The 57,671-nt window shown below is 53.2% G+C and carries 61 protein-coding genes and 1 tRNA gene (2 of these 62 cut by a window edge); 7 read left to right on the forward strand and 55 right to left on the reverse strand.

All coding sequences use genetic code 11. The features are described from left to right. The 29 genes from rpsK to M6D89_RS16180 all read right to left on the reverse strand — a co-directional run. A protein-coding gene (gene rpsK, locus M6D89_RS16040) for a 30S ribosomal protein S11 (RefSeq protein WP_253969113.1) crosses the window boundary here: on the reverse strand, positions 1–204 show its 5' portion. The gene continues 192 nt to the left of window position 1, outside the view; only the first 204 of its 396 coding nucleotides appear in the window; its start codon is at positions 202–204; its stop codon lies beyond the left edge, outside the window. A 58-nt stretch (positions 205–262) separates the two neighbouring features. Then, the gene (rpsM, locus tag M6D89_RS16045; protein WP_253969114.1) at positions 263–619 is read right to left on the reverse strand and encodes a 30S ribosomal protein S13; all 357 of its coding nucleotides are present in this window, start codon (positions 617–619) and stop codon (positions 263–265) included. A 251-nt stretch (positions 620–870) separates the two neighbouring features. Then, the gene (rpmJ, locus tag M6D89_RS16050; RefSeq protein ID WP_020210089.1) at positions 871–987 is read right to left on the reverse strand and encodes a 50S ribosomal protein L36; all 117 of its coding nucleotides are present in this window, start codon (positions 985–987) and stop codon (positions 871–873) included. Between the two features lie 22 nt (positions 988–1,009). Further along, on the reverse strand, positions 1,010–2,347 hold the full coding sequence (gene secY / locus M6D89_RS16055; protein WP_253969115.1) for a preprotein translocase subunit SecY: 1,338 nt from the start codon (positions 2,345–2,347) through the stop codon (positions 1,010–1,012). A gap of 9 nt (positions 2,348–2,356) precedes the next feature. Next, positions 2,357–2,791, reverse strand: coding sequence for a 50S ribosomal protein L15 (gene rplO / locus M6D89_RS16060; RefSeq protein ID WP_253969116.1), 435 nt, complete (start codon positions 2,789–2,791; stop codon positions 2,357–2,359). A 1-nt stretch (position 2,792) separates the two neighbouring features. Then, positions 2,793–2,978: a 50S ribosomal protein L30 gene (gene rpmD / locus M6D89_RS16065; protein WP_253969117.1), complete on the reverse strand. Its 186-nt coding sequence runs from the start codon at positions 2,976–2,978 to the stop codon at positions 2,793–2,795. Positions 2,979–3,015: 37 nt separating this feature from the next. Then, positions 3,016–3,525 (reverse strand): 30S ribosomal protein S5, encoded by a 510-nt coding sequence (gene rpsE, locus M6D89_RS16070; RefSeq protein ID WP_253969118.1) that lies wholly within the window; start codon positions 3,523–3,525, stop codon positions 3,016–3,018. A gap of 10 nt (positions 3,526–3,535) precedes the next feature. Then, complete coding sequence (rplR, locus tag M6D89_RS16075) at positions 3,536–3,886, reverse strand: 50S ribosomal protein L18 (RefSeq protein ID WP_253969119.1); 351 nt, start codon at positions 3,884–3,886, stop codon at positions 3,536–3,538. A 10-nt stretch (positions 3,887–3,896) separates the two neighbouring features. Continuing rightward, positions 3,897–4,436 (reverse strand): 50S ribosomal protein L6, encoded by a 540-nt coding sequence (rplF, locus tag M6D89_RS16080; protein WP_253969120.1) that lies wholly within the window; start codon positions 4,434–4,436, stop codon positions 3,897–3,899. 11 nt (positions 4,437–4,447) lie between these two features. Continuing rightward, positions 4,448–4,840: a 30S ribosomal protein S8 gene (gene rpsH / locus M6D89_RS16085; protein ID WP_253969121.1), complete on the reverse strand. Its 393-nt coding sequence runs from the start codon at positions 4,838–4,840 to the stop codon at positions 4,448–4,450. Positions 4,841–4,870: 30 nt separating this feature from the next. After that, positions 4,871–5,176 carry a 30S ribosomal protein S14 gene (rpsN, locus tag M6D89_RS16090; RefSeq protein ID WP_253969122.1) on the reverse strand — a complete coding sequence of 102 codons (306 nt, stop codon included), beginning with the start codon at positions 5,174–5,176 and terminating at the stop codon, positions 4,871–4,873. Between the two features lie 10 nt (positions 5,177–5,186). Then, on the reverse strand, positions 5,187–5,726 hold the full coding sequence (gene rplE / locus M6D89_RS16095; RefSeq protein WP_253969123.1) for a 50S ribosomal protein L5: 540 nt from the start codon (positions 5,724–5,726) through the stop codon (positions 5,187–5,189). A gap of 5 nt (positions 5,727–5,731) precedes the next feature. Next, positions 5,732–6,046 (reverse strand): 50S ribosomal protein L24, encoded by a 315-nt coding sequence (gene rplX, locus M6D89_RS16100; RefSeq protein ID WP_253969124.1) that lies wholly within the window; start codon positions 6,044–6,046, stop codon positions 5,732–5,734. Positions 6,047–6,082: 36 nt separating this feature from the next. Continuing rightward, positions 6,083–6,451, reverse strand: coding sequence for a 50S ribosomal protein L14 (gene rplN, locus M6D89_RS16105; RefSeq protein ID WP_020210100.1), 369 nt, complete (start codon positions 6,449–6,451; stop codon positions 6,083–6,085). 38 nt (positions 6,452–6,489) lie between these two features. Then, the gene (rpsQ, locus tag M6D89_RS16110; RefSeq protein WP_253969125.1) at positions 6,490–6,756 is read right to left on the reverse strand and encodes a 30S ribosomal protein S17; all 267 of its coding nucleotides are present in this window, start codon (positions 6,754–6,756) and stop codon (positions 6,490–6,492) included. A gap of 2 nt (positions 6,757–6,758) precedes the next feature. Further along, positions 6,759–6,950: a 50S ribosomal protein L29 gene (gene rpmC, locus M6D89_RS16115; protein WP_020210102.1), complete on the reverse strand. Its 192-nt coding sequence runs from the start codon at positions 6,948–6,950 to the stop codon at positions 6,759–6,761. After that, positions 6,950–7,363: a 50S ribosomal protein L16 gene (gene rplP / locus M6D89_RS16120; RefSeq protein WP_020210103.1), complete on the reverse strand. Its 414-nt coding sequence runs from the start codon at positions 7,361–7,363 to the stop codon at positions 6,950–6,952. The genes rpmC and rplP overlap by 1 nt, the downstream gene beginning before the upstream one ends. Before the next feature lie 12 nt (positions 7,364–7,375). Further along, entirely contained in the window at positions 7,376–8,056 is a 681-nt protein-coding gene (gene rpsC, locus M6D89_RS16125; RefSeq protein ID WP_253969126.1) for a 30S ribosomal protein S3, read from the reverse strand. A gap of 13 nt (positions 8,057–8,069) precedes the next feature. Further along, positions 8,070–8,402: a 50S ribosomal protein L22 gene (rplV, locus tag M6D89_RS16130; protein ID WP_253969127.1), complete on the reverse strand. Its 333-nt coding sequence runs from the start codon at positions 8,400–8,402 to the stop codon at positions 8,070–8,072. 25 nt (positions 8,403–8,427) lie between these two features. Next, the gene (rpsS, locus tag M6D89_RS16135; protein WP_253969128.1) at positions 8,428–8,706 is read right to left on the reverse strand and encodes a 30S ribosomal protein S19; all 279 of its coding nucleotides are present in this window, start codon (positions 8,704–8,706) and stop codon (positions 8,428–8,430) included. 33 nt (positions 8,707–8,739) lie between these two features. Further along, a complete protein-coding gene (rplB, locus tag M6D89_RS16140) occupies positions 8,740–9,567 on the reverse strand; it encodes a 50S ribosomal protein L2 (RefSeq protein ID WP_253969129.1) in 828 nt (275 codons plus the stop codon). Between the two features lie 13 nt (positions 9,568–9,580). Next, positions 9,581–9,877 carry a 50S ribosomal protein L23 gene (gene rplW / locus M6D89_RS16145; RefSeq protein WP_253969130.1) on the reverse strand — a complete coding sequence of 99 codons (297 nt, stop codon included), beginning with the start codon at positions 9,875–9,877 and terminating at the stop codon, positions 9,581–9,583. Beyond that, entirely contained in the window at positions 9,874–10,488 is a 615-nt protein-coding gene (gene rplD, locus M6D89_RS16150) for a 50S ribosomal protein L4 (protein ID WP_253969131.1), read from the reverse strand. The genes rplW and rplD overlap by 4 nt, the downstream gene beginning before the upstream one ends. Positions 10,489–10,508: 20 nt before the next feature. Continuing rightward, a complete protein-coding gene (gene rplC / locus M6D89_RS16155) occupies positions 10,509–11,147 on the reverse strand; it encodes a 50S ribosomal protein L3 (protein ID WP_253969132.1) in 639 nt (212 codons plus the stop codon). A gap of 108 nt (positions 11,148–11,255) precedes the next feature. After that, complete coding sequence (rpsJ, locus tag M6D89_RS16160; protein ID WP_020210111.1) at positions 11,256–11,567, reverse strand: 30S ribosomal protein S10; 312 nt, start codon at positions 11,565–11,567, stop codon at positions 11,256–11,258. A gap of 321 nt (positions 11,568–11,888) precedes the next feature. Beyond that, a complete protein-coding gene (locus M6D89_RS16165) occupies positions 11,889–13,289 on the reverse strand; it encodes an NAD(P)(+) transhydrogenase (Re/Si-specific) subunit beta (protein ID WP_253969133.1) in 1,401 nt (466 codons plus the stop codon). Between the two features lie 12 nt (positions 13,290–13,301). Beyond that, positions 13,302–13,586, reverse strand: a complete 285-nt coding sequence (locus tag M6D89_RS16170; protein WP_253969134.1) for an NAD(P) transhydrogenase subunit alpha part 2 — start codon at positions 13,584–13,586, stop codon at positions 13,302–13,304. A 9-nt stretch (positions 13,587–13,595) separates the two neighbouring features. Next, positions 13,596–14,753 carry a Re/Si-specific NAD(P)(+) transhydrogenase subunit alpha gene (locus tag M6D89_RS16175; protein ID WP_253969135.1) on the reverse strand — a complete coding sequence of 386 codons (1,158 nt, stop codon included), beginning with the start codon at positions 14,751–14,753 and terminating at the stop codon, positions 13,596–13,598. A gap of 221 nt (positions 14,754–14,974) precedes the next feature. Continuing rightward, entirely contained in the window at positions 14,975–16,501 is a 1,527-nt protein-coding gene (locus tag M6D89_RS16180; RefSeq protein WP_253969136.1) for a UxaA family hydrolase, read from the reverse strand. A gap of 198 nt (positions 16,502–16,699) precedes the next feature. On the opposite strand from M6D89_RS16180, the gene M6D89_RS16185 reads away from it, so the two are divergent. The 6 genes from M6D89_RS16185 to M6D89_RS16210 all read left to right on the forward strand — a co-directional run bounded on the left by M6D89_RS16185 (position 16,700) and on the right by M6D89_RS16210 (position 26,506). Then, entirely contained in the window at positions 16,700–17,473 is a 774-nt protein-coding gene (locus tag M6D89_RS16185; protein WP_253969137.1) for a FadR/GntR family transcriptional regulator, read from the forward strand. Positions 17,474–17,583: 110 nt separating this feature from the next. Next, positions 17,584–18,999: a glycoside hydrolase family 28 protein gene (locus M6D89_RS16190; RefSeq protein ID WP_253969138.1), complete on the forward strand. Its 1,416-nt coding sequence runs from the start codon at positions 17,584–17,586 to the stop codon at positions 18,997–18,999. A 324-nt stretch (positions 19,000–19,323) separates the two neighbouring features. Next, positions 19,324–22,026, forward strand: coding sequence for a TonB-dependent receptor (locus tag M6D89_RS16195; RefSeq protein WP_253969139.1), 2,703 nt, complete (start codon positions 19,324–19,326; stop codon positions 22,024–22,026). A gap of 265 nt (positions 22,027–22,291) precedes the next feature. Beyond that, positions 22,292–24,799 (forward strand): DUF4861 family protein, encoded by a 2,508-nt coding sequence (locus M6D89_RS16200; RefSeq protein WP_253969140.1) that lies wholly within the window; start codon positions 22,292–22,294, stop codon positions 24,797–24,799. A gap of 51 nt (positions 24,800–24,850) precedes the next feature. Further along, entirely contained in the window at positions 24,851–25,690 is an 840-nt protein-coding gene (gene kduI, locus M6D89_RS16205; protein ID WP_253969141.1) for a 5-dehydro-4-deoxy-D-glucuronate isomerase, read from the forward strand. 21 nt (positions 25,691–25,711) lie between these two features. Next, positions 25,712–26,506, forward strand: coding sequence for a gluconate 5-dehydrogenase (locus M6D89_RS16210; protein ID WP_253969142.1), 795 nt, complete (start codon positions 25,712–25,714; stop codon positions 26,504–26,506). 190 nt (positions 26,507–26,696) lie between these two features. On the opposite strand, the gene M6D89_RS16215 is transcribed toward M6D89_RS16210, so the two are convergent. The 6 genes from M6D89_RS16215 to uxaC all read right to left on the reverse strand — a co-directional run bounded on the left by M6D89_RS16215 (position 26,697) and on the right by uxaC (position 33,034). After that, complete coding sequence (locus M6D89_RS16215; protein WP_253969143.1) at positions 26,697–27,521, reverse strand: transporter substrate-binding domain-containing protein; 825 nt, start codon at positions 27,519–27,521, stop codon at positions 26,697–26,699. Between the two features lie 108 nt (positions 27,522–27,629). Further along, positions 27,630–27,863 carry a DUF2789 domain-containing protein gene (locus M6D89_RS16220; RefSeq protein WP_253969144.1) on the reverse strand — a complete coding sequence of 78 codons (234 nt, stop codon included), beginning with the start codon at positions 27,861–27,863 and terminating at the stop codon, positions 27,630–27,632. A 92-nt stretch (positions 27,864–27,955) separates the two neighbouring features. Beyond that, positions 27,956–28,576: an energy transducer TonB gene (locus M6D89_RS16225; protein ID WP_253969145.1), complete on the reverse strand. Its 621-nt coding sequence runs from the start codon at positions 28,574–28,576 to the stop codon at positions 27,956–27,958. A 416-nt stretch (positions 28,577–28,992) separates the two neighbouring features. Further along, positions 28,993–30,132 (reverse strand): pectinesterase family protein, encoded by a 1,140-nt coding sequence (locus tag M6D89_RS16230; protein WP_253969146.1) that lies wholly within the window; start codon positions 30,130–30,132, stop codon positions 28,993–28,995. Next, on the reverse strand, positions 30,132–31,604 hold the full coding sequence (locus M6D89_RS16235; RefSeq protein WP_253969147.1) for a mannitol dehydrogenase family protein: 1,473 nt from the start codon (positions 31,602–31,604) through the stop codon (positions 30,132–30,134). The genes M6D89_RS16230 and M6D89_RS16235 overlap by 1 nt, the downstream gene beginning before the upstream one ends. 14 nt (positions 31,605–31,618) lie before the next feature. Further along, a complete protein-coding gene (gene uxaC / locus M6D89_RS16240) occupies positions 31,619–33,034 on the reverse strand; it encodes a glucuronate isomerase (RefSeq protein ID WP_253969148.1) in 1,416 nt (471 codons plus the stop codon). Positions 33,035–33,346: 312 nt separating this feature from the next. On the opposite strand from uxaC, the gene M6D89_RS16245 reads away from it, so the two are divergent. After that, positions 33,347–34,294, forward strand: coding sequence for a sugar kinase (locus M6D89_RS16245; RefSeq protein ID WP_253969149.1), 948 nt, complete (start codon positions 33,347–33,349; stop codon positions 34,292–34,294). A 33-nt stretch (positions 34,295–34,327) separates the two neighbouring features. Here M6D89_RS16245 and M6D89_RS16250 read toward each other — a convergent pair whose 3' ends face one another. The 20 genes from M6D89_RS16250 to tuf (M6D89_RS16345) all read right to left on the reverse strand — a co-directional run. Beyond that, entirely contained in the window at positions 34,328–35,611 is a 1,284-nt protein-coding gene (locus M6D89_RS16250) for a right-handed parallel beta-helix repeat-containing protein (protein ID WP_253969150.1), read from the reverse strand. Between the two features lie 52 nt (positions 35,612–35,663). Then, positions 35,664–36,059 carry a VOC family protein gene (locus tag M6D89_RS16255; protein WP_253969151.1) on the reverse strand — a complete coding sequence of 132 codons (396 nt, stop codon included), beginning with the start codon at positions 36,057–36,059 and terminating at the stop codon, positions 35,664–35,666. Further along, the gene (locus M6D89_RS16260) at positions 36,056–37,363 is read right to left on the reverse strand and encodes a TRAP transporter large permease (protein ID WP_253969152.1); all 1,308 of its coding nucleotides are present in this window, start codon (positions 37,361–37,363) and stop codon (positions 36,056–36,058) included. Before M6D89_RS16260 ends, M6D89_RS16255 begins: the two co-directional genes overlap by 4 nt. 63 nt (positions 37,364–37,426) lie before the next feature. Then, complete coding sequence (locus M6D89_RS16265; RefSeq protein ID WP_253969153.1) at positions 37,427–37,921, reverse strand: TRAP transporter small permease; 495 nt, start codon at positions 37,919–37,921, stop codon at positions 37,427–37,429. A 10-nt stretch (positions 37,922–37,931) separates the two neighbouring features. Next, the gene (locus tag M6D89_RS16270) at positions 37,932–38,909 is read right to left on the reverse strand and encodes a TRAP transporter substrate-binding protein (protein WP_253969154.1); all 978 of its coding nucleotides are present in this window, start codon (positions 38,907–38,909) and stop codon (positions 37,932–37,934) included. A gap of 468 nt (positions 38,910–39,377) precedes the next feature. After that, positions 39,378–40,424, reverse strand: a complete 1,047-nt coding sequence (locus M6D89_RS16275; RefSeq protein ID WP_253969155.1) for a LacI family DNA-binding transcriptional regulator — start codon at positions 40,422–40,424, stop codon at positions 39,378–39,380. 184 nt (positions 40,425–40,608) lie between these two features. Continuing rightward, the gene (tuf, locus tag M6D89_RS16280; RefSeq protein WP_253969156.1) at positions 40,609–41,835 is read right to left on the reverse strand and encodes an elongation factor Tu; all 1,227 of its coding nucleotides are present in this window, start codon (positions 41,833–41,835) and stop codon (positions 40,609–40,611) included. A 34-nt stretch (positions 41,836–41,869) separates the two neighbouring features. Further along, on the reverse strand, positions 41,870–43,984 hold the full coding sequence (gene fusA, locus M6D89_RS16285) for an elongation factor G (RefSeq protein ID WP_253969157.1): 2,115 nt from the start codon (positions 43,982–43,984) through the stop codon (positions 41,870–41,872). A gap of 84 nt (positions 43,985–44,068) precedes the next feature. Further along, a complete protein-coding gene (gene rpsG, locus M6D89_RS16290) occupies positions 44,069–44,539 on the reverse strand; it encodes a 30S ribosomal protein S7 (protein WP_253969158.1) in 471 nt (156 codons plus the stop codon). A 96-nt stretch (positions 44,540–44,635) separates the two neighbouring features. Beyond that, positions 44,636–45,007, reverse strand: coding sequence for a 30S ribosomal protein S12 (rpsL, locus tag M6D89_RS16295; RefSeq protein WP_020211072.1), 372 nt, complete (start codon positions 45,005–45,007; stop codon positions 44,636–44,638). 231 nt (positions 45,008–45,238) lie between these two features. Next, positions 45,239–49,465: a DNA-directed RNA polymerase subunit beta' gene (rpoC, locus tag M6D89_RS16300; RefSeq protein WP_253969159.1), complete on the reverse strand. Its 4,227-nt coding sequence runs from the start codon at positions 49,463–49,465 to the stop codon at positions 45,239–45,241. Between the two features lie 91 nt (positions 49,466–49,556). Next, complete coding sequence (gene rpoB / locus M6D89_RS16305) at positions 49,557–53,642, reverse strand: DNA-directed RNA polymerase subunit beta (RefSeq protein WP_253969160.1); 4,086 nt, start codon at positions 53,640–53,642, stop codon at positions 49,557–49,559. A gap of 210 nt (positions 53,643–53,852) precedes the next feature. Next, positions 53,853–54,224 carry a 50S ribosomal protein L7/L12 gene (gene rplL / locus M6D89_RS16310; protein ID WP_253969161.1) on the reverse strand — a complete coding sequence of 124 codons (372 nt, stop codon included), beginning with the start codon at positions 54,222–54,224 and terminating at the stop codon, positions 53,853–53,855. 66 nt (positions 54,225–54,290) lie between these two features. Beyond that, complete coding sequence (gene rplJ, locus M6D89_RS16315) at positions 54,291–54,785, reverse strand: 50S ribosomal protein L10 (RefSeq protein WP_253969162.1); 495 nt, start codon at positions 54,783–54,785, stop codon at positions 54,291–54,293. A gap of 214 nt (positions 54,786–54,999) precedes the next feature. Beyond that, positions 55,000–55,695 (reverse strand): 50S ribosomal protein L1, encoded by a 696-nt coding sequence (gene rplA / locus M6D89_RS16320; protein WP_253969163.1) that lies wholly within the window; start codon positions 55,693–55,695, stop codon positions 55,000–55,002. Position 55,696: 1 nt separating this feature from the next. Beyond that, complete coding sequence (rplK, locus tag M6D89_RS16325) at positions 55,697–56,128, reverse strand: 50S ribosomal protein L11 (RefSeq protein WP_253969164.1); 432 nt, start codon at positions 56,126–56,128, stop codon at positions 55,697–55,699. 159 nt (positions 56,129–56,287) lie between these two features. After that, entirely contained in the window at positions 56,288–56,821 is a 534-nt protein-coding gene (gene nusG / locus M6D89_RS16330; protein WP_253969165.1) for a transcription termination/antitermination protein NusG, read from the reverse strand. 6 nt (positions 56,822–56,827) lie between these two features. Then, entirely contained in the window at positions 56,828–57,196 is a 369-nt protein-coding gene (secE, locus tag M6D89_RS16335; RefSeq protein WP_253969166.1) for a preprotein translocase subunit SecE, read from the reverse strand. Positions 57,197–57,228: 32 nt separating this feature from the next. Next, positions 57,229–57,304 (reverse strand) — tRNA-Trp (locus M6D89_RS16340). Between the two features lie 49 nt (positions 57,305–57,353). Continuing rightward, on the reverse strand, positions 57,354–57,671 hold the 3' end of the coding sequence (tuf, locus tag M6D89_RS16345; RefSeq protein WP_253969156.1) for an elongation factor Tu. Its footprint extends 909 nt past the window's final position; the window shows 318 of its 1,227 coding nt (coding positions 910–1,227); the start codon falls outside the window, past its right edge; the stop codon is at positions 57,354–57,356.

A 57,671-nucleotide genomic window follows, 5' to 3' on the forward strand; every position in this document is an offset into this window, starting at 1 on the left:
AGCTACCTGAGCCGCAAACGGGGTGCTTTTACGCGAACCGCGGAAACCAGAACCACCGGCGGTGGCCCAGCTCAGGGTATTACCCTGGCGGTCAGTGATCGTTACGATCGTGTTGTTAAAAGAGGCGTGGATGTGTGCAACACCGTCCGCTACCTGCTTTCTAACCTTTTTCTTGGTCGTGGCTTTATTACCTGGCTTGGCCATAGCAATCTCTTCCTAACTGTTGTTACCGTACTTTGAATGTGGGCGTAAGCGTCAAAAATTACTTCTTGATGGGCTTACGCGGACCTTTGCGGGTACGAGCGTTAGTCTTAGTACGCTGACCATTCACCGGCAAACTGCGACGGTGGCGTAAACCACGGTAGCATCCCAGATCCATCAAGCGTTTAATGTTCATAGACACAACACGACGCAGGTCACCCTCAACGGTAAACTTGCCCACTTCGGTGCGAAGCTGGTCTACCTGCTCTTCAGACAAAGAGCCGATTTTGGCATCCTCAGCAACGCCGGTAGCAGCACAGATCTGCTTGGCGGTGGTCCGGCCTACCCCATAGATGTAAGTCAGGGATATAACCGCGTGTTTATGGTCTGGTATGTTTACACCAGCAATACGGGCCATTCAAATTACTCCAGTAACTCTAAAATTGCAGCGTTGACGTGGAAATACCCCACCCCTGACGCTCTCGATAAAAAGGCGCGCAAGGATAGCGATAAAACCACAAAAAAGCAATAGCCTGATGATTTCTCATCAGACGACAGTCAACGCCCCCTAGTGTGCAAGCCAGCCGTTATCATCGTTCAGCTGGCAGAAAAGGTGGCAATATTGCCACCTTTTCTGGCCGACGGGCGGCAAGCCGCCCACCGTCTTGCTTAGCCTTGACGCTGCTTGTGGCGTGGCTCGGCGTTGCAGATTACCCGCAGAACACCGTTGCGACGTACCATTTTGCAGTTTCGGCAAATCTTTTTAACAGAAGCACGAACTTTCATGATCCTACCCTTTAACTTCGGGTTAGCGAGCGTTGCCGCTGCCGTACCCCTTCAAGTTTGATTTCTTCATCAGTGATTCATACTGATGCGACATCAAGTGAGCCTGCACCTGGGACATAAAGTCCATTACCACCACCACCACAATAAGTAGCGAGGTACCGCCCAGGTAGAATGGCACGTTAGCCGCCACTACCAGGAACTGAGGCATCAGACAAACTACCGACATATAAACAGCGCCGATAACCGTCAAACGGGTCAGAACACTGTCAATATATTTGGCCGATTGCTCGCCGGGACGAATCCCCGGAATATAAGCACCTGATTTTTTCAGGTTGTCTGCAACTTCTTTAGGGTTAAACATCAACGCCGTATAAAAGAAGCAGAAAAAGGCAATCAAGCCGGTAAACAAAAGCACATTCAGCGGCTGGCCGGGGCCAATAGCCAGAGCAAAATCCTGCAGGAAGTTACTCACCGGGCCGTCACCACCCTCACCGAACCACTGCGCAATAGACGCCGGGAACAGCAAGATAGAGCTGGCAAAAATCGCCGGAATCACGCCCGCCATGTTGATCTTAAGCGGCAAGTGACTGGTCTGCGCAGCGTAAGCCTGACGGCCCTGCTGGCGCTTGGCGTAGTTCACCGTAATACGGCGCTGGCCGCGTTCGATGCGCACAATACACCAAATCACGAAAATAGCCAGTACCGCGATGCCCAAGAGCATCAAAATATTCAGGTCGCCCTGACGAGCGCTCTCAAAAGCCGCCCCAATGGCACTTGGGAAGCCAGCAACAATACCCGCGAAGATCAGCATGGATATACCATTGCCGATACCGCGCTCGGTAACCTGCTCACCCAACCACATCATAAACACGGCGCCGGTGACCAGAGACACAACAGCAATAAAGTAAAACGCTATTGTGGGCTCGCCACCATAGGCAAAACCGGAGAAGCTAACCGCCATAGCCATCGCCTGAACGGTTGCCAGTACCACAGTGCCGTAACGGGTATACTGGTTAATCTTACGACGCCCAGCGTCCCCTTCCTTTTTTAACTGCTCCAACGACGGTGTCACCGCAGTCATTAACTGCATAATGATCGACGCTGAAATGTAGGGGAAGATACCCAGCGCAAGAATACTCATGCGCTCCAGAGCACCACCCGAGAACATATTAAACAGGCCTAGCACCGTTCCCTGATTCTGATTAAACAGATCGGCAACCCGGTCGGGGTCAAGCCCCGGAACGGGAATGTGGGTACCGATCCGGTAAACCACTATTGCCAAAAACAGAAAACGAAGGCGAGCCCAAAGCTCGCCCAATCCTTTTTGATTTGCTAACGGCAGATTACCGGGAGTTGCCATTGGCACCTCTTACTCTTCGATTTTTCCGCCCGCCGCTTCAATGGCAGCTTTGGCGCCTTTAGTTACAGCCAAACCTTTCACTGTAACGGCTTTGGTTACTTCGCCAGAGGCAAAGATTTTGGCTCGCTTGATGTGCGCACCGATCACGTCGGCTTGCTTCAAGGTTTCCAAATCTACCACTTCGCCTTCTACCTTGTTCAGCTCGTTCAAGCGAACTTCGGCAGTCACACGGCCCACTCGTGAAGAGAAGCCGTATTTGGGCAGGCGTTTCTGCAGCGGCATCTGACCGCCTTCGAAACCTGGCTTAACCGTACCGCCTGAGCGAGACTTTAAACCCTTGTGGCCGCGACCTGCGGTTTTACCCAGGCCACTACCAATACCACGGCCAACACGCTTTTTGCTGTGGGTGCTGCCGGGAGCGGGACTCAGCGTATTAAGACGCATGTTACTCTCCCTCTACCTTAATCAGATAGTTCACTTTGTTAATCATGCCACGGGTTGAAGGAGTGTCTTCAACTTCAACAGTGTGACCGATACGACGCAGTCCCAAACCTGTAACACAAGCCTGATGGTTCTTCAGACGGCCTGCGGTACTCTTGATCTGAGTCACCTTAATCATTTTCTTAGCCATGCTCGTATACCGCTTTCCTAAAATCGGTTTAAACCGATTAGTTCAGAATATCTTCTACGCTCTTACCACGCTTGGCGGCAACTGCTTCAGGAGCAGCCATGTCGCGCAGCGCGTTGTAAGTAGCGCGAACCACGTTTACCGGATTGGTAGAACCGTAGCACTTAGCAAGAACGTTCTGTACACCGGCGATTTCCAGTACAGCGCGCATAGCACCACCGGCAATTACACCAGTACCGGGAGAAGCCGGCTGCATGTATACCTTAGAGGCACCGTGGCGACCTTTGGTGGCGTACTGCAGTGTATCACCATTCAGGTCTACAGAAATCATATTGCGGCGCGCCGCCTCCATTGCTTTTTGAATCGCAACAGGTACTTCGCGCGCTTTACCGCGGCCGAAACCTACCTTTCCGTTACCGTCGCCAACGACAGTAAGTGCGGTGAAGGCAAAGATACGACCACCTTTAACAGTTTTAGCAACACGGTTAACTTGTACCAGCTTTTCCTGGAAGCCTTCGTTGTTGCTATCGTCTTTTTTAGTAAAAGCCATGTCTTTACCCTTAGAATTCCAGTCCAGCTTCACGCGCGGCATCAGCCAATGCCTTTACGCGACCGTGATATTTGAACCCACTGCGGTCAAAGGCAACCTGGGTGATACCAGCGGCTTTAGCACGCTCGGCGATCAACTCGCCCACGGCTTTCGCTGCATCGGTGTTGCCAGTGGCTCCACTGCGCAGTGATTTGTCCAGAGTAGAAGCGCTCGCTAAAACGCTGCCTCCATCCTGGGCAATAATTTGTGCGTAAATGTGACGTGGCGTGCGGTGAACGGCCAGGCGAGTTACGCCCAACTGACGGATCTTGGCACGGGCACGGCGCGCACGGCGAAGACGAGATTGCTTCTTTTCGCTCATAACCTAGCCCCTACTTCTTCTTAGCTTCTTTACGACGTACTTGTTCGTCAGCGAAGCGTACACCTTTACCTTTATAGGGCTCTGGCGGACGAAGCGCGCGGATCTCCGCGGCCACCTGACCGAGCAACTGCTTATCAGCGCTCTTAAGTACGACATCGGTCTGGCTCGGAGTTTCCACTGTGACACCTTCTGGTACGGTGTAATCCACAGGGTTAGAGAAACCCAAAGACAGGTTTACAGTGCTACCTGTAGCTTTAGCACGGTAACCAACGCCAACCAACTGCAGCTTTTTCTCAAAGCCTTCAGTTACGCCGACCATCATGTTACCTACCAAGGCACGCATAGTGCCCGCCAAAGCGATAGATTCCTGCTTGGCACCACCGTCGCGGGCAGAAAAGCGAAGGACATTGTCCTCCTGCTTAACTTCTACTGCCTCGTGAACGGTCACTGCCAACGTACCTTTGCTGCCTTTTAAGCTAAGTTCTTGCCCGTTAAGGGTGACATTAACAGCAGCAGGCACTTCAACCGGACTGTTTGCAACTCGTGACATGATTCTTCCCGTTAGAATACTGTGCAGAGGACTTCGCCACCTACGCCCTGGGCGCGTGCAGCACGATCAGTCATAACACCTTTACTGGTCGAAACGATGGCAACACCCAGGCCGTTGCGAACACTCGGCAGCTCGGTTTTACCAGCGTAGTTACGCAAACCGGGACGACTAACGCGGTCGAGTTCCGCGATTACCGGCTTGCCTTCAAAATATTTCAGCTCGATGGTCAGCTCGGCCTTGGGGCCTTCGCTTACAGAGAAGTCCTTAACATAACCTTCTTCTACCAGCACCTTGGCAACACTTGCCTTAAGCTTAGAAGAAGGCATGGTTACTTCCGCCTTACCAACTTGCAGCGCATTACGAATGCGGGTCAGCATATCTGCCAACGGATCTTGCATACTCATCTGAATCTGCTCCTATAAATGGGCCTGAGCTTACCAGCTCGACTTAACCAGACCCGGGACGTCACCGCGCATAGCCGCTTCACGCAGCTTGTGACGGCAAAGACCAAACTTACGATAAACACCGTGTGGACGGCCGGTTACACGGCAGCGGTTGCGCTGGCGTGCAGGGCTTGCGTCACGAGGCAGTTTCTGCAACTTGGTTTGCGCTTCCCACACTTGCTCTTCAGATGAAGCAGGGCTGGAAACAATCGCCTTGAGCTCAGCGCGCTTGGCAGCGTATTTCTGAACCAGACGTGCACGTTTTGCTTCGCGTGCGATCATAGATTTTTTAGCCATGTCTCTACCCTTAGCCTTTGAACGGGAAGTTAAACGCTTTCAACAAAGCGCGTCCTTCTTCGTCAGTGCGTGCCGACGTGGTGATACAAATATCCAGACCGCGAAGCTTGTCTACTTTGTCGTAGTCAATTTCGGGGAAGATGATTTGCTCAGTCACACCCATAGAGAAGTTGCCACGGCCGTCAAATTGCTTCGGGCTGATACCGCGAAAGTCGCGCACACGAGGGATAGAGATCGAAATCAGACGATCCAAAAACTCGTACATGCGGTCTTGACGCAGGGTCACTTTACAGCCGATCGGCCAGCCATCACGGATTTTAAAACCTGCGATAGACTTACGAGCCTTGGTTACGACTACCTTTTGACCAGCAATCTTTTCCAGATCGCCCACAGCGTTTTCAAGCACTTTCTTATCGCCCACTGCTTCACCAACACCCATGTTGATGGTGATTTTAGTGATGCGCGGCACTTCCATAACGTTCGCCAAACCCAACTCTTCTTTCAGTTTGGGAGCGATTTCTTTGCTGTATACTTCTTTAAGCCTAGCCATGTTACTTACGCCCCTACGGCTTCGCCATTGGATTTGAAGACGCGAACTTTCTTATCGCCTTCAACCTTGAAGCCAACACGATCAGCTTTTCCAGTTGCCGCGTTGTAAATGGCAACATTGGAAACATGAATAGCGGCTTCTTTCTCAACAATACCACCAGCAACACCCATTTGCGGGTTTGGCTTCTGGTGCTTCTTGACGAGATTGATACCAGATACGATCACTTTGTCATTAGCAAGAACGCGAACTACTTTTCCACGCTTGCCTTTGTCGCGACCGGCGATAACAATCACTTCGTCATCACGTTTAATCTTACGCATTTGTCTGCCCTCGTCTCTCTAACTCTGTCAAAGTGCTTAAAGCACTTCCGGCGCCAGAGAAATGATTTTCATGAATTTCTCGCCGCGCAACTCACGAGTCACGGGTCCGAAAATACGTGTACCAACCGGAGCATCCTGGTTGTTCAGCAGTACAGCAGCGTTGTCGTCGAACTTGATCAACGAACCGTCCTGACGACGCACACCGCGCTTGGTGCGCACCACTACCGCCTTCATTACCTGGCCTTTTTTCACCTTACCGCGTGGAATGGCTTCCTTTACGGTAACTTTGATGATGTCACCCACGGCTGCGTAACGACGGTGGGAGCCGCCAAGCACCTTGATGCACTGGACACGGCGTGCGCCGCTGTTGTCCGCTACATCTAAGTAGGATTCTGTTTGAATCATCGTCCGTCTCCGAAACTAATTTATGCCGCAAGAAATCCTTAGATTTCGGTTGCGCGCTCTTCAATTTTCACCAAAGCCCATGACTTACTTTTAGACAGCGGACGTGACTCAGCAATGGTCACGGTATCGCCCATCTTGGACTCGTTGTTTTCGTCATGCGCTTTCAGCTTGGATGACTTACTAACGTACTTGCCGTAAATCGGGTGCTTAACGCGACGCTCGATCAATACTGTGATGGTTTTATCCATCTTGTCGCTGACGACTTTACCAGTCAGTGTACGAGCCAGTTGTTCTGTCTGAGCCATCGTTAATTACCTGCCTTTTGTCTAAGCGCCGTTTTGATGCGAGCAATATCTTTACGAGTTTGCGACAACAAGTGAGTCTGGCTCAACTGGCCAGTCGACGCTTGCATACGCAGCTTAAACTGCTCTTTCAGCTGGGCAAGCAACTCGTTGTTCAGCTCTTCAACGGACTTTTCCCGGAGTTCTGAAGCTTTCATCACATCACCGAACGTTTAACGAATGTTGTAGTAATTGGCAACTTTGCCGCAGCCAGCGCAAAAGCTTCACGAGCCAGCTCTTCGCTTACACCGTCCATTTCATACAGGACTTTGCCTGGGCAAATTTGTGCCACCCAGTATTCGACGTTACCCTTACCTTTACCCTGACGAACTTCCAGAGGCTTTTCGGTAATAGGCTTATCCGGGAATACTCGGATCCAAATTTTACCGCCACGCTTAATGTGACGAGTCATAGCACGACGGGCCGCTTCGATCTGACGTGCTGTAATACGACCGCGACCAGTCGCTTTCAATCCAAAGTCGCCAAAGCTAACTTTGGAGCCGCGATGGGCCAAACCGCGGTTGCGGCCTTTCTGTTGCTTGCGAAACTTCGTACGCTTCGGTTGCAGCATCTTGCGTACCCCTTACTTAGACTTTGAGCCTTTTTTCTTAGACGCGGTCTCGGTGGTGTCAACATCACCGATAATCTCGCCTTTGAAAATCCAAACTTTAACGCCAATAATCCCGTAGGTTGTCGACGCCTCGGCGGTGTTGTAGTCGATGTTCGCACGCAGAGTGTGCAGCGGAACTCGACCTTCGCGGTACCATTCAGAGCGTGCAATCTCAGCACCTCCAAGACGGCCACCTACCTGAATCTTGATACCCTCGGCACCTTGACGCATGGCGTTTTGCACAGCGCGCTTCATAGCACGACGGAACATAACGCGACGCTCAAGCTGAGAGGCAACGCCCTGGGCTACCAGAGCCGCATCCAGATCAGGCTTGCGAATTTCTTCAATGTTAATGTGAACAGGCACGCCCATTTTCTGGCTCACTTCAGCGCGCAGACGATCTACGTCTTCGCCTTTTTTACCAATCACGATACCTGGACGGGCAGTGTGAATGGTGATGCGAGCCGTGTTAGCGGGGCGCTCGATATCAACGCGGCTAACAGAGGCATTTGCCAGTTTGTCCTGGATGAACTTACGCACTTCCAGATCGTTGTTCAGTTTGTCTGCGTACTCTTCGTTGCCCGCATACCAAGTAGAGGTATGGCTTTTGACAATACCCAGACGAATACCTGTCGGATGTACTTTCTGACCCATAACGCCTACTCTCTTACTGATCGGCTACTTTTACGGTGATATGACAAGTGCGCTTCAAAATACGGTCTGCACGACCTTTTGCGCGCGGCATGATACGTTTCATAACCATGCCTTCATCCACAAAAATCGTGGACACTTTCAGCTCGTCAATATCAGCACCTTCGTTATGCTCGGCATTCGCAATCGCAGACTCGAGCACTTTCTTTACTATCACGGCGCCCTTCTTCGGACTAAAAGTCAGAATATCAAGAGCTTCTTCAACGCCTTTACCGCGAATCTGGTCAGCGACCAAACGCGCTTTCTGCGCCGACAGACGAGCACCGCGTAATTTTGCTGCTACTTCCATCGTATTACCTCGTAGGCACTAGCGCTTAGCGCTTTTTAGCTTTTTTGTCTGCAATGTGACCGCGGTAAGTGCGGCTCGCTGCAAACTCGCCCAATTTGTGCCCAACCATCTCTTCGTTGATCAGGACCGGCACGTGTTGACGCCCGTTGTGTACCGCCAGAGTCAAGCCAACCATCTCCGGAAGAATCATGGAGCGGCGAGACCAGGTTTTGATCGGGCGACGATCATTTTTTTCGATCGCTGCTTCGACCTTCTTAATCAGGTGAAGATCGATAAAAGGACCTTTCTTCAGTGAACGTGGCACTGTTGCTTCCTCTTTAGGTTATCAGGTCGTCAATTATCGCTTGTCGCGACGACGAACTATCATCTTATCGGTACGCTTGTTCTTGCGCGTCTTATAACCCTTGGTTGGAGTACCCCAAGGCGAGATCGGATGACGGCCACCAGAGGTACGACCTTCACCACCACCGTGCGGGTGATCAACCGGGTTCATCGCAACACCGCGAACAGTTGGGCGTACACCGCGCCAGCGCTTGGCACCTGCTTTACCCAGAGAACGCAGGCTGTGCTCGCTGTTGGAGACTTCGCCCAAAGTGGCGCGACACTCCGACAGCACTCGACGGGTCTCACCGCTGCGCAAGCGCAGAGTGGCGTAAACACCATCGCGAGCTACCAGCTGAGCTGAAGTACCGGCCGAACGTGCGATTTGCGCACCTTTGCCAGGCTTAAGCTCAACACAGTGAACCACGCTACCCACAGGAATGTTGCGCAAAGGCAGAGCATTACCGGGCTTAATAGACGCAGCGTCACCAGATTCGATTTTATCGCCAGCCTTCAGGCCTTTAGGGGCGATAATGTAACGACGCTCACCGTCGGCGTAGCACACCAGTGCGATATAAGCCGTGCGGTTCGGATCGTATTCAACACGCTCAATAGTCGCCGGAATACCGTCTTTATTGCGACGGAAGTCGATCAGACGATAATGCTGCTTGTGACCACCACCGATGTGACGAGTAGTGATTCGACCAGCGTTGTTACGACCGCCAGAGCGAGACTGCTTTTCCAACAAGGGCGCGTAAGGCGCACCTTTGTGCAAGTCCGGATTGACGACGCTTACTACAAAGCGGCGACCGGGCGAGGTTGGTTTACGTTTTACAATAGCCATTGCAACAATCCCCTTACTCAGCTACCGCAAAGTCGATGTCTTGACCTTGCTCAAGGCGCACGTAAGCTTTTTTCCAGTCACTGCGCTTGCCGAGACCGTAGCGTGTACGCTTGGTTTTGCCTTTAACGTTCAGAATGCGAACTTGCTCAACCTTAGTGTCGAACAGCGCCTGAACAGCGGCTTTAACTTCAAGTTTGGTAGCATCAGCGGCAACTTTAAATACCACTTGGTTACCAGCTTCACCTGCGGCAGCTGCCTTCTCGGAAACCACCGGGCCTAACAAGACTTTATAGATGCGTTCTTGGCTCATCCCAGGATCTCCTCGAATTTCTTCATCGCAGCTACAGTCACTACAACTTTGTCGAAGCGGATCAGGCTAACCGGATCGATACCGGCAACATCAAGAACATCAACCTTGTGCAGGTTGCGTGAAGCCAGGTACAAACCTTCGCTCACTTCTTGAGTCACAATCAGCGCTTCAGACATGCCGTACTGAGCCAGCTTTTGCACCAGAGCCTTGGTTTTGGGAGCTTCTAAATCAAACTCTTCAACCACTACCAGACGCTCCTGGCGGTTCAGCTCGGACAGAATGCAACGCAGTGCTGCGCGGTACATTTTCTTGTTCAGCTTTTGCTCGAAGCTACGAGGCTTAGCCGCGAAAGTAGTACCACCTGAGCGCCAGATTGGGCTGCGGATAGTACCGGCACGAGCGCGACCAGTGCCTTTTTGACGCCAGGGCTTCTTACCGCCACCGGCTACTTCAGAGCGAGTTTTCTGGGCCTTGGTACCCTGACGTGCGCCCGCCATATAAGCGGTAACCGCCTGGTGAACCAGGTCCTGATTAAATTCTTTGCCGAAGGCAACCTCAGACACTTTCAAAGTACCGTTGGAGCCGCCGGGAGTAACTATATTTAATTCCATGGTCGATTCCCCTAGGACAATTAGCTGCGCGCTTTAACTGCTGGACGCACAATAACGTCACTTCCGGGAGCTCCCGGAATGGCACCTTTGACCAACAGCAGATTGCGTTCGGCGTCAACGCGAACCACCTCAAGATTCTGAACGGTTACACGCTCAGCACCCATATGGCCCGACATTTTTTTGCCCTTAAAGACGCGGCCCGGAGTTTGGCACTGGCCAATAGAACCCGGAGCACGGTGAGAAAGTGAGTTACCGTGGGTAGCGTCTTGCATGTGGAAGTTCCAGCGCTTAACTGTACCTGCAAAACCTTTACCCTTGGAGGTGCCGGTGACATCCACAACTTGACCGGCCTCAAATGCAGAGACAGTCAGCTCGGAACCAGCTTCGAAATTTTCTTCAGAATTGTTACGCAACTCCCACAAACCACGTCCAGCTTCGTTGTTAGACTTAGCGAAGTGACCTGCAGCAGATTTGCTAACACGGGAGGCACGACGAGACCCTACGGTAACCTGCACAGCACTGTAACCGTCGGTTTCTACATTCTTAACCTGAGTGATGCGATTGGGAGAAACCTCAATCACAGACACGGGAATGGAAACACCATCATCGGTAAATATACGAGTCATACCGCTTTTGCGGCCGACAATACCAATCGTCATTTTACTAACCTCTTAGTGTACGGGGCTTTTACCCGCTATGGCCGCCCATTTCAGAGCGTTACACAAAGCCGAATAAATTGTTTTATTCGGCCAGACATTTACAAGTTTTTAGCCGAGACTAATCTGAACCTCAACGCCTGCAGCCAAATCAAGCTTCATCAGGGCATCTACGGTTTTTTCAGTAGGCTCAACGATATCGAGCAAACGCTTGTGTGTACGAATCTCGTACTGATCGCGCGCATCTTTGTTAACGTGCGGAGAGATCAATACAGTGAAGCGCTCCTTACGGGTCGGCAACGGAATAGGGCCGCGCACTTGGGCGCCTGTGCGTTTAGCGGTCTCAACGATCTCCTGGGTAGAAGAATCGATAAGCTTGTGATCAAAAGCCTTCAGGCGAATCCGAATGCGTTGATTCTGCATGTGAACCAAACTCCAATAATAACTTTAAAGAACAACCCATTTCGGCAAGACCACCGGGGCCCGTGCAAAATGGAGGCGCAATATTAATGACCGACCCGGTCGCTGTCAACCAAAAACCGGGAAAAACTGTAAATTTTTTAACCAGCGGAAAAACAACACCCAGAGAAGGTCAGTCGCCACCCGATAAGCGCCGGGCGGGGCGCGCATTGTAGCGGCTTTGCCGCCCAATACAAGTACTGTGCGAAAATAAATCAGAGTTAATATATAGAAGAAGGAAAACCGGGCACCTAAGTCCACCTGGGCACCCCGGTAAAGGTAAAATCAATCCAGCGAACGCAGCACCGACTCGACCATTTTCTTAGCGTCGCCAAACAGCATCATCGTATTGTCGCGAAAGAACAGCTCGTTCTGCACTCCGGCATAGCCCGACGCCATACCGCGCTTGACGAAGAGAACCGTTTTGGCTTTTTCCACCTCGAGGATGGGCATCCCGTAGATAGGGCTAGTCGGATCACTCTTGGCGGCGGGGTTGGTCACATCATTGGCACCAATCACAAATGCAACGTCGGCCTGCTGAAACTCGCTGTTAATATCCTCAAGCTCGAACACCTCGTCGTAAGACACATTGGCCTCCGCCAGCAGGACATTCATATGCCCCGGCATACGGCCCGCCACCGGATGAATCGCGTAGCTGACCTTTACCCCCGCCTTTTTAAGCTCGTCACCCATCTCGCGCAGGGCGTGCTGCGCCTGGGCCACCGCCATACCATAGCCAGGCACAATAATCACCGAACCCGCATTTTTCATGATAAAGGCGGCATCTTCGGCACTGCCCTGCTTAACCGGCCGGTCCTCTTCTGCGCCACCAGCGCCTGCGGCTGACGAATCGCCCCCAAAGCCCCCGAGAATGACATTAAAGAAAGAGCGATTCATGCCCTTACACATAATGTACGAGAGGATGGCGCCCGATGACCCCACCAGCGCCCCGGTGATAATCAGCGCCGAATTATGTAGAGTAAAACCAATACCGGCCGCAGCCCAACCCGAGTAGGAGTTAAGCATACTGACCACCACCGGCATATCGGCGCCACCAATGGGTATGATCAACAAAAAACCCAACACAAAAGCCAGCGCCACCAACGACCAAAACACCCAGGGCGACTGATCGACGCAAAAATAGGCCACCAGCCCCAGCGCCGCCACCCCCAGCAGAGCATTTAACCAGTGCTGCCCCGCAAAGACCACGGGCTTACCCGACACCAGCCCCTGCAACTTGGCAAAGGCGATTACCGAACCCGAGAAGGTAATGGCGCCGATCATCGCACCCAGGCTCATCTCAACCCGGCTGGCAACAAAAATACGGCCCGCCGCATCCAGCAAATCAAACGAGGCCGGATTAGCGTAGGCCGCCCCAGCCACCAGCACCGCCGCCAACCCCACCAGCGAATGAAAGGCTGCCACCAACTGAGGCATGGCCGTCATGGCAATACGCGAGGCGATCAGCAGCCCCACAGCGCCACCCACAACCACCGAACCGATAATCCAGCCGTAAGAGGTGATTTCAGGGCTGAGAATAGTGGTCCCCACCGCGATAGCCATACCCAGCATGCCCATCATATTCCCCGCCCGTGAGGTTTCCGGCGAGGACAAACCCCGCAAGGCGAGAACGAACAGTACCGCAGCCACCAGATAGGCGAGCGCCGTCATATTTTGCATATCCATAGTGCGCCTCCGCTACTTCTTCTTTTTATACATGGCCAGCATGCGCTGGGTGACGGCAAACCCGCCAAAGATATTCACCGATGCCAGCGCCACCGCAATACAGCCGAACACTTTCGCCTGAGTCATATCAACAGGGCCCGCCGCGATCAGAGCCCCCACCACAATAACGCTAGAAATCGCATTGGTGACGGCCATAAGCGGGGTATGCAACGCGGGCGTCACACTCCACACCACGTAGTAGCCGACAAATATTGCCAACACAAAAATAGACAACTGAGAAACAAAATCGCCGTGCATAGCGACCTCCTAGTTATTATGGGTAAAGGCGTCATGAACAACCGCGCCCTCATAAGTCAAAGCCGAGGCGGCGACGATTTCATCATCAAAATCAAGCTTTAGCTTAGGGGCATCGCCCTGCTCGACCAGCGGCGTCAGATAATTGAGTAAATTTTTGGCATAGAGCGAGCTGGCATCGGTCGCCAACCGACTGGGCACATTAAAATGGCCGATTATTTTTACCCCGCCCACTTCGGCCACTTCTCCGGCAACTGCAGCGGTGCAGTTGCCGCCCTGCTCTACCGCCAAATCCACTATGACCGAACCGGGACGCATACTGGCCACCATGTCATCGTTAACCAGAATTGGCGCCTTGCGCCCGGGAATAAGCGCGGTACAAATCACGATATCCTGGGTTTTAATGGTCTCGGCTACCAGCTCGGCCTGGCGGCGCTTAAAGTCTTCGCTCATTTCCTTGGCATATCCGCCGGCAGTTTCCGCCTCGCGGGTTTCGTCAGACTCGACCATCACGAAGCGCCCACCCAGGCTCTCCACCTGCTCTTTGGCCGCCGGGCGTACATCGGTTGCCGAGACTATCGCCCCCAGACGCTTGGCAGTGGCAATCGCCTGCAAACCGGCGACCCCTGCCCCCAACACCATAACCTTGGCAGGGGCCACGGTGCCGGCGGCGGTCATCATCATAGGCATGGCACGATCGTATTCGTAAGCGGCATCCAACACCGCTTTATAGCCGGCCAAATTACTTTGCGAGCTGAGCACATCCATGCTTTGCGCCCGGGTAATGCGGGGCACAAACTCCAGCGCTATCGCCGTAACACCCGCATGGGCGTAGGCAGGGACAGATTCGGGAGCATTAAAAGGAGAAAGAAGGGCGAGCAAAAGCGCGTCGCGAGGCACTAGAGCCAGCTCGTCAAGCTCGCCCTCATCGTCGCGCAGCGGCGCCTGCACCTTAAGAACCACACCGGCACCGGCGTAGAGCTTTTCCAAGTCGGGCTCGATTACCGCACCCGCGGCCGCGTAAAGCTCGTCAGGCAACTGCGCCTGCCGCCCCGCCCCGGCCTCTATCACCACCTCAAACCCCATGGCGATATACTTTTTAACAGTATCCGGAGTGGCCGCCACCCGCTTTTCATGGGCGCGACGCTCCCTTGGCACGGCTATCTTCATAGACTTACCTCGCTTATTGTTATCGTTTTGAATGTAGGCGCCAGCCGCAGATTGCGCAAGCGCAGAACCAAAGTATTGAAGCGAGCGATAGGGCGCACCCGCGCCCCACAGCGGAGAATCAAGGCGTTTGCCAGCCCGTACAGGCCACCGCTGCGGGCAGCCGGAAGGATATCGGCTTGATTACCTATATATAAGAAGCAACAAGCCGCAAAATGCAGATGCTAAACGACGGCACCTATTTTCCAGGGGTTGAACTCCGCCTCGCCGTAACCCAGCTCTTCGCTCTTGGTCTGCTCGCCCGAAGCGATGCGCAGCAAGGTGGCAAAAATCTCTTCGCCCAGAGACTCCAGAGTCTCCTCGCCATCAACCACCGATCCGCAGTTGATATCGATGTCTTCCTTCATATGCTTATAAATCGTCGAATTACTGCACAGCTTGATGCTGGGCACCGGCTTGTAACCAAACGCCGAACCACGTCCGGTGGTAAAGGCCACCAAATTGGCGCCCGAGGCCACCTGACCGGTCACCGATACCGGGTCAAAACCGGGGCTATCCATAAACACCAAACCCTTTTCGGTCACAGGTTCGGCGTACTGATACACCGCCGTCATGGTCGTAGAACCGCTTTTTGCCTGAGCTCCCAGGGATTTTTCTAAGATAGTAGTCAAGCCGCCTGCCTTGTTCCCGGGCGAGGGATTGTTATTGAGCTCAAACCCGTTGACCCGGGTGTACTCTTCCCACCAGCGAATCCGCTCCAGCAGCTGCTCGGCCACCTCGGGCGAAATCGAGCGCTGAGTCAGCAAGTGCTCAGCGCCAAAGATTTCCGGGGTTTCGGAATAAATCACCGTACCACCGTTGCGAATTAAAATATCGCCTGCCACACCTAACGCGGGGTTAGCCGTCACGCCCGACAAGGCATCGGAGCCACCGCACTGCACCGCCAGGGTCAGCTCTGAGGCGGGGCAAGTTTCGCGCTGAATATCGTTTACCTGCGCCAGCATTTTGCGCACCTCGGCCACACCCTGCTCCACAGCCGCGCGAGTACCACCCACATCCTGAATGTTATACGCCTTAAAGCGGTCGGATTCCTCCAACCCCGCCATAGCCAAAACACCATCCACCTGCATGGTTTCACAGCCCAGCCCCACCAAGAGCACGCCACCAAAATTGGGATGCGCGGCATAACCCTCGAAAGTGCGCTGCAACATCTCGTAACCTTCGCCTTCGGCGCGCATACCGCAACCGGACTCGTGGGTTAAGGCAATCACCCCATCGATATTAGGGTAATCATCCAGCGCACCAATAAAACTAAAGTTAGCCGCAATCTGCTTGGCCACCGTGGCCGAACAATTAACCGTGGTCAAAATACCAATATAGTTGCGAGTGCCCACTTTACCGCTGTCGCGGCGGTAGCCCTGAAAGGTGGCGCGCTGATCTTCGGGAATAAAATCGGTAGGCTTGGCATGACGGCAAAACCCATAGTCTTTGGCAAAATCACCCATAATGCAGTTGTGGGTATGCACGTGCTGCCCCGCACCAATATCCGCGGCGGCATAACCTATAAACTGGCCATACTTATAGATGGCATCGCCCTGCGCGATATCGCGCACGGCAAGCTTATGCATTTGGCCAACGGGCTCAGTCACCTTAATTTCTTGCCCGGCGATACTGAGCTGCTCTCCGGCCGCAATATCTTCAACAGCAATGGCAACATTGTCCTGTTGATGCAAATGAATCAGTCTAGTCACGACCACCCCTAAATATTTCAAAATCACTCAGACAGCCCAAAGCCACCTTTCTCAACTTATGCCCGACAAGTTACCAGCTAATTGGTCAGACCGCAATACTAATTTGGTATGACTGAAAAACCCCAATATTGGCTTGAGCAAAAAAGCCACTCTTGTTAGAATCAATCGGTCGTACTTCTATTAAACGTGGCACAGCAAATGAACGTATCACTCGACGCTGGAAAATTGTCGTCTGGCGGACGACTCTATCAGCGGGTCGCCGAACAACTCGCCAAAGTCATCGCCGAAGGGGAATACCCTCCGGGCTCGCGCCTGCCCGCCGAGCGTAAGCTGGCGGAACGCTTTGAGGTCAGCCGCCCCACCATCCGCGAGGCGATTATCGCCCTGGAACTGGCAGGCTTTGTCGAGGTTCGTGGCGGCTCAGGCGTCTATATTTGTAATGGCGAAAGCGAAAAACTAACCCAAACCACCCTGGATGTCGGCCCCTTTGACATTCTCGAGGCCCGGATTATGGTCGAGGGCGAGGCCGCCAGCCTGGCCGCGCAGAAGATTACCGACGAAGAAATGGCCGAAGTTCGCCAGGCCCTGGACGACATGGTTACCGAAAACGAAGGCGAACCCATCTGCGAAAAAGCCGATGAGCATTTCCATATGCTGATCGCCCGCGCCACTAAAAACGACGCCATCGTATCGGTTTGCAGCCACCTCTGGGCGCTGCGCAATAGCTCGCCTGTGTCCGCGCGCATTTTGGAAAAGGTTCGCCAGGCGGGCTCCAAGCCCCGAATTGACGAACACCACGCCATCCTTAAGGCACTGGAAGCTCGCGACCCCAAAGCGGCCCGCGCCGCCATGCGCGAACACTTAACCCGCGTTATTCAACAACTGCTGGACGCCACCGAAGCCGAAGCCGTCGAAGAAGCCCGCCGCGCCATCATGCACGATCGCAAGCGATTTAACCTGATCAACACCTAAAATAGCGCGCCTGCCTGACAAAAACCCGCGATTTGGTAATACCAAACCGCGGGTTTTTGCGTTAATCTAGCCTCACTCTTACATAACAAACGAACTGATGAGGCTCGCAAATGCCACAAATTACCCGACGCAACACCCTTAAAGGACTGGCCGCCCTCCCTCTGGCCGGCTGTGCTACAGGCAACAACAAAAAGGCTGACAGCACCGCAGCCGCCAGCGCCCCCTGGCACCTAGCGGATAGCATTGTCGCCAACACCACGGTACCCAGCTTTCGCGACCAAGACTTCAACATCACCGACTTTGGCGCCATAGGCGACGACCAAACCGACTGCTCCCAAGCCTTTGCCGACGCCATCACGGCCTGTAACGCCGCTGGCGGCGGCCGAGTCGTGGTGCCCGCAGGCACCTTTTTGACCGGCCCGATTCACCTCAAGTCCAACATCAACCTACACCTGGAAAAAGACGCCGTCATCGCCTTTTACACCGACCCCGAGCGCTTTTTACCCGCGGTATTCACCCGCTGGGAAGGGGTGGAGTTTATGGGCTACTCGCCGCTTATCTACGCCTTTGAGGAAAAGAATGTCGCCCTGACCGGCGAGGGCACCCTGGATGGGCGCGCCAACCCCACCACCTGGTGGCCCTGGAAAGGCAATAAAGAATGGGGAGTGGAAGGCTACCCTAGCCAAAAAGAAGGTCGCGACAAACTGTTTGCCGAGGCCGAAGCGGGCGTGCCCCCCGAGCAGCGCCACTATGCGGACGGTTATTACTTTCGCCCCCCTTTCGTACAGCCCTACCGCTGCGAAAATGTATTGATTGAAGGGATTAAAATCATCAACGCCCCCTTCTGGCTCCTCAACCCGGTGTTGTGCGAAAACGTCACAGTTCAAAAGGTCACCTTGGAAAGCCTGGGCCCCAACTCCGACGGCTGCGATCCCGAATGCTGCAAAAACGTCGTTATTGATAGCTGCTACTTCGACACCGGCGATGACTGTATCGCCATTAAATCAGGGCGCAACAACGATGGACGCCGGGTAAACACCCCTACCGAGAACGTGGTTATCCGCAACTGCCAAATGCGTGCGGGGCACGGCGGCGTGGTTATCGGCAGCGAAATTTCCGGCGGCGTGCGCTATGTCTTCGCCGAAAATAACACCATGAGCAGCCCCGACCTGGAGCGCGGCTTTCGCATTAAAACCAACTCGGTACGCGGCGGCTTGCTCGAACATCTTTATATGCGCGACTGCACCATCGGCACCGTGAAAGACGCCATAGTGATCAACTTCCACTACGAAGAAGGTGACGCAGGCAACTTTGACCCCACGGTCCGCCACGTCGAGGTGCGCAACCTAACCTGCGACCAGGCCCACCAGGTATTTAAGGTACGCGGATTTGATCGCGCCCCCATTACTGACCTGAGGTTTTATAACTGCGAGTTCAAGCAAGCCGATGAGCCCGGCGTTATCGAGAACGTAGAGGGCCTGGTCACCAAACAAGTCACAATCAACGGCAAACCCTTTAAGGCCTGATAGTCAACCAGACCAAATGCGGTCATGCCAATTTTTGCGCCAAGTACTCAGCCTGCCCCTCATTCAGAGGGTCAGGCCAATTTTTATAGAAAAGCTTTTTCAAAAATAAAAACAATTCCTGCCAAGTTAGCGTTTCAAGCAATTTCCCCCTAAAAAAAATGGTTAAAACCCTAAAATTGGTAATGCAGAAGCTATTGCGTGGTTTACCAATTTGTGCCACTATCAATTTGCTAGATTAACGCAATTGGTCAATGCAATTAAAAAAACAGGATCATTGCAAAAGCAGTTACGCTCACAACCAACCATCGGAATGGGGATAAAATAATGAATAATCCTAATGTAAAACCACTGGTTGCCGCGATTGCCCTGGCAACTGCAGCAACAACGTCCTATGCCCAGGACAACAGTGCAGATGATGCACAATTGCTCGAAGAAGTTGTAGTTACCGGTTTTCGCGGCAGTATTGCGAGCTCTTTGAATACCAAGCGTGATGCAGCCGGCTCTGTAGATGCCATCTACGCCGAAGATATCGCTGACTTTCCAGATCAAAACCTTGCCGAGTCTCTCCAGCGGATTCCCGGTGTGGCCATTACTCGCGACGCGGGTGAAGGTCGTCAAGTAAGCGTGCGTGGTCTGGGCCCTCAGTTTACCCGGGTTCAGATCAACGGAATGGAAGCCATGTCCACCACCGGTGGTACCGACTCCTCGGGCGGCGCGAACCGCTCACGCTCATTCGACTTTAACACCTTCGCATCCGAGCTATTCACCGAGCTGGCCGTACTCAAAACCTCGTCTGCCGACGTAGATGAAGGTTCTCTGGGTGCCACCATTCAACTGAAAACCGCCCGCCCATTAGACGCCGACGATAACTTCAATGCGGCCGTTAATGCCCAACTGGGTTATAACGACCTGTCTGAAGAATCTGACCCCAAGCTTTCTGCCGTTATCAGCGGTAAGAACGATTCAGAGACCTTTGGCTGGCTTGCGTCTGTTTCCTACAGCGACCGCAACGCTTTGGAGGAAGGCTTCAGTACCGTACGCTGGCAACAGTCAGGCGACTGGATTTCTTGCGGCAATTGCGCCGACGGCGACCCAAGTGAAGTCAGCGATTATTTCCACCCCCGTATTCCACGCTATGGCAAGCTGACTCACGAGCAAGAGCGCATCGGTTTCACCGGTACTCTGCAATGGCGTCCGACCGACCGCACCGAAATTGTCGTTGACTATTTGCAGTCAACCTTCGATGCCAGCCGCGATGAAGAATTCCTTGAAGCGCTGATTCGCTCTGAAGCCGATAGCACTAATCTGCTGAGCTATGAAGTCGATAGCAATGGCACCATGGTGGCGGGTTCACTGGATAATGCCAACATCCGTATCGAAAACCGTCATGACGAACTGGAAACCGACTTTTCACAATTTACAGCCGAACTGACTCACGACTTTACCGATAGCTTCCGCGTTAGCGCTCTGGTAGGCACCTCGGAATCAAGTTTTGAGAACCCCATTCAGACCACCGTTATCTTCGATGATAAGGCGTCTGCGGGTATTGAAGGTGCGACGCCCGCTCAATATACCTGGGACTTCACTAGCAACAATGAACTACCCGAAGTTTCCTTCGGCAACTTCGATGTTCAAAACCCAGATAACTTTGTTTACACCAACATTCGCCAGCGTCCCAACTACACCGACAACAACTTCGATAACTTTAAGTTCGATGCAGAGTGGGATATTAACAACGCTCTGACCCTAAAAGGTGGTGTGAGCTATAAGAGCTACGAGTTTGATGTAGGCGAAAAGCGCTACGACACTAGCCTCAGCGGTATTGATAGCGTAGGTGGTCCAATCGCTATTGATGGTCTTTATTATATTACCAGCATGGGCGACGGTCTCGGTGCGCCATCGGGAACAACTCTGAGCTGGATCAGCCCAGATGTAGGCGCAGCCTCAGACGCCGTAGGCCTGGACAGCCTGCCGGTTTCCAACGACCGCCTGCAAGACAACCGCAGCGTGAGCGAAGATGACACTGGCTACTTTGTACAGCTGGACTGGAACACTGAACTCGCCGGCATGGGCTTCCGTGGTAACGCGGGCGTGCGCTACGTAGAAACCGATCAATCATCTTCTGGCTTCCAAGATGCCGGCGACGAGCCAGTACTTGTAACCGTTGATCGTACCTACGACGATACTCTGCCAGCTATCAACACTGTGCTGGAAGTGACCGACAACATGTTCGTGCGTGCCTCATGGGCCAAAGTTATGACTCGTCCATCACTAAGCGATGTAACTCCGGGCGGTAGCGTCGATGGCTTTAACAACACTGTGAGCTACGGCAACCCCTTCCTCGATCCTTTCCGCGCCGATGCCATCGACTTATCGTGGGAATGGTACTTTATGGACGATGCGCTGCTGTCTGTGGCCTACTTCCAAAAAGATATCGAGTCGTTCATTACCAGCCGTACCGACGAAGGCGTAGCATGGTCTGACTTGGGCTTGCCTGATGACCTGCTTAACGGTACTCCGGCCGACCCGAGCGAAAGCTTCGACGTTAACCGTCGCGTAAATGGCGGCGGCGGCGACCTGGACGGCTTTGAAATCCAGTACCAACAGCCTTTCACTGAAAACATCGGTATCATCCTGAACTACACCAAAGTAGATTCTGAAGTGAACTATGCTGCTGACGGTGAAGAACCCGATATGAATCAGCTGACCGGCATGTCGCCCAAGTCATACAACGGTACTCTGTACTTTGAAAATGACACCTTTGGTGCTCGTATCTCCTACACCTTCCGTGACGATTACCTGACCCGCTATCCGGGCCGCAACGGTAACGACTTGGAATACACAGCCAGCACCGCCAATGTTGACATGTCACTGAACTACAATGTGACAGAAAGCCTGAAGCTGACCTTAGAGGGCATTAACCTGACCGATGAGTTTAACCACCAAGTAGTGGATAGCTCTGATCGTGTTAGCGTTTACCACCACACTGGCACCCAGTACTATCTGGGCGCCCAGTACAAGTTCTAAGATCCACTTTAGAGCAACAATGGGCACCGCACTGCGGTGCCCATTTATTATCAGGGACCCTTTGCTTACGGAGCTTGCTCCTTAACCAAAGTTTTCTTGAAGCAACTTAACCCGGACGGTTCAATGACTTATATGGTTTTTTGAATTGACCGGTTTTTATCTATCAATAAAACCGCCTCTTACCGGCAGGAGCACACAGCTAGGTTGAAGTGCTCCAGACGTTCAACAGCCCCTACCCATCAACCAATAACAACAGGTAATCATTATGCCCAAACAAGCATCTCTTGCCGCGCTGGTTGCGCTGAGTTCGCTGGCCTTAACCGCCTGTCAGGAATCGGAAACTCCGACGCCCGAGGCTGCCCCCGCCGCAAAACCGCAAAGCAGTGCGGCCAGTGCCGCCGCCGAACCTAAAACGGTTGCCCAAATCACACTCACTAACCCCTCTGACTTTGCTCGCAGTGACGAACCCTACTTTATCAGCTACGATGAGCTGGGCATCAGCGGCAGCAGTGCCACCACTTTGGGCTTTGTCGTCGATGGCGAACCGCTAGCCAGCCAAGCAATAGACCGCGATGGCGATGGTGACAACGATAGCTTGTTTACCCTGATCGATATCGACGCGGGCGCCAGCATTGCATTGAACGTTCAGGAAGGTGCAGCTAAAAACGCCGCCACTCAGCGCGCGCAAGCGGAAATTTCCCGCAAAACCGGCGGCGAGTGGCAGGAAGATCCGGAAAAACCCGGCAAACAAATTTATGTCGGCGGTGAGTTTGAAAACGTGGACGCTTTGACCCCACCCGAACAGCACGACGATCACTCTTACTTTATTCGCTACGAAGGCCCGGGGATAGAATCGGACCTGGTTGGCTATCGTATCTATTTAGACCGTCGCAACGGCTTTGATATTTTTGGCAAAAAGACCCACGACATGGTTTTACAAAATGTGGGGCAAGACGGTTTTGATTCCTACCATGAGCCAGCCGACTGGGGTATGGACATTCTAAAAGTGGGCAGCTCGCTGGGCGCCGGTGGCTATGGTTACTGGGACGGTGAAAAAGTCGTTCGCGTTAATGATGTTAAAGGTTGGGACGCCAAGATTCTCGACAACGGCAACCTCTATTCGTCATTCAGTATTGACTACAAAAACTGGAAAGTCGCCGACACTGAAACCGACTTAAATGCCAAGCTATCCATGCACGGTGGCAGCCGACTGGTACACACTCGTTTGGATCTGACCCAGCCGCTGGATAATTTTGCGATTGGTTTAGTCAAACACCCGGGCACCGAGCTGATCCAGGGCGACGTCGATATCACCGGTAAGGCCTACACCTATGTGGCCAGCTGGGGCAAGCAAACCCTGAATGACGACCATCTGGGTATGGCGTTATTATTCCGGAAATCAGAGCGTGAAGAGCAAACACAAGACGAGCACAATTATGTGTCGGTCATGAAATCCGCTGCCGAGGATATGGACTACTACTTTCTCGCTGCCTGGGAAGGCGAAACCGAAGGCGTTAACAGCAAAGCCGAGTTTGTCGAGTACCTGGAGCGCGAGGCCGAAAAACTCACCTTACCGCTACGCGAGCAGGTCACTACCGCCCACAGCGAGGCGGAAAAGTCTTATCCGGTCAGTGGCGAGCAGGCGTTAGAGTGGAGCAAACGCCTGGCCGACTCCGAGCTGGAACGCAAAACCATGGGCTACCACTTTGGCGGCTGGGATGTGCACCGCGAGCGCAATCCTAAGTTTGAATACGACATTGTCGGCCTGTTGCCCCTGGCCTATGACGAACTCAACCAAGAAGCGCCCGCCGAAAAATATGCGCAGGTTATGCCCAAAGTCACCGGCAGTTTTATCAACGACAAAGGCGAGATCGGTCGCTATAAGCTGTCTAACTACAATATTGACTCCATCGCCCCGGGGCGCAATCTGCTGCGCCTGTATGAAGAGACCGGCAAGGAGAAGTATAAAATTGCCGCCACCACCCTGCGCGAGCAGCTAGAGTCGCATCCGAAAACCAGCGAAGGCGCTTTCTGGCACAAGCAAAAGTACACCAGCCAAGTGTGGCTGGATGGCGTTTACATGGGCATGCCCTTCCTCGCCCACTACTCGCAACTGTTTGAAGACGGCGCCAGTATTCACGAGGTGGTGAAAGAGTTTGAACTGACCCACAAATACCTGCGCGACAGCGAAACCGGCCTGTACTACCACGCCTGGGACGAAGAAAAACAACAGGATTGGGCCGACAAAGAAACCGGCCTGTCCGGCTATTTCTGGGGCCGAGGCATGGGTTGGTTGGCCATGGCGGTGGTGGATGTGATGGATTATATTCCCGCCGAAGACACCGAATCGCGTCAGGTGCTGCTGAACATGATTACCGAAATGGCGGCCGATCTGAAAAAGTACCAGGATCCGGAAACCGGCACCTGGTGGCAGATTATGAATATGCCCGAAGCCACCGGCAACTACCGTGAATCCAGCGCCAGCTCAATGTTTACCTACTTTTATGCCAAAGCGATTCGCAACGGCTATATTGGTGATGAATATAAAGATACCGCACAAAAAGCCTACGACGGCTTAATCAGCGAATTTATTACCGTGCACGCCGACGGTATGGTGAGCCTGACCAACATCTGCTATGTCGCGGGCCTCGGTTTTGGCCGCGATGGCAGTTACGATTACTATATGAGTGAACCGGTCTACGAGAACGACCCCAAAGGCACCGGACCGTTTATTCTCGCGGGTATTGAAATCTACCGCATGAAAAACCAATAACGGGGCCACGGCCCCGTCACTGTGATTGCCGAACCGCAATTGGGAGATACCATGAAAATTATTGAAGAGCGTTTTGCTGTTCATAAAGACGACTACAAGCACTACGACACCGACAAGCTGCGCGAGCATTTTTTGATTGAAAAAATTTTTGCCGCCGATGAAGTGCTGTTTACCTACACCCACTACGAGAGAATTATGGTGGGAGGCGTCATGCCGGTTAGTGCCGATGTGCCACTTGAGCCCGTCTATCAGCAAAAGGCCGACCACTTTCTGGAGCGTCGCGAGCTGGGCGCCATTAATGTGGGCGGCAAGGGCGCGATTACCGTGGACGGCGAGCGCTTTGAGCTGAACACCAAAGAGGCTCTATACATCGGTCGCGGCGCTAAAGAAGTGACTTTTTCCAGCGACAACCCAGACCAGCCCGCCAAGTTCTATATGAACTCAGCCCCGGCACATCACGCCTATCCGCACAAAAAAGTCGGCATGTCGGACGCCAAGGTACTGGAGTTGGGCTCCAGCGAAACCTGTAACGAGCGCCGCATTAACCAGCTGCTGATCAACGGCGTGGTCGATACTTGCCAGCTGCAAATGGGCATGACCGAGCTGCAACCCGGTAGTATCTGGAACACCATGCCGGTGCACACCCACAGCCGCCGTATGGAGGCTTACTTCTATTTCAATATTCCCGAAGAGCAGGCGGTGTGTCATTTTATGGGCCCCGCCGAAGAAACTCGTCACATCTGGGTGGGTAACGAGCAAGCCATCGTCTCGCCGCCCTGGTCCATGCACTCGGGCGTCGGTACCGCCAACTACACCTTTATTTGGGGTATGGCGGGGGAAAACCTCGACTACACCGACATGGACTTTCACAAGCCTCATACCCTGAAGTAATACGACGTTTAAGGATTCAATATGTCTACCGAATTATTTAACCTTGAAGGCAAAGTAGCGCTGGTTACCGGCGCCACTCACGGCCTGGGCATGGCCATGGCCATGGGCCTCGGTAAAGCTGGCGCCACTGTGGTGATTAACGGCCATTCCTCGCAAGAGAAAGTGGACGCCGCACTCAAAGAATATCGCGACGCCGGTATTACCGCCCACGGCTATCTGTTTAACGTCACCGACGAAAACCAGGTCGCCGACGCCGTCGCCCAAATCGAAAGCGAAGTCGGCCCCATCGATGTTCTGGTAAACAACGCCGGTATTATCCGTCGCACCCCCATGCTGGAAATGGAACTGGCCGAGTGGGAGAATGTGATTAAAACCGACCTTACCGGCGTGTTTGTGATGACCAAACCCGTGGTCGCCAGCATGATCAAACGCGGTGGCGGTAAGGTCATTAACATCTGCTCAATGATGAGCGAGCTGGGCCGCAGCTCGGTGGGCGCTTATGCCGCTGCCAAGGGTGGCTTGAAAATGCTGACTCGCAATATGGCCACCGAATGGGCCAAACACAATGTCCAGGTGAACGGTATTGGCCCCGGCTATTTTGCCACCAGTCAAACCGCGCCCATCCGTGTAGACGGCAACCCCATGAACGAGTTTATTATCAGCCGCACGCCCGCCGGCCGCTGGGGTGACCCGGAAGACTTACAGGGTGCCACGGTGTTTTTATCCTCTAAAGCATCGGACTTTGTCACAGGGCAAATCGTCTACGTCGATGGTGGCATACTAGCCACTATCGGCCGCCCCGCTAACGAAAGTTAGCCTTCAAGGCCCCCGCATCGCGGGGGCTTTTTGGTTTTATCCCCCCACTCTGCGAGCCAGGTGTACATTAAATCCAGTACAAAATGTGCTCTCGCTGCACTTCAACAGCAAGGCTTCCCAGAGCCAACACTCAAAAAACCTCTGACTAACGGTCTTCACAATGCATTGCTCGCCGAGCCGGCTGCTAAGGTTAAAGCAAAGGGAACATACGACTGGGGTTTTCCAGATTAATCACCCGGCAGCGGCGCGGCTTACTGGCCTCGTCGCTAGGCAAGCTGCCATCGGCATGCATAGCTTCTAACCCAGCCTGCAAGCGACTGGCGAGTTCTGGATGTTGGTTGGATACCACGGGAAAGCTGGACAGAGGGTAGTAAATCATCAGCTCGGGCACCACGGCCAGCTCAGCGCCCTCACCCGAGTGTAACTCCAGGATAGATTCGGTCTCCTCTACCCCCAAAGGAATATAATCGATATTCCCCTCGCGCAGCAGCGCAAACAAATCCGGCAGGCCGTTGGCGCCACGAATCGGCAACTCGTTGGCTTCGTATACCCACATGTCCGGCCAGCTGGCGCCCTGTCCCGCAGTGTAACCGCTTAGCTCGGCGTGGGAATCGATTTGACCAAACTCGGACAATCGCTCTTTTAATACGACCAAGTTTCGATAGCCGAGCTTGCCCCCGGCAATGGGCACGGGGATTAGCTTGATTTCATCCGGCGGAAAATCAGTGTAGGAGGTGGGGACAATATGCATAATTTCGCCCCGAGCCAGGTGCTGGCGCCACTGCGAGGCCTTGCTGGGATCATCACTAATGACTAACCGGTAGGGGCCAAAGCTGTGGCGCGTGCGCTCCAGTGCCTGACGGATAACGCTTATTTCATGTTGGGCACGCCCCGGAGCATTGCCACCAATCCATAAAACGTATTCGGGGACGGACTTTTCGTCGGAAGCTGTACCCTGAGCTACAGCGCACAGTGGAAACAACAACCCCAGTGCCATCAGCAAAACTCGCCGCATTACCGCCTCCGCTCAGACCTGCCCGTTAAAGGCGCCAATCATAGCACAGGCGACTGCCGGAGAAAGCTAGCGATGGATAGAGGCCCGTTCAAACCCAATCAGCTGGCGTTAATGGCGTAAAAGCGCGTCAAGCTCGTCTACTACCTCGGCCCAATCGGCGTCGTCAGCAATCGCCTGTTGTAAAAAGCGCTTCTGACTAGGATTCCAAAATGGCGCCTCAGCCAGCTTAGTATCGGCTCTCAAAGGTCGGTGCGCGGCAATAAAGGATTCTATCTCGCCCGACTCGCTAGCCAGGCCCAGTTGATCAAACAGTGCAGACAAGGGATGTACCGGCGGCTCCATAATATACTCCTGCGTCGGTTTCACTAAAAACTACGGCCGGCCCCCACTAAACGGCGGGCCGGCAACTCGAGTCGGCTACTTTTTTCAGTCGACTACTTTGACAATTCGAAAATAAACCGGTTCTGAACCCCGTGCACCTCCACTGGCACACCATTTTCCACCTTAGGCTTGTATTTAAAACCCTCGGCGGCGCGAATGGCGGCGCTATTAAAGACACGAGTAGCCTCGCCCTCCAGAGTTTCGGCACTGATTACAATGACGTCGCGGGTAGCACCGGTCCGGGTTACGGTAAAAGACACCACCACCTCACCTTCCATTCCCCGGGTCAAAGCCCGACGCGGGTAATGCGGGGCCACCTTGACCAGAGGCAAGTAATCCCCCGGCTGCGCCAGATTAATAGTGAAATCATCGGCAGCGGCCGTGGGTGTCGCAAATACCTTGGTATTAGGCCCCTCGGTCTCAATCTTTACCTTATCGTCAACCTGTGGAACAGGCGGTGGTACCGGTGGATCTTCAGGTCGATCTATGGCTTTTGGGACCGGATCGGCGATCACCAGTTCGGGCATCACAATTTTAGCAATAGTGGTAGGCGCGGCGGGCTCAATATAGTGATAATCGGTTTGAATCAATGTGGCCATTAAAAGCAATAAGCCGGCGGTTGAGAAAAAACCCAGAGGAATTGCGGTGTAACGCATAGCCGTTGCAGTCGTCATAATCCATTACCTATCCGTTAAAAGGCTTCTCTATAAACATAGGTAATGAATTAACAGCGCGCAAAGTTTATTTTGGTCTATGAATGTGGGGGTTAAGAAATTATGTGCTATTGAACCAGAGCTAGCTTACAAGCAAACACCTCTGCCACTGATCGGGAACAACAAACTGGCAAAACCAGGGTTACATTATCTGTAGTAGCGCAGAGCTAAATCTGGCTGGCAAGGATAAAAACAAATAACTCTCAGCTCAGGACAGAACCGCCGCGCAACCAAACTCTGAGTCAAAATAACTGTCTGGTCGCGAGAATAGTAACACCAGCCTCGAATGAGACTGGTATTTAGGAGGGGCGGAGCATTAAAACCACCCTAGGGAAAATAACAGAAAGACAGCAAAGGAGCGCATTGCGCGCTCCGAGCTACCGGCCTAATTCACGCTTAAAACGATCGATAAATTCTTGCAGCGCTTTAAACTCGGTGTCCGATAGTGTCCGACGTTGCGAATGATCGCTAGCACCCGCGCCCTTTGAGTTCAGCTCGTAAAAACGCGACTCGTCGGGAGTAAAGATTCGGCTCTTGGTGCCATCGCGAGCGGTACCGCTCATACTCGCCCAACCCTCATTGCGAATGTGTCCGTCCATCCAGGTATTAATGTAGATGGCTGAACCAATCGCGTCGGGGTCGGCATAGCGGCCGTCCGCAAAGGTAGTAGTGGGGTGCCAGGGGCGCCCCAAAGAGACACTGTTGTCGGGAACGCCCGCTTCGCGTTCAAGGCGCGAGTCGATAAACACCAAGCCGTAGGGCTGCTTGATATTGGTGGAAGGCGCGCTCAGATGCCCCTGAATATCCCCGGGAGAAAACGCCTTGGCACGCGGACGCGAAACAATTTGGCAATTTTCAAACACGGCCAAGCCATCGCCAAAAATAAAATCCACATTGCCGCTGATGCGACTGTTGTGAAAGTAGCTGCGCCCGCCATCGGCGAACACCGTATCCTGATACCCGTCGATAATGCTATCGGTGATCAGAGTTTTGTCGCTATCTACATCCAGCAATAAAGCGGCCGCCTGGGTGTGAGGCAATTTGGCAGGATCGTCTTTGCTAAGTGCGTCGTTGGCGAGATAATCAAAACTGTTTTCGATATGCAGATTATGCAAATGCACCCCAACCGCATTGATCGTAAGCGTGGCCGACCCCGGCGTGCCCCAGTCATCGCGATGATAGACACCGGCGATATTAGCGTAGGCATCGAAGTAGAGTCGCGGCGGCGTGTCGCTCAACCCGGTTAACGACACATGGTCGCGAGCTATGGTGACTTTCTCATAGTAATCACCCGAAGCAACGGCAATATTACTGTGTCCAGCCTGTAGCGCACCGGCAATAGAACCATAGCGCGCAACCTCTGGGTACTGCTCGATTGCCTGGCTACCCGGCGGAGCAACCAAGGCATCAAATCCCGCTTCAGCGCGAGCTTGATGCAAGGCAAACAACGCCACTGCAACGACCACCAAGAACTGGACAATACGCCAAGCCCCGGAATGCTTGTGTAGCGACCCCATTACAGCGCTGCCTTAACCGCTGCAAGCACGCCCTGCTCGCTTATACGGGCCAGCCAGTCAGCGGTCGTGGTTTGCACTTTCTCGCTGTTGGCAATGGCTTCAGGAAAGACGGCCTTAACGCCCAATACGGCCGCTACAGTAGCGGCGGCATCGCCGCGGTTGGCCTCTACCAGCGCCTTTAAGTCATCCGCCAGAGGATCTTGTACATCAATCGGCTGACCGCGCTCATCAACTGCTGAGACGTAACGAATCCAGGCAGCCAATGCCAGGCACAGATACTCGATATTACCATCACCTTCTAACTGCGCTGCGAGAGTTTGCAACCAGCGCTGAGGAATTTTTTGCGAGCCATCCATCGCAATCTGCCAGGTGCGATGCTTAAGCCCCGGGTTAGCGAAGCGCTCGCGCAATTGCACCTTGTACTCTTCCATATCGAAGCCTGCGGGCACCTCAACGGTCTGCCCCACTTCGCGATCCATAAATACTTGGCAAAGTTCCGCCAAAACCGGCTCGCGCATGACTTCGCTGACATAGTCAAAACCGGCCAAGTAACCGGCGTATGCTAAAAGCGAGTGACTGCCGTTGAGCAGACGCAACTTCATAATTTCGTAAACGTGGACATCGTCAACCAACAAAGCCCCCGCATCTTCCCAGGCGGGCCGCTGGGAACAGAACTTGTCTTCTATCACCCACTGACTAAAGGGCTCGGCCAACACCATGCCTTCGTCGCGCAGGCCCAGCTTGCCTTCCAACTCGCCGCGGTCAGCGTCGGTCGTGGCGGGGACAATGCGGTCAATCATAGTGCAGGGGAAAGTTGTGTTAGCGCGAATCCAGGCGGCCAGCTCGGCGTCGAATTTATCGGCGTATTGCAACACGACCTTTTCTAACACCTCACCGTTATTCGGCAGGTTATCGCAGCTTAATACGGTAAAGCTTTTCTCGCCCGCCTGGCGGCGTGCATTCAGTGCACCCACAATGTAACCGATAGCCGACTTGGGAGTTTCCGGGTTTTCCAAATCGTGCACGATATCTGGGTGACTTTGATTTAAGTTACCCGTCGCCGGATCGTGGCAATAACCTTTTTCGGTTACAGTCAGCGATATAATTTTTATGTCTGGGCTACTCATCACCTCAAGCAAAGTGGCGGGGGATTCAGGCCCCACCAATACATCCTTGACCGCACCGACCACTTGAAACTTTTCACCCTCCGGGCCGCGCTCGACAATGGTGTACAAACCGTCTTGTTCGGCCAGCTGGTTTTTTACGGTGGGCGAACGCAAGCTGGCACCTATAATTTGCCAATCCTGTGCGCCTTTGTTTAACAACGCCTCGGTATACCAGGCCTGGTGGGCACGGTGAAAAGCACCAATACCCAAGTGCACAATACCCGCTTTTTGCGCGTCGCGATCATAACCGGGCAGGCTAGCCGTATCGGCCAGCTTGTCCAGATTACTTTTATTTAAACGTTGCATAAAAGTCCCTACTCTTAATCGAGTTTGTAAGCTTGTTTAACCAGACGGTAGGTCAAGTCGATGGCCACTTCTTGCGCTTCATCTTCGGGCAAACGGTGCTCGGCCACCAAGCGCGCCAAAAAGTTACAATCCATACGGCGCGCGACATCATGACGCGCAGGAATTGACAAGAAAGCGCGGGTGTCATCATTAAAACCCACGGTATTGTAAAAACCCGCCGTTTCGGTAATTTGCTCGCGGAAGCGGCGCATACCTTCGGGGCTGTCGTGGAACCACCAGCTGGGGCCCAGCTTCAGCACTGGGTAGTGGCCGGCCAAAGGCGCCAGCTCGCGGGAGTAAACAGTTTCGTCCAGCGTAAACAAAATAATCGACAAGCGGTTGTCGTTACCGTATTTATCCAGCAGCGGCTTAAGCGCATTCACGTACTCGGTTTGCGAGGGAATATCTGCGCCCTTATCGCGACCAAACTTCTCAAACACATGGGGGTTATGGTTGCGGAACGAGCCCGGGTGAATCTGCATCACCAGGCCGTCTTCAATGCTCATGCCCGCCATTTCGGTAAGCATTTGCCCACGGAAAGTTTCCGCCTCTTGCTTGCTGCACTGCCCCGCCAAGGCTTTGGCGAACAGCTTCTCACACTCGGCAACTGACAAATCAGACGTCTGCGCTGTGGGGTGGCCATGGTCGGTAGAGGTGGCACCGAAAGATTTAAAATACTCGCGGCGATTTTTCAATGCGGCCAGATAGCCCTTCCAGTTGGTAGTATCTTCACCGGTAATTTTCCCCAGGCGAGCGACGTTATCGGCAAAGCCTTCAAAGTCGGGGTCAACCACGGGGTCCGGACGGTAGGCGGTAATTACGCCGCCCTTCCAGCCGCTCTCGCGAATTTTCTTGTGGTGACGCAAATCATCCAGGGGCGACTCGGTGGTGGCCAACCACTCAATGTTGTAGCGCTCCATTAATGCGCGTGGACGGAAGGCCTCGGTTTGCAAAGCGCTGTTAATACGCTCGTAGTATGCGTCAGCGTTTTTATCACTCAGGATTTCTTCGAATCCAAACACTTCCTTGAAAACATAGTCCAACCACATGCGCGAAGGCGTACCGCGAAAGGCATAGTAATGCTTGGCAAATAGACGCCAGATTTTTTTAGGGTCTTGCTCAACGGGCAAGCCGGCTTTACTCGGAATCCCCAAATCGACCAGCGGCACACCCAGGCTGTACAACATGCGGAACACATAGTGATCGGGTTTAATCAGCAGCTCTGCGGGGTTGGGAAACAGCTCATTGTCGGCAAACCACGAGGGGTCGGTGTGGCCATGGGGGCTGACAATGGGCAGGTCTTTAACTTCTTGATACAGACGTCGGGCGATGGCGCGGGTGGTCTCATCGGCGGGAAACAGACGATCTGGGTGTAATGTGAGTGCACTCATGATGAATTAACTACCGTAGTTTATAGTGTTCGACAAACCAGTCTGACCAAGTCAGCTTATGGCAGGCCTTTAGGTATGACCAATTTATGGTTACAAAAGCGCTTCACTCTGTCAATCTTTACCGCCAGCGAAGGCAATAAAAGCCGAAAGATTAGCCGATGTAACGGCAAATTTGACCATTCTGAAAGATTCGCCATATAGTCTATATCACCATAACAAAAACCGAAACACCGGCTCTTGCCTTGAATAATCGGCATGACCAATTGTAGAATCCCTGCACAGTTATAACCTTAACCATAAAGCGAGAGAACCATGGCTCAGATTGCCTGTATTGGCGAAGTAATGATTGAACTGGCCGCAGCCGAAGCGGGCCCACAGGGCGGCGAGCGCAAAGCTCTGTCTTACGCCGGCGACACCTACAACACCGTAGTCACGCTGGCTCGCCTGGGTACACCAACTGCCTATGTAACACGCCTGGGTGATGATCACTACAGTGATGCCATCATTGACCGCCTAGCCCAGGAGAGCATAGACACCAACTGCATTGTTCGCCATGAGGGCAAGGTGCCAGGGCTGTATATGATTCACAACAGCCCCGACGGTGAGCGCGAGTTCTTCTACTGGCGCGATCGCGCTCCCGCCCGCCAGCTGTTTCATATTGAAGGCGAACTGAGCGCTCTTGCAGAACAGCTAGACAACACCGAAATGCTGTATTTATCCGGCATCACTCTGGCCATTATTGGCGACAGCGGGCGCCAGAACCTCATTAAGTTTCTTCAGACTTACAAAGCCCGGGGTGGCAAAGTGGCGTTTGACAGTAACTATCGCCCTCGCCTGTGGGAGAGCCCCCAGCAGGCCCAGCAAGCCAACCGCGATCTTTTGGCTTTGACCGATCTGGCCCTGTTAACGCTGGACGACGAGGAACTCCTATGGGGCACCGATGGGGATGCTGTGGCGGAAGTTAAGGCTCGCTACCGCGATTGTGACATTGGCCAAATCGTTCTAAAGCGCGGCGCCGAGGATGTCATTATTTTGCAGGGCGATAGCGAAGAGCGGGTAGACGTACCCAAGGTCACCGATGTTGTGGACACCACCGCCGCTGGCGATACCTTTAACGCCGGTTATCTAGCCGCCCATTTGGCAGGCAAAACGGCTACCGAAGCGGCGGCGCAAGCCAATCGCTGTGCCGGCATTATTATTCGCCATCGCGGGGGCGTTATCGACAAACAGTTGTTTCTCGACGAGCTGGCCACACGCTAAAGGCCCGGCCACCCCACAGGGTGGCCTATACCATTAGCGGTACGATGTGGGGACGAAGCTTTGCAGCCAAGCCCCCACCGCCTCGGTGTCTGTGGGCACCTGCAATTTCCGATAGACAGGTGTTGCTTCGGGGTAGCCCCCCACCTGCTCCTCACTGTCGATAATGCGCCCCGCCTGGCTGCGTACGCTGTTGACGATACGCACGTCTACCTCATCTCTATCCCACGGGCGCGCTCCGGCGTTAAGCAATACCGAATCGTAAACCTGATCGACCGGCATGGCCGTTAACCCCTCAGGCCAAACCGGAGGTTTATCCAACAACCGAATATCCCCCTGCACCTGCGGCATAGGCTCGCCATCAAGATTCAACACCTGGTTATCCCGCAGGTAAACATCCCCCTGATAAGCAACCATGGCGAGGTCGGAATAGCTGTCCCGCCCATAACGTAGATCATTGCCAACAACGGCGACCTTGGGGTTACCCGGTCGGCGATCTTTTCCATCCCACTCCCCTTCTACATAGCCCAGCTGCACTGCGGCATTGCCCAGGTTATACATCAGGTTGTTTACCACTACCCCGCTGGCGTGAGCTTTAAAGTAGGGATTGCGACGATCGTTGTGGGCAAACAAGTTGCCAATGACCGCAACCTCCTGAACATAATCGTGGATCAAAATGCCTTTGGAGTGTTTACCTTTTTTGTGCGTAGCATAGTCTAAGCCTTCGGCGATAATCGAGTGACTAAAGGTAATACGACCCGATGTTGCGTCTGGGCCTTTGTACCTTTCGCCCGACGCAGACATATTTTCATCCACTGCCCAACTGGTAGAGCAGTGATCAATATGAATATTGCGGGCATCCCCACGAGAGACCCCTATACCGTCTGGCTCCCAGCCAGAACGCTCAGATTTCCCATTGGCGCCCGGACGCACACGAATATGCTGTAGACGGACATCGTGTGTGCCAATGCCTATACCACCCCGGATTATGGTGATACCGGGACTGGGGGCGGTTTGCCCGGCGACTGTGATATAGGGCTCCCCAATACCTAGATTCTTTCCATTTAGATCGATCACGCCGCCGACCTCAAACACCACAACCCGCTTACCCTTTTGCTCCAGCGCCCAGCGCAACGACCCTTCACCATCGCTATTCAGGTTGGTCACCTTGATTACACGACCACCCGCGCCAGCCGGCGTATCTATACCAAAACCCTTCACCTCTTCCAGGTTTTGCGCGTTTGCTAACGAAATCAGCAGGCACGCGAAAACCGTGGCAACTGTTTTTAGCACAGTGCCACTTGCACAGATTTTTTTCATAAAGCCTCCAGAGTCAGGAGATAGGAATAATTAAAACTGCAGAGGTTACCTACTAAACCATCGGATTTCCGCGCTTGCACAGCTGAATAGCAAAGCCCCAGGGATCCTTTAACATCAGCAGTACAGAACCGTCTTTTAAGCGCACATCATCCACAACTTTACAGCCCTCGGCGCACAGCCGCTCGGCGTCGGCCTCTGGGTCTTCGCTAACAAAAGCCAGATGTAAAGTGAGTGGATTCATCGATGGATAATCCGGCACTTCATCAGGTCGATTGTTATAGATTTCGATCATTACCTGCCCAGTACTATCGGCCAGGAAATGTGCATGCGGGGCTTTGTCAAACTTATGTTTAACCGTAAACCCCAAGTGTTCACAATACCACGCCCCTATCGCGACCGGGTCAGTAACATTAAAGGCAAAGTGCTCAATGCGCATCACAGAACTCACTTAGCTTCATACAAGCCAAAGAAGGTTGGCAGGAATTCACTGATGGCGGGCACATAAGCGACCAGCATTAGCACCACTATCATTGCCGCGTACATCGGCATTAGCGGCTTAATGAGCTTGGCAATAGAGGTTTTGGCAATGCCACAACCAACGAAGAGCACCGCCCCCACCGGTGGCGTACACAAGCCGATGCACAGGTTCAACACCATCATAATACCGAAGTGCAGGGGCGACATGCCCAGCTCCATCGCAACCGGCAAGAAGATCGGAGTGAAGATAAGCACCGCTGGGGTCATATCCATAAAGATACCCACCAGCAAAAGAATAAGGTTAATGGTGAGCAGAATAATAAACGGGTTATCACTCAACCCCATCAGCGCAGCGCTAATGTTCTGGGGAATATTTTCGTAGCTAAGCATCCAACTCATTGCGGTCGAGGTGGCAATCAAAAGCATTACGATGGCGGTAGTCTCTACCGACTTAATAAAAATTTCCGGCAGCTCGGGAATTTTTACCTCTTTGTAAATAAAGACCGACAAAATCAGCGAGTAAAGCACCGCGATAACACTGGCCTCGGTGGCGGTGAAAAACCCACCCACAATACCGCCGATAACCAGAACAATAAGAAACAGGCTGGGGATAGCATCCAGGGTCTTTTTACCCACTTCTTTGATACTAGGGACTCGACCCACGGGATAGCCGTGCATTTTGGCATACACGGCGCAAACCGCCATTAAACTCAACGCCACCAAAATGCCCGGCAAGTAACCCGCGATAAACAGTGCGGCAATGGACACACCACCACTGGCAAGGGAATAGACAATCAGAATGTTGCTGGGGGGAATTAAAAGCCCTGTGGTCGAAGAGGCAACGGTGACAGCGGTATTAAAGTTCTTGTCGTAACCTTCTTTTTCCATTGTGGGGATCATAAAGCCGCCAATGGCCGAGGTGGCGGCAACAGCAGAACCGGAAATGGCACCAAACAAGGTACAGCTAATAATATTCACAAACGCCAAACCGCCCGGCAGCATGCCGATTAACACCTTGGCAAATTCGATGAGTCGGTGAGCAATACCACCGCGCCCCATTAGCAAGCCGGACAACACAAAAAACGGAATCGCGAGCAGCGCAAAGCTGTTCACCCCACTGGCCATTCGCTGGGCAACCGTAACGGCGGCCGGACCAAAGTCGATGGTAAACAGCATGGCGGCAAAGGTCGCCACCCCAATACCGATAGAGATAGGGACATTCAGAATCAATAAAACGACAAATGTCACCAACAGAACTACGACGGACCAATCCATCAGACTACCTCAATTATGTTTATTCTTACGATTGCTTACTTATTTCGGGTTTGCGGTTTCGTTTTACTCGTAAAACTCTAACTCTTCCGGCTCGGGATCACCGTTGACGATGCGATCAAGCGAAAAGAGGACTATCAGCAAGCCACTGAGCGGAATAACGCTATATAAATAACCGACTTTGACCTGCAAGGCGGCGGACATTTGATCCAACTCCAGCGTTAACAACATCAGCTTAGAGCCGCCATAGATCATAATCACGCAAGCAAACAACATACACACCAGGGAAATAAAGATATCCAAGCGGCGCTTGGCGATGCCCTCGAGCTTTTGCGAGAGAATATCCAGCCCCAGGTGCGCTTTTTTGCGATAGGCGTAGGCGGCGCCCAACAAACCAATCCAGACCAATAGAAAACGCGCCAACTCTTCGGTGTAAGAGCTGGGCTCTTTCAAGACAAAGCGTGTCAGCACCTGCCAGGTTACATCCAGCACCATGACGGCCATTAACAGCCCGACAAAAGCGCCCAGTATCTTCTCAATAAAATTCGATAATGCTTTCATACCGGCCAACCTACATCGCTTTAAAGGTCTGAATCAGATCGTAAATTTCTGTACCTTTATAGGATTCGTGCATAGCCTGCACCTTATCCATAAAAGGTTTCTTATCGGGGCGAATAACGGTTACCCCGGCCTCTTGCACAGCGTCCAGAGCCTCTTGGGTTTTCTCAGCCCACAGCTTTCTCTGATAAACCACGGCGTCGTCCATTGCCTGCTGTAACCAGACCTGCTCTTGCTGGTCGAGATTATTCCAAATATAGCTACTGATAAGCACGATATCCGGCACAGAGGTGTGCTCGTTTAGCGTGTAGTACTTACAGACTTCGTAGTGTTTAGAAGTATAGAAGCTGGGGGGATTATTCTCAGCGCCATCGACAACGCCTTGCGACAAAGCGGTATACAACTCTCCCCACGAGATAGGTGTGGGGGAGCCGCCCAAAGACTTAACCATTTGCAAGGCGGTCTGGCTTTGCTGAACGCGGATTTTCTGACCCGTTAAGTCTTCGGGCTTATAAACCGGAGTATCCACATTGTAAAAGCTGCGACTGCCCGCATCGAAATATCCCAAGCCGCGTAGGTTAACGGAATCACCCGCCAGCAATAGCTCTTTGCCCTCTTCGCTGTTTAACACTCGCCAAAAATGTTCGTTATCGCGAAACACATAGGGAACATTAAACACCTTCATCGCAGGCACAAAGCCTTCCATGGGGCTGGAGGAAACCTTGGTCATCGCCAGCGAGCCGATTTGCAAAAGCTCCATAAGCTCGCGCTCGCTACCGAGCTGGCCGCCCGGGTAGATATCGATGGTCATCTTACCGCCCGACACTTCTTCCAGCCGGTCAGCCATAAAGACGATACCCTGATGCACAGGGTGTGTTTGATCGAGGGTGTGCGCCATCTTAAGAGTACGCACTTCAGTGTCGCCGGCACAGGCGCTCAGAAGCCCCACCAAGAGGGCGACACATATTATTTTAATCCCGGGGTTACCCATGTAATTTGCACCGCTGTTATTGTTTTATGAGACCTTATTGTCACACTGACCACACCACAAAGCAATCTACTCGCAGTGAAGCCCGATGATAAAAAAGCGGGTGTGGGTGCGACAAATACCAAATCGATACCCATTGTATCGAGCGGAACGCAACCCCAACACCCGCGTCGGGCCAAAGGCCCCAAGGAGAGCCACACTTGATTGACAGACCGATAGCGGTCAGCGGCTTAAATCGCAAGTTCGGTTCTACCCGTACACAGATTTTAAACCAACCAACCTGCCTGACCAATCAGGTTAAATAATTACATAAAAGGCCTGACAAAACAACCGTAACTCACCGATCAAGCGCAAAATCTGCCTGACCAATAACTTATACGGGAGAATAGAGAGGGTAAGCCGGTGTATAACCACTGCTTTGCCGGGCTGTAATGAGCCGATTGAGCCAGACAAGGCTCGGGTTGCATAGGCTTAGCGCGGCGCGGTGGACCCTCGCTCAATGATCGAGTGGGGTAGAACGGCCCGTTTGTTCAACTTAATGCCCAATATCCTATCGGCCTTAATGGCTTCAATCAGCAAATCGACCGAATCGGCCGACATTTGATCAATGGGCTGTTTAACGGTGGTTAACTGAGGCCATATGGTCCGGGCGATCGTCGTATCATCAAAACCCGCTACAGCGATATCGTCAGGCACTCGCAAACCGCGCTTATGAACTGACGCGATCACGGCACTGGCCATATCATCATTACTGGCAAATATCGCCGTCACTGGCCGACCTGAATCCAGAATTTCTTCGGCGGCCTGCATGCCTCCGTCAAAATTAAAGTCGCCCTGCGCCACTACGGCGAGCTCGGGGTCAATATTATGGGCCACCAAGGCATCGGTAAAGCCGCGGTAGCGGTTTGCGGCCACACCCTGATTGCGGTCACCTTTGATAAAGCCTATACGGGAGTGGCCAGCATTAATCAGATACTCGGTCATCTCATAGGTGGCACTATAATCATCAATTGAAACATAGGCGGAACGATCCATGTCCAGCCCCGGGCCCACCCTTACATAGCGTATTCCCATGTTATCCAGGGTATCCAAAAGCGGCAGACTTTCGCAAAGCGGAGGCGGCAAAATAACCCCATCGAGCATATACCGACTGGTTAAATCACTGACTATCTCGTCGACATTAGGGGCACCGAAACTACAGGACTCTAACACCAGGTGATAGCCAAGCTCGTTACAGCGCTTTAGCACGCCAATTAAGTACTGACTGATATAGCTGCCGATGGAATTGTCATAGAAAAAACCCAACAGGTAAGATTGCGAGCCCGACAAGCTACGGGCCGAAACATTGAGACGATAGTTTAACGTCTCTACCGCCTCCATAACCCGCAACCGAGTTGGCTCTGAAACCTTATCGTTATTGAGTACGCGAGACACTGTCATGATTGAAACATCGGCCATGGCAGCGACGTCTTTCATGGTAACTTTTTTAGCTTTACCAGCGCGGCTTTTTATCGTCATTTTTTATACCTATGCGAGCAGAGCTCTATGCTTATTATGGAATATGTACTGCTGGCAACTTCTCACCAGCCTGTATATTCATAACACAGCACCCCGCAAAAGACTATGAACCACATCCGATAATAGCCAGGCACAAAAAAGGCCGCTAAAAAGCGGCCTTTTTTACTCAACATTCGCGCTGGGCTTAGTCGAGAATTTTGGCTACTACACCAGCACCTACGGTACGGCCACCTTCGCGAACCGCGAAGCGCAGACCATCTTCCATGGCTACTGGGTTGATCAGGGTAACACTCATTTGAATGTTATCGCCTGGCATAACCATTTCTACACCGTCAGGCAGCTCACACGCACCGGTTACGTCGGTGGTACGGAAGTAGAACTGCGGACGATAGCCTTTGAAGAACGGAGTGTGACGGCCGCCTTCGTCTTTAGACAGTACGTAAACTTCCGCTTCGAACTTAGCGTGCGGCGTTACAGAACCTGGCTTGGCCAGAACCTGACCACGCTCGATCTCGTCGCGCTTGGTACCACGCAGCAGAACACCAACGTTCTCACCCGCACGGCCTTCGTCCAGCATTTTGCGGAACATCTCAACACCGGTACAAGTGGTCTTGGTGGTGTCTTTGATACCAACGATTTCGATCTCTTCGCCCACGGTGATCACACCGCGCTCTACACGACCGGTTACTACGGTACCGCGACCAGAGATTGAGAACACGTCTTCTACGGGCATCAGGAACGGCTGATCAATCGCACGCTCTGGCTCGGGGATGTACTCGTCCAGGGTCTCAACCAGCTTCTTAACAGCGGTGGTACCCAGCTCGTTGTCGTCTTCGCCGTTCAGGGCCATCAGGGCAGAACCGGCAATGATCGGAGTGTCGTCGCCTGGGAAGTCGTAGTCAGACAGCAGCTCACGCAGCTCCATCTCAACCAGCTCCAGCATCTCTTCGTATTCTTCGGTGCCTACGCCGCCGCAATCTTCGGCCAGCAGGTCCGCTTTGTTCAGGAATACGGCGATGTAAGGTACACCTACCTGACGAGACAGCAGGATGTGCTCACGGGTTTGCGGCATAGGACCGTCGGTCGCGCCACATACCAGAATCGCACCGTCCATCTGAGCAGCACCGGTGATCATGTTTTTCACGTAGTCGGCGTGCCCGGGGCAGTCAACGTGCGCGTAGTGACGGTTCGGTGAGTCGTACTCAACGTGAGAGGTCGCGATGGTGATACCACGCTCTTTCTCTTCCGGTGCGTTATCGATGCCGTCAAACGCCATCGCAGAACCGCTACCCCATACTTCCGCACATACGCGGGTCAGGGCCGCTGTCAGGGTGGTTTTACCGTGGTCAACGTGACCGATGGTGCCCACATTGACGTGGGGCTTGTTCCGTTCGAACTTTTCTTTTGCCACTTTACGTTTCCTCTAATTGAAAAATAAAAATCAATTAATCACTAATGATATTGTTTTTGGACATAATCTCATCGGTGACGTTCTTTGGCGCCTCAGCAAAGCCTTTAAACTCCATGCTGTAGGTCGCGCGGCCCTGTGTGGCTGAACGCAGATCAGTTGCGTAGCCAAACATTTCCGCCAGGGGCACTTCAGCATCCACTACTTTACCACTGATGCTTTCATCCATGCCCTGGATAACGCCGCGACGACGATTTAAATCGCCCACCACATCACCCATATTCTCTTCCGGAGTAACCACTTCCACTTTCATGATGGGCTCCAGCAATACCGCGCCGCCTTCTTGTGCGAGCTTTTTGGTCGCCATGGACGCAGCTATTTTAAAGGCCATCTCGTTGGAGTCCACATCGTGGAAAGAGCCATCGTACAAGGTCGCCTTCAAACCGAGCAAAGGATAACCCGCGAGCACACCATTTTGCATCTGCTCTTCGATGCCTTTAGAGACGGCCGGAATATATTCTTTGGGAACCGATCCGCCGACAATCTCGTTGACGAACTCCAGCCCTTCAGCGGTATCGTCTTCGGCCGGCTCAAAGCGGATCCAGACATGGCCATACTGGCCACGACCGCCGGATTGACGGACAAACTTGCCTTCAATCTCGCAGGTGTTTTGAATACGCTCGCGATAGGCCACCTGCGGCTTACCGATATTGGCATCCACACCAAATTCACGACGCATACGGTCAACAATAATATCCAGGTGCAACTCACCCATGCCACCGATAATGGTCTGGCCTGTTTCCTCATCAGTGCGCACCCGGAACGAGGGGTCTTCCTGGGCCAGTTTACCCAACGCCATACCCATCTTTTCCTGATCAGCCTTGCTGCGAGGCTCTACTGCCACGTGAATCACAGGCTCGGGGAATTCCATGCGCTCGAGGGTGATAACACTGTTGGGGGCACACAGAGTGTCGCCGGTAGTAACGTCTTTAAAGCCGATACCCGCGGCAATATCGCCCGCCAGTACTTCTTTAATTTCCTGGCGATCATTGGCGTGCATCTGCACCATACGACCAATGCGCTCTTTTTTACCCTTAACCGGGTTCAATACGGTATCGCCGGTAGCGAGTTTGCCCGAGTACACGCGAAAGAAAGTCAGGGTGCCGACAAAGGGATCGGTGGCAATTTTGAAAGCCAGGGCCGCAAAAGGCGCATTATCGTCAGCCTCGCGGGTATCGTGAGTTTCGCCGTCTTCCAGCACACCTTCAATGGCTTTTACTTCGGTGGGCGCGGGCAGGTAATCGATGACCGCATCCAACACCGCCTGAACACCCTTATTTTTAAAAGCCGAGCCGCCCAGAACGGGAACAATTTCGTTTGCCAGAGTACGCTTGCGCAGGGCGGCTTTAATGTCGTCTTCGCCCAGCTCTTCGCCCTCAAGGTATTTATTCATCAGGTCGTCGTCGGCCTCGGCGGCCGCTTCGACCAAATACTCGCGCATTTCATCACAGGTGTCCTGTAAATCGGCGGGAATATCCTGATACTCAAAGGTCATGCCGCGATCGTCTTCATTCCAGATGATCGCCTGCATTTTAATCAGATCGACCACGCCTTTGAAGTCTTCTTCCGAGCCAATGGTCATCTGCAGGGGAACGGCGTTCGCTCCCAGTCGCTCGCGCAGTTGCTCCACCACGCGAACATAGTCTGCCCCGGTGCGGTCCATCTTATTGACGAACACCATCCGCGGCACTTCATATTTGTTGGCCTGACGCCATACGGTTTCGGTCTGAGGCTGTACGCCCGAAGAACCACACAGCACCACGATAGCACCGTCCAACACACGCAAAGAGCGCTCTACCTCAATGGTAAAGTCAACGTGTCCGGGGGTATCGATAATATTAATGCGGTGTTCATCGAACTGCTGGCCCATACCAGACCAGAAAGTCGTCACAGCTGCTGAGGTAATGGTGATACCGCGCTCTTGCTCTTGCGCCATCCAGTCGGTGGTCGCCGCGCCGTCGTGTACTTCACCAATTTTGTGGGAGAGGCCCGTGTAAAACAAAACCCGCTCAGTGGTAGTGGTTTTGCCCGCATCTACGTGCGCACAAATCCCGATATTGCGGTAGCGAGCGATAGGCGTCTTACGTGCCACAGCTGTAGTCTCCAAATGCCCAAATCGAAAAATAGTAAAAAGGCAGCCAGAATAGCTGCCTTTTGTTTCTCAATGCTTACACGCTTAGAAACGGAAGTGAGAGAACGCCTTGTTGGCCTCGGCCATACGGTGTACGTCTTCACGCTTCTTAACGGCAGAACCTTTGTTCTGCGAAGCATCAATCAACTCACCAGCCAGACGGGCAGGCATAGACTTCTCACCGCGACCGCGAGAGTAATCTACCAACCAGCGCATAGCCAGCGCGGAACGACGTGCGGGACGCACTTCGACCGGTACCTGGTAGGTGGCACCACCAACACGGCGAGATTTAACCTCAACCAGCGGGGCGATGTTTTCCAGAGCTTCGTCGAACACCTCAATGGGGTCACGATTGAGCTTGTCATTCACAATATCCAGCGCGCCGTAAACAATGCGTTCTGCTACGGCTTTCTTACCACTCACCATGACATGGTTCATGAATTTCGCCAGAGTCACATTGCCGTACTTAGGATCCGGCAAGATCTCGCGTTTCGCGACAACTCTTCTTCTTGGCATTTTAATAGCCTCTCTTCAGGGATTGTCCAGGACAGCCAAATGGCACCTGGCCTTACTCGGTTCTACCCGAAAACGTATGTCTTAAGTCGCGAGTGCTTACTTAGGACGCTTGGTACCGTACTTAGAGCGGCCCTGTTTACGGTCGTTAACACCAGAGGTATCCAGTGAACCGCGAACAGTGTGGTAGCGCACACCAGGCAAGTCTTTTACACGACCGCCACGGATAAGTACTACGCTGTGCTCTTGCAAGTTGTGCCCTTCACCACCGATGTATGAGGTAACCTCAAAGCCGTTGGTCAGACGAACACGGCATACTTTACGCAATGCTGAGTTCGGCTTCTTCGGCGTGGTAGTGTAAACGCGGGTGCAAACACCACGCTTTTGCGGGTTGGCTTGCAGAGCAGGTACGTCGCTCTTTTGAACCTTACGTTTTCTCGGCTTACGAACCAACTGGTTGATCGTTGCCATGAAAATAAACTCCACAGATATATAAAGCCTCGACGTGAGGCCAATTAAAGAAGACAGCGACAGGCTGTCCCCCACTCATAAAAAGTGGGTGGCGCATTGTAATGACACCCCCCACTTCCGTCAAGACGCAATTGAGCAATAATTACTCACCCGAGGCCAGGCCCCGGGCTGCGCCTTTTAGCCCGCTATTAACCTGGCAAACATAGTTGCCGGATTAATAGGGGGTCAATCTTACTCGCCGCTGGACTTAAGCGCCTCGGTCAGAGCCGCTTCCACGTCCTCGGCACTGACACCAGTGTCGGCAAATTCCAGCGCCTCTTCACGCTTGCGCTTGCGCTCGCTGTGATAAGCCAAACCAGTACCGGCCGGAATCAGGCGACCCACGACGACGTTCTCTTTCAGACCGCGCAGTGAATCTTTCTTGCCGGTAACCGCCGCTTCGGTAAGCACGCGGGTGGTTTCCTGGAACGAAGCCGCCGAGATAAAGGACTCGGTTGCCAGCGATGCCTTGGTAATACCCAGCAACAGACGCTCAAACTTGGCCGGCTGCTTGTCTTCGGCACGCAGGCGCTCGTTTTCGGCCAGCACATTGGTGTACTCCACTTGCTCGCCTTTTACGAAGGTAGAGTCACCCATTTCGGTGATTTCTACTTTACGCAGCATTTGCCGAACGATGGTTTCAATGTGCTTATCGTTAATCTTCACACCCTGTAGACGGTATACGTCCTGAATCTCGTTGGTGATGTAGCTCGCCAGAGCCTCAACACCTTTCAGGCGCAGAATATCATGCGGGTTGCTCGGACCATCTGACACCACCTCACCTTTAACCACTTGCTCACCTTCGAACACGGTCAGCTGACGGTGCTTAGGTATCAGCACCTCGTAGTGAGTAGAGCCATCTTCTAGTGGCTGGCCATCGTTGGGGGTAATCACCAGGCGACGCTTGCCCTTGGTCTCTTTACCAAAGCTCACGGTACCGGAGATTTCCGCCAAAATGGACGGCTCTTTCGGTTTACGCGCCTCAAACAAGTCGGCCACGCGGGGCAGACCACCGGTAATATCACGGGTTTTAGAACCCTCTTGAGGAATACGGGCAACCACGTCACCCACCTCAATGGTGTCATTATCGGCAATGCTCAAGATCGCATGGGCGGGCAGCAAGTAGTGCGCCGGCATGGTGGTATTGGGCAGACACAGCTCGTTGCCTGCCTCATCCAAAAGCGTAATGGCCGGACGCATGTCTTTACCGGCCGAGGGACGCTCGGACGGATCCATTACCTCGATTGAGGACAGACCGGTCAGCTCATCGGTTTGACGACGCACGGACAGGTTATCTTCCATACCCGAGAAGGTCACCTTACCCGCCACCTCAGTCACGATGGGGTGTGTGTGCGGATCCCACTTGGCAACGATCTGGCCGCCGTCGACCTGCTCGCCGTCTTTAACGGTAATTACCGCACCGTAGGGGATCTTATAGCGCTCACGCTCACTGCCCTGGGCATCGGCCACCGCCAGCTCACCGGAGCGAGATACCGCCACCAAGTTGCCGTCTTTGTTGGTCACCAGCTTAATGTTAATCAGGCGGATGCTACCTTCCTGCTTAACCTGAACATTGTCAGCCGCCGAAGCACGCGAAGCCGCACCACCGATGTGGAAGGTACGCATAGTCAGCTGAGTACCGGGCTCACCGATTGACTGCGCGGCGATAACGCCCACAGCTTCACCAGTGTTGGCGCGATGACCACGGGCCAAATCACGGCCGTAACACATGGCACAAATGCCGGTGCGAGCCTCACAGGTAATCGGCGAGCGCACCAGCACTTCATCGATACCCATGCCTTCAACACGCTCAACCCAGGCTTCGTCAATCATGGTACCGGCAGGCACCAGAATTTCATCCGAGTTAGGACGCACGACATCGCGCGCTACGATACGACCGAGGATTCGATCGCCCAGCGATTCGATAACGTCACCGCCCTCAATAACGGGCGCCATTTCCAGGCCTTCGTCGGTGCCACAATCAGTGTGAGTCACCACCAGATCCTGAGCCACGTCTACCAAGCGACGAGTCAGATAACCCGAGTTAGCGGTTTTCAGAGCGGTATCGGCCAGACCTTTCCGCGCACCGTGAGTGGAAATAAAGTACTGACCCACGTTCAGACCTTCACGGAAGTTAGCGGTAATAGGCGCCTCAATGATCGAGCCATCTGGCTTGGCCATCAGACCGCGCATACCCGCCAACTGACGAATCTGTGCCGGGCTACCACGAGCACCTGAGTCGGCGTACATGTAAACCGAGTTGAACGAGGTTTGCTGCTCCTCTTCACCGTCGCGGTTTACCACGGTTTCAAAGCTGATACCGTCCATCATCGACTTGGCCACCAAGTCGTTGGCGCGCGACCAGATATCGATTACCTTGTTGTACTTCTCACCGGCGGTTACCAAGCCCGAGGCAAACTGGCTTTCAATTTCTTTTACTTCGGCTTCGGCGCGATCGACAATTTCATATTTTTCGTCGGGAATCGCGAAATCGTTTACACCGATGGATGAGCCCGACTTGGTTGAGAAGTCATAACCCATGTACATCAGTTGGTCGGCAAAAATAACGGTCGATTTCAAACCCACCACGCGGTAGCAGTGGTTAATCACCGCAGAAATTGCCTTTTTCACCATGGCGCGATCGATCATCTCGAAGGGAATACCTTCGGGAACGATTTCCCACAGCAGAATACGACCCACAGTGGTTTCCACCAAACGGGTAGAAGACTGCTTTTCACCTTCGCTGCCGATAATGGTTTCATCAATACGCACTTTAATGCGCGCCTGCAGATCAACCTGATGGCCATAGTAGGCACGCGACACCTCGGCGGTATCGGCAAACACCATACCTTCACCCTGGGCGTTGATACGCTCGCGGGTCATCCAGTACAGGCCCAAAACCACGTCTTGCGAGGGCACGATAATCGGCTCGCCCGAGGCGGGTGACAGAATATTGTTGGTAGACATCATCAGCGCGCGCGCTTCCAGCTGAGCTTCCAAAGTCAGTGGTACGTGCACGGCCATCTGGTCACCGTCAAAGTCAGCGTTATAGGCCGCACACACCAACGGGTGCAGCTGAATCGCTTTACCTTCAATCAGTACCGGCTCGAACGCTTGAATACCCAGGCGGTGAAGGGTGGGAGCGCGGTTCAACAGTACCGGGTGCTCGCGAATCACTTCGTCGAGAATATCCCATACCACAGGCTCTTCGCGCTCGACCATTTTCTTGGCGGCTTTAATGGTGGTGGCAAGACCGCGCAATTCCAGCTTGCTGAAGATAAACGGCTTGAACAGCTCCAGGGCCATTTTCTTGGGCAGACCGCACTGGTGCAGACGCAGTGCCGGACCGGTCACAATCACCGAACGACCCGAGTAGTCCACACGCTTACCCAACAGGTTCTGACGGAAACGACCCTGCTTACCTTTGATCATGTCGGCCAGAGATTTCAGCGGACGCTTGTTAGAGCCAGTAATCGCGCGACCGCGACGACCGTTATCCAACAGCGCATCCACCGACTCTTGCAGCATACGCTTTTCGTTGCGCACGATGATGTCAGGAGCGTTCAGATCCAGCAGGCGCTTCAAGCGGTTGTTACGGTTGATAACGCGGCGGTACAGATCGTTCAAATCAGAGGTAGCAAAGCGGCCGCCATCCAGCGGCACCAGCGGACGCAAATCCGGCGGCAACACAGGCAGCACTTCCATTACCATCCACTCGGGGTCGTTGCCCGAGTAATAGAAAGCTTCCAAAAGCTTCAAGCGCTTGGAGAACTTCTTAATTTTGGTTTCCGAGTTGGTGTTGGGAATCTCTTCGCGCAGATACTGAATCTCTTCTTCGAGATTAATATCCGACATTAGCGCTTTGATCGCCTCGGCACCCATCAGCGCTTCGAACTCGTCGCCGAACTCTTCCATCGCTTCAAAGTACTGCTCGTCGGTCAGCAGCTGGCCGCGCTCCAGGGTAGTCATACCCGGATCGGTCACCACGTAGGATTCAAAGTACAACACCCGCTCGATATCGCGCAGGGTCATATCCAGCAACAAGCCGATACGGCTGGGCAGAGACTTCAGGAACCAAATATGCGCAACGGGCGACGCCAGTTCAATGTGGCCCATACGCTCACGGCGTACTTTCGCCAGGGTCACTTCAACGCCGCACTTCTCACAGATAATGCCGCGGTGCTTCATGCGCTTGTACTTACCGCACAAACACTCGTAATCTTTTACCGGGCCAAAAATTTTGGCACAGAACAGGCCTTCGCGCTCGGGCTTAAAGGTACGGTAGTTAATGGTCTCTGGCTTTTTAACTTCGCCAAACGACCAAGAGCGAATCATTTCCGGCGATGCCAGGCCGATACGAATCGCATCGAATTCTTCAGTTTGTCCCTGGGACTTGAGCAGATTAAGTAAGTCTTTCAAGGCGCTTCCTCCAGTGGGCTCCAGTCGTGCAGTTTGCACACAAGGCGGGGCACATGCCCCGCACTAACCGATTTAGTAACAGCGAGGACGATTACTCGTCCTCTTCCAGCTCCATATTGATACCGAGCGCGCGGATCTCTTTAACCAGTACGTTAAAGGATTCGGGCATGCCGGGCTCCATACGGTGATCACCATCGACAATGTTTTTGTACATTTTGGTACGGCCAGTCACGTCGTCCGATTTCACGGTCAACATTTCCTGCAGCGTATAAGCGGCACCGTATGCTTCCAGTGCCCAAACTTCCATCTCACCGAAGCGCTGACCACCAAACTGCGCCTTACCACCCAGCGGCTGCTGGGTAACCAGGCTGTACGAGCCGGTAGAACGAGCGTGCATCTTGTCGTCCACCAAGTGGTTGAGCTTCAGCATGTACATATAGCCGACGGTCACCGGACGCTGGAATGAATCGCCGGTGCGGCCGTCGTACAACTGCATCTGACCAGAATCGGGCAGATCAGCGAGACGCAGCAGCGCTTTGATTTCGTGCTCTTTGGCACCATCAAACACCGGAGTGGCCATGGGCACACCACCGCGCAAGTTGTTGGCAAGGTCCATCACTTCTGTGTCGGAGAAGCTGGCCAGGTCTTCTTTGGCATAGACATCGCCGGTTTCGTTATAAATCTCTTCCAAAAAGCCGCGCACTTCGTTAACGGCTTTTTGCTGGCGTACCATCTCATCAATTTTAACGCCCAGGCCTTTCGCCGCCATCCCCAAGTGGGTTTCCAGAATCTGACCCACGTTCATACGCGAGGGCACACCCAGAGGGTTAAGCACCACATCCACGGGCTGACCTTTGTCGTCGTAAGGCATATCTTCAACCGGCATAATCACCGAGATAACACCTTTGTTACCGTGACGACCGGCCATTTTGTCACCGGGCTGAATGCGACGCTTGATCGCCAGGTAAACCTTAACGATTTTCAGCACGCCAGGGGCCAGATCATCGCCGGTAGACAGCTTGCGTTTTTTGTCTTCGAAACGCTCATCCAGGTCTTTGCGGCACTCGGCCAAACGCTCTTCGGCGCGGTCGATTTGCTCGTTCAGGTCGTCGCTGTCGACGCGCAGCTTGAACCACTGCTCGGTTTCCAGACCGTCCAAAACCTCATCGGTCAGAACTTCGCCTTTCTTAACGCCTTTACCGGCCGCCACTTTCTGGCCACCAATAACCGCGCGCAAACGCTCCAGAGTGGCCGCTTCCATAATGCGGTACTCTTCGTTCAAATCTTTGCGCACTTCGTCCAGCTGGGCTTTCTCGATATCCATCGAGCGCTGATCTTTTTCCAGACCGTCGCGGGTGAATACCTGCACGTCGATAACGGTACCTTTGGTGCTGGAAGGCACACGCAAAGAGGTATCTTTAACGTCCGAGGCTTTCTCACCAAAGATCGCGCGCAGCAGTTTTTCCTCTGGGGTCAATTGGGTTTCACCTTTCGGCGTCACCTTACCCACCAGAATGTCACCGCCGCCCACTTCGGCGCCAATGTAAACAATGCCGGACTCGTCCAGCTTGTTCAGGGCGTTTTCGCCCACATTGGGAATATCCGAGGTAATCTCTTCACTGCCGAGCTTGGTATCGCGAGCGATACAGGTCAGCTCTTGAATGTGAATAGTGGTAAAGCGATCTTCTTGCACCACACGCTCGGACACCAGAATGGAGTCCTCAAAGTTGTAGCCATTCCAGGGCATAAACGCGATGCGCATATTCTGACCCAGAGCCAGCTCGCCCATATCCACCGAGGGACCATCGGCAAGAATGTCGCCGCGCTGAACGATATCACCTACGTTCACAATAGAGCGCTGGTTAATACACGTATTCTGGTTCGAGCGGGTGTACTTGGTCAGATTGTAAATATCCACACCGGCATCGCCCGACTCAACTTCGTCGTTGTGCACTTTAACCACGATACGGCCGGCATCAACACGATCGATCACGCCGCCGCGATTGGCTACCACACACACACCCGAGTCAGCGGCAACATTGCGCTCCATACCGGTACCTACCAAAGGCTTCTGCGCCTTAAGGGTAGGAACGGCCTGACGCTGCATGTTGGAACCCATCAGGGCGCGGTTGGCGTCATCGTGCTCGAGGAACGGAATCAAAGAGGCCGCTACCGATACCACCTGACGCGGCGATACATCCATAAACTGGACTTCGGCCGGGCTCTTCAGGGTAAAGTCACCGAAATGACGAACCGATACCAGGTCTTCGATCAAAGTGCCGCTTTCATCCAGCTTGGCCGAGGCCTGAGCGATAACATATTCGGCTTCGTTAATCGCTGACAGAAATTCGATCTCGTCAGTAACCTGGCCGTCTTTTACGCGGCGATAAGGGGTTTCCAAAAAGCCGTAGCTGTTGGTACGCGAATAGGTCGCCAGCGAGTTAATCAGACCAATGTTTGGACCTTCAGGTGTCTCAATAGGACAAACACGACCATAGTGCGTCGGGTGTACGTCGCGAACCTCAAAGCCCGCGCGCTCACGAGTCAGACCACCGGGGCCCAAAGCAGACACACGGCGCTTGTGCGTGACTTCCGACAGCGGGTTGTTCTGATCCATAAACTGCGACAGCTGCGACGAGCCAAAGAACTCTTTAATCGCGGCGGCAACAGGCTTGGCGTTAATCAGATCCTGCGGCATCAGGCCTTCGCTTTCGGCCATGGACAAACGCTCTTTTACGGCGCGCTCAACGCGAACCAAGCCCACGCGGAACTGGTTTTCGGCCATCTCACCCACGGAACGAATACGACGGTTACCCAGGTGGTCGATATCATCCACAACGCCTTTACCGTTACGGATATCGATCAGGGTCTTCATCACGTCCACGATGTCGTCGTTGGACAGCGTGCCTTCACCGAATTCTTCTTCGCGGCCCAAGCGACGGTTAAACTTCATGCGGCCCACGGCCGACAAGTCGTAACGCTCTTGGGTGAAGAACAGGTTGTTAAACAGCGCTTCGGCAGACTCTTTGGTAGGCGGCTCGCCTGGGCGCATCATGCGGTAGATCTCTACCAGCGCTTCCAATTGGGTGCGGGTAGGATCGACACGCAGGGTGTCAGACATGAACGGACCACAGTCCAATTCGTTGGTGTACAGAGTCTCAACGGTTTTGGCGCCGTTTTTCAGCAAGACTTCCAGCGAGTCAACGGTAATCTCGGTGTTACACTCGAGCAGAACTTCGCCGGTATCGACATCGATAATGTCTTTTGCCAATGCGCGGCCCAGCAGATAATCCGCCGGTACAGCCATTTCTTTTACACCGGCTTTTTCCAACTGGCGAATGTGGCGCGCGGTAATACGGCGGCCCTCTTCTACCAGCATCTTGCCGTTTTTGTCTTTGATATCAAAAGTTGCCACGTCACCGCGCAGGCGCGAAGGCACCACTTCAAAGGTGAACTGACCATCTTCGCCCAACGTGAACGTACTGGTTTCAAAGAACATTTCCAGCATTTCTTGTGAGCTAAAGCCCAGGGCACGCAACAAAATAGAAGCGGGCAGTTTACGGCGACGGTCGATACGCACATAAACCAAGTCTTTGGGGTCGAACTCAAAGTCCAACCAGCTGCCGCGGTAAGGAATAATACGGGCGCTGTAAAGCAGCTTACCGGAGGAGTGCGTTTTGCCCTTATCGTGGTCAAAGAACACACCTGGAGAGCGATGCAACTGCGACACAATTACACGCTCGGTACCGTTAATCACAAAGGTACCATTGTCCGTCATGAGCGGGATCTCGCCCATGTAGACTTCTTGTTCTTTAATATCTTTAATCGCTTTGTTCGCTGACTCTTTATCGTAGATAATCAGCCGAACTTTTACACGCAGCGGTGCCGAATAGGTCACCCCACGTAAAATACATTCGTTAACATCAAAGGCGGGCTTACCCAGCACATAGCTAACGTATTCGAGTGCGGCATTGCCAGAGTAGCTGGCAATTGGGAATACAGAGCGGAATGCGGCGTGCAAACCCACATCAAAACGCTCTTCTCCAGACGCATCGGCCTGGGTAAATTTTCTGTAAGAATCCAGCTGAATCGCCAATAGGTACGGCACATCCATGACGTGTGGCAGCTTGCCAAAGTCCTTGCGGATACGTTTTTTCTCAGTGTATGAGTAAGCCATCTGTATTCCCCAGCTTGTTCACGGATAAGGCTTGAAGCGCCCCAACGCAAGTCGCGTTGTCTAAACTCTCCCTCACTGCTAGCGCTCGGGCTTGCAGTTTGGCAGTCGAACTGCCCGGTCAGATCAATCGACCGAAAACGGAAAAAGGCTGGCGGGTAAAACCCACCAGCCCAGCGTCTAACGAGTCGTCAGACTAATGCGCAAAAGCGATTACTTCAGCTCTGCAGAAGCACCGGCTTCTTCCAACTTAGCTTTAGCGGCTTCAGCGTCTTCTTTAGAAACACCTTCTTTAACAGCTTTAGGTGCTTCTTCAACGATCGCTTTAGCTTCTTTCAAGCCCAGACCGGTGATTTCGCGAACGGCTTTAATAGCGTTCACTTTCTTCTCACCAGCAGCGGTGATGATTACGTCAAATTCGGTTTGCTCTTCAGCAGCGCCACCGGCGTCGCCGCCGCCACCAGCAACAACAGCAGCCGCTGCAGTTACGCCGAATTTTTCTTCCATTGCAGAAACCAGCTCTACAACGTCTTTTACTGACATCTCAGCAATCGCTTCGATGATATCTTCTTTAGATACAGACATGTCTATATTCCCATCTGTTTAGAGCCGAGGCTCTAGTAAACGTTAAGAAAAGCCAACCTAAATAACTTAGGCCGCTTCCTGTTCTTTGCTGTCGCCCACGGCCGCCAAAGTGCGAACCAGTTTTCCAGCAGCTGCTTCTTTCATCACGCTCAGAACCTTTGCCACAGCTTCGTCGTAAGTCGGCAGAGAAGCCAGCATGGCTACGTCTACGATCTCACCTTCGAACACTGCGGTTCTCAGTTCCAGATTGTCATCTTCTTTGGCGTACTCTTTAAGAATACGCGCACCGGCACCTGGGTGGTCGGTAGAGAATGCAATCAAAGTAGGACCGACGAAGCTTTCAACCAAGCATTCGTAATCGGTACCTTCTACAGCGCGACGAGCCAGAGTGTTGCGAACAACTTTCAACCAAACGCCGTTCTCTCTGGCTTCTTTACGCAGGGCAGTCATTTTGTCTACGGTAACGCCGCGTGAATCGGCTACCACCGCTGACAGAGCGCCCTTCGCAGCTTCCTGGACTTCAGCGACAATCGCTTTTTTACCTTCAAGTCCTAATGCCACGGGATTTCTCCTGGGTTTGATAGACCTCAGCCTATCGTTTGTCTAACAACCGGGTAACCATGACAGCTACTCGGCAATGATTCGGTGAGTTCATTCGGATTAACCGAAGAGGGACACCGTCTGCGTAGGCTTGCGTATTAAGACCTTGCAATTTGCGCGGTCGCCTACGGTCTTTGACGGCCCGCGCTCGGCGCGGACCCCAAAGTTCTTGGGCTTATACAGCCAGTGAAGACATATCGATCACCAGGCCCGGACCCATGGTCGTGCTCAGTGCGATTTTCTTCAGATATACACCCTTGGCAGTTGCGGGCTTAGACTTTTTCAAGTCGTCCAGCAGTGCTTGCAGGTTTTCTTGAATAGCATTTGCTTCAAAAGTCAGCTTGCCAATACCGCCGTGAACGATACCGCCTTTGTCAGCGCGATAGCGCACCTGACCGGCTTTCGCGTTTTTAACGGCAGTAGCAACGTCCGGCGTAACAGTGCCGGTTTTCGGGTTTGGCATCAGACCGCGGGGACCCAGAACCTGACCCAGCTGACCCACAACGCGCATGGCGTCGGGCGAGGCGATAACCACGTCGAAGTCCATCTTGCCCGCTTTAACCTCAGCGGCCAGATCGTCCATACCGATCAGATCGGCACCGGCTTCTTTAGCGGCGTCGGCGTTCGCACCTTGGGTAAATACAGCAACACGGACATCCTTACCATTACCGTTAGGCAAAGTGGTGGCACCGCGAACAGATTGATCTGATTTACGCGGATCAATGCCCAGGTTGATCGATACGTCGATGGTTTCAGAAAATTTCACGCTAGAAACTTCTTTCAGCAGAGCGACGGCATCAGCGACAGAGTATTGCTTGGTGGTATCAACTTTCTCGGCGATAGCGCGTTGACGCTTAGTTAATTTAGCCATGTTACACACCCTCCACATCAAGACCCATTGCACGGGCAGAACCGGCAATAGTACGTACCGCTGCATCCATATCGGCTGCAGTCAGGTCGGGCTCTTTAGCCGTTGCAATTTCTTCCAACTGAGCGCGGGTAACCGTGCCCACTTTTTTGGTGTTGGGGTTGCTAGAGCCAGACTTGATACCAGCGGCTTTCTTAAGCAAGTAAGAAGCTGGCGGAGTCTTCATGGTAAAGGTGAAGCTGCGATCGTTGTACACGCTGATCACAACAGGAACCGGGGCACCCGGCTCTAAACCTTGAGTCTGAGCGTTGAACGCCTTACAGAACTCCATGATGTTCACACCGTGCTGACCCAGAGCGGGACCAACCGGTGGACTTGGATTTGCTTTGCCTGCACCAACTTGTAATTTGATGTAGGCTTGTACTTTCTTAGCCATATCACTCTCCAGTTATGGGTAGTAACGCCTCCGGCAAGAACAAGTCTCGCTTTCCCAGGCTCCCCTGATTTCCCGGGCTAGAAAACCACCCGAGGACGCAAAAACCTCCCTCTGCACAAGCAAAGGAAGGCGTAAAATCTCAAACCCTTAGCGGGAATGTCAGGTCTTTTCGACTTGACCAAACTCCAACTCTACCGGAGTAGAGCGGCCAAAGATCAACACTGCTACACGCAGGCGATTCTTTTCGTAGTTAACTTCTTCAACCACACCATTAAAGTCGTTGAAGGGCCCGTCGATAACACGCACCATTTCACCCGGCTCAAACATAGTTTTGGGCTTGGGCTTCTCAATGGAGTCATCCACGCGCTGTAAAATAGCTTCGGCTTCTTTTTCTGTAATTGGCGCCGGCTTATCCGCCTTACCACCAATAAAGCCCATTACTCGCGGGGTATCTTTTACCAAGTGCCAAGTGTCATCGTTAAGCTCCATTTGCACCAGCACGTAACCGGGAAAGAACTTACGCTCACTTTTGCGCTTTTGACCGCCACGCATCTCCACCACTTCTTCGGTGGGAACAAGCACTTCACCAAACTGATCTTCCATTTGGTGCAGCTCAATTCGCTCGCGCAGGGAACCGGCCACTTTCTTTTCGTAACCGGAATACGCGTGTACCACGTACCAACGCTTCGCCATGAATGCTTATCCTATTATCTTGGAGGCGACAAAACCGAAAATGGTATCGAGCCCCCAGAGAATCAATGCCATTACAATAACCACAGCCACCACCAGCATGGTGGTCTGGTTAGTCTCTTGCTTGGTGGGCCAAACAACCTTACGAACTTCGACGATAGACTCGCGCAACAACTGAATCAGTGCGCTTCCCTTAGCAGTTTTTGACGCAATCGCCAGACCTACCAGACCTAAAGCCACTAACACCAGCACGCGATAAAGCAGCGGCTGGGCGGAGTACATTGAGTTACCGACCACACCGACCGCGACAACGGCCGCCACCAGGAGCCATTTTACGACATCAAGGCGATATTCTTTGGGCTCGGCTTTTGTACTCATTCGTAAGATAACCTACACAAGCGAAACAAAAATGGCAGGCCAGGAGGGACTCGAACCCCCAACAGTCGGTTTTGGAGACCGATGCTCTACCAATTGAACTACTGGCCTAAAATCGAAAGGGGCAGCAAGGCTGCCCCACACTCTCAACAATCAGTGATTAGTCGAGAATTTTGGCTACTACACCAGCACCTACGGTACGGCCACCTTCGCGAACCGCGAAGCGCAGACCATCTTCCATGGCTACTGGGTTGATCAGGGTAACACTCATTTGAATGTTATCGCCTGGCATAACCATTTCTACACCGTCAGGCAGCTCACACGCACCGGTTACGTCGGTGGTACGGAAGTAGAACTGCGGACGATAGCCTTTGAAGAACGGAGTGTGACGGCCGCCTTCGTCTTTAGACAGTACGTAAACTTCCGCTTCGAACTTAGCGTGCGGCGTTACAGAACCTGGCTTGGCCAGAACCTGACC

It is taken from the genome of Gilvimarinus xylanilyticus (genome assembly GCF_024195295.1).
GTDB lineage: Bacteria > Pseudomonadota > Gammaproteobacteria > Pseudomonadales > Cellvibrionaceae > Gilvimarinus > Gilvimarinus xylanilyticus.

Bases quoted from the DNA above. Each gene is read 5' to 3' on its own strand.
- rpsM (WP_253969114.1), bottom strand. From the start codon at position 619: ATGGCCCGTATTGCTGGTGTAAACATACCAGACCATAAACACGCGGTT.
- rpmJ (WP_020210089.1), bottom strand. From the start codon at position 987: ATGAAAGTTCGTGCTTCTGTTAAAAAGATTTGCCGAAACTGCAAAATG.
- secY (WP_253969115.1), bottom strand. From the start codon at position 2,347: ATGGCAACTCCCGGTAATCTGCCGTTAGCAAATCAAAAAGGATTGGGC.
- rplO (WP_253969116.1), bottom strand. From the start codon at position 2,791: ATGCGTCTTAATACGCTGAGTCCCGCTCCCGGCAGCACCCACAGCAAA.
- rpmD (WP_253969117.1), bottom strand. From the start codon at position 2,978: ATGGCTAAGAAAATGATTAAGGTGACTCAGATCAAGAGTACCGCAGGC.
- rpsE (WP_253969118.1), bottom strand. From the start codon at position 3,525: ATGGCTTTTACTAAAAAAGACGATAGCAACAACGAAGGCTTCCAGGAA.
- rplR (WP_253969119.1), bottom strand. From the start codon at position 3,886: ATGAGCGAAAAGAAGCAATCTCGTCTTCGCCGTGCGCGCCGTGCCCGT.
- rplF (WP_253969120.1), bottom strand. From the start codon at position 4,436: ATGTCACGAGTTGCAAACAGTCCGGTTGAAGTGCCTGCTGCTGTTAAT.
- rpsH (WP_253969121.1), bottom strand. From the start codon at position 4,840: ATGAGTATGCAAGATCCGTTGGCAGATATGCTGACCCGCATTCGTAAT.
- rpsN (WP_253969122.1), bottom strand. From the start codon at position 5,176: ATGGCTAAAAAATCTATGATCGCACGCGAAGCAAAACGTGCACGTCTG.
- rplE (WP_253969123.1), bottom strand. From the start codon at position 5,726: ATGGCTAGGCTTAAAGAAGTATACAGCAAAGAAATCGCTCCCAAACTG.
- rplX (WP_253969124.1), bottom strand. From the start codon at position 6,046: ATGCGTAAGATTAAACGTGATGACGAAGTGATTGTTATCGCCGGTCGC.
- rplN (WP_020210100.1), bottom strand. From the start codon at position 6,451: ATGATTCAAACAGAATCCTACTTAGATGTAGCGGACAACAGCGGCGCA.
- rpsQ (WP_253969125.1), bottom strand. From the start codon at position 6,756: ATGGCTCAGACAGAACAACTGGCTCGTACACTGACTGGTAAAGTCGTC.
- rpmC (WP_020210102.1), bottom strand. From the start codon at position 6,950: ATGAAAGCTTCAGAACTCCGGGAAAAGTCCGTTGAAGAGCTGAACAAC.
- rplP (WP_020210103.1), bottom strand. From the start codon at position 7,363: ATGCTGCAACCGAAGCGTACGAAGTTTCGCAAGCAACAGAAAGGCCGC.
- rpsC (WP_253969126.1), bottom strand. From the start codon at position 8,056: ATGGGTCAGAAAGTACATCCGACAGGTATTCGTCTGGGTATTGTCAAA.
- rplV (WP_253969127.1), bottom strand. From the start codon at position 8,402: ATGGAAGTAGCAGCAAAATTACGCGGTGCTCGTCTGTCGGCGCAGAAA.
- rplB (WP_253969129.1), bottom strand. From the start codon at position 9,567: ATGGCTATTGTAAAACGTAAACCAACCTCGCCCGGTCGCCGCTTTGTA.
- rplW (WP_253969130.1), bottom strand. From the start codon at position 9,877: ATGAGCCAAGAACGCATCTATAAAGTCTTGTTAGGCCCGGTGGTTTCC.
- rplD (WP_253969131.1), bottom strand. From the start codon at position 10,488: ATGGAATTAAATATAGTTACTCCCGGCGGCTCCAACGGTACTTTGAAA.
- rplC (WP_253969132.1), bottom strand. From the start codon at position 11,147: ATGACGATTGGTATTGTCGGCCGCAAAAGCGGTATGACTCGTATATTT.
- rpsJ (WP_020210111.1), bottom strand. From the start codon at position 11,567: ATGCAGAATCAACGCATTCGGATTCGCCTGAAGGCTTTTGATCACAAG.
- M6D89_RS16165 (WP_253969133.1), bottom strand. From the start codon at position 13,289: ATGGATATGCAAAATATGACGGCGCTCGCCTATCTGGTGGCTGCGGTA.
- M6D89_RS16170 (WP_253969134.1), bottom strand. From the start codon at position 13,586: ATGCACGGCGATTTTGTTTCTCAGTTGTCTATTTTTGTGTTGGCAATA.
- M6D89_RS16175 (WP_253969135.1), bottom strand. From the start codon at position 14,753: ATGAAGATAGCCGTGCCAAGGGAGCGTCGCGCCCATGAAAAGCGGGTG.
- M6D89_RS16185 (WP_253969137.1), top strand. From the start codon at position 16,700: ATGAACGTATCACTCGACGCTGGAAAATTGTCGTCTGGCGGACGACTC.
- M6D89_RS16190 (WP_253969138.1), top strand. From the start codon at position 17,584: ATGCCACAAATTACCCGACGCAACACCCTTAAAGGACTGGCCGCCCTC.
- M6D89_RS16195 (WP_253969139.1), top strand. From the start codon at position 19,324: ATGAATAATCCTAATGTAAAACCACTGGTTGCCGCGATTGCCCTGGCA.
- M6D89_RS16200 (WP_253969140.1), top strand. From the start codon at position 22,292: ATGCCCAAACAAGCATCTCTTGCCGCGCTGGTTGCGCTGAGTTCGCTG.
- kduI (WP_253969141.1), top strand. From the start codon at position 24,851: ATGAAAATTATTGAAGAGCGTTTTGCTGTTCATAAAGACGACTACAAG.
- M6D89_RS16210 (WP_253969142.1), top strand. From the start codon at position 25,712: ATGTCTACCGAATTATTTAACCTTGAAGGCAAAGTAGCGCTGGTTACC.
- M6D89_RS16215 (WP_253969143.1), bottom strand. From the start codon at position 27,521: ATGCGGCGAGTTTTGCTGATGGCACTGGGGTTGTTGTTTCCACTGTGC.
- M6D89_RS16220 (WP_253969144.1), bottom strand. From the start codon at position 27,863: ATGGAGCCGCCGGTACATCCCTTGTCTGCACTGTTTGATCAACTGGGC.
- M6D89_RS16225 (WP_253969145.1), bottom strand. From the start codon at position 28,576: ATGACGACTGCAACGGCTATGCGTTACACCGCAATTCCTCTGGGTTTT.
- M6D89_RS16230 (WP_253969146.1), bottom strand. From the start codon at position 30,132: ATGGGGTCGCTACACAAGCATTCCGGGGCTTGGCGTATTGTCCAGTTC.
- M6D89_RS16235 (WP_253969147.1), bottom strand. From the start codon at position 31,604: ATGCAACGTTTAAATAAAAGTAATCTGGACAAGCTGGCCGATACGGCT.
- uxaC (WP_253969148.1), bottom strand. From the start codon at position 33,034: ATGAGTGCACTCACATTACACCCAGATCGTCTGTTTCCCGCCGATGAG.
- M6D89_RS16245 (WP_253969149.1), top strand. From the start codon at position 33,347: ATGGCTCAGATTGCCTGTATTGGCGAAGTAATGATTGAACTGGCCGCA.
- M6D89_RS16250 (WP_253969150.1), bottom strand. From the start codon at position 35,611: ATGAAAAAAATCTGTGCAAGTGGCACTGTGCTAAAAACAGTTGCCACG.
- M6D89_RS16260 (WP_253969152.1), bottom strand. From the start codon at position 37,363: ATGGATTGGTCCGTCGTAGTTCTGTTGGTGACATTTGTCGTTTTATTG.
- M6D89_RS16265 (WP_253969153.1), bottom strand. From the start codon at position 37,921: ATGAAAGCATTATCGAATTTTATTGAGAAGATACTGGGCGCTTTTGTC.
- M6D89_RS16270 (WP_253969154.1), bottom strand. From the start codon at position 38,909: ATGGGTAACCCCGGGATTAAAATAATATGTGTCGCCCTCTTGGTGGGG.
- M6D89_RS16275 (WP_253969155.1), bottom strand. From the start codon at position 40,424: ATGACGATAAAAAGCCGCGCTGGTAAAGCTAAAAAAGTTACCATGAAA.
- rpsG (WP_253969158.1), bottom strand. From the start codon at position 44,539: ATGCCAAGAAGAAGAGTTGTCGCGAAACGCGAGATCTTGCCGGATCCT.
- rpsL (WP_020211072.1), bottom strand. From the start codon at position 45,007: ATGGCAACGATCAACCAGTTGGTTCGTAAGCCGAGAAAACGTAAGGTT.
- rpoB (WP_253969160.1), bottom strand. From the start codon at position 53,642: ATGGCTTACTCATACACTGAGAAAAAACGTATCCGCAAGGACTTTGGC.
- rplL (WP_253969161.1), bottom strand. From the start codon at position 54,224: ATGTCTGTATCTAAAGAAGATATCATCGAAGCGATTGCTGAGATGTCA.
- rplA (WP_253969163.1), bottom strand. From the start codon at position 55,695: ATGGCTAAATTAACTAAGCGTCAACGCGCTATCGCCGAGAAAGTTGAT.
- rplK (WP_253969164.1), bottom strand. From the start codon at position 56,128: ATGGCTAAGAAAGTACAAGCCTACATCAAATTACAAGTTGGTGCAGGC.
- nusG (WP_253969165.1), bottom strand. From the start codon at position 56,821: ATGGCGAAGCGTTGGTACGTGGTACACGCGTATTCCGGTTACGAAAAG.
- secE (WP_253969166.1), bottom strand. From the start codon at position 57,196: ATGAGTACAAAAGCCGAGCCCAAAGAATATCGCCTTGATGTCGTAAAA.